This is a genomic window from Rhizobium sp. LjRoot30, from assembly GCF_964253915.1.
Taxonomy (GTDB): domain Bacteria; phylum Pseudomonadota; class Alphaproteobacteria; order Rhizobiales; family Rhizobiaceae; genus Metarhizobium.
Genome location: NZ_CAXUSG020000009.1, coordinates 111,655 through 167,423, shown reverse-complemented (window position 1 = coordinate 167,423; position 55,769 = coordinate 111,655). Strand labels below are relative to the sequence as shown.

The window sequence follows — 55,769 nt, the reverse complement described above, 5'->3', positions numbered from 1 at the left end:
CAAGCTGAAGGACGTGCAGCGCGAAACGCTGGCCACCCATGCGCCGAAGGTGGTCTGGCACGATTCCTTCGATCAGGTGCCTGCCGGCTTCACGCTGCTGGCCGCCAACGAACTGTTCGACGCCATCCCCATCCGCCAGTTCGTCAAGTCGCCGACGGGTTTCCGGGAGCGCATGGTCGGGCTCGACAACAACGACGAGCTGGCTTTTGCCGTTGGCGTTGCCGGTATCGACCCTGCCCTGCTGCCGGCGCCGGCGGCGAGCGTGGAAAACGGCACGATCTACGAAATCTCGCCGGCCCGCGAAGCCGTGATGAACACCATCTGCGAACGGCTCAAGGCCTCCGGCGGGTCGGCCGTCGTTATCGACTACGGCCACCTGGTCTCCGGCTTCGGCGATACGCTGCAGGCGATCCGCAAGCATGAATACGATCCGCCGCTGGCCCATCCGGGTGAAGCGGACCTGACCAGCCACGTCGATTTTGCCAGGTTGGCGCAAACGGCGCTCGCCTGCGACGTCCAGGTCAACGGCATGTCGCACCAGGGCGATTTCCTGCTCGCGCTGGGGCTGGAGGAACGCGCCTCCGCGCTCGGCCGCGGCAAGGACGTGGCGACCCAGCACGACATCCGCGCTGCCGTCGAACGATTGGCCGGCGAAGGCGAAGGCAAGATGGGCGAATTGTTCAAGGTTCTTGTGGTTTCCAGTCCGCCGATCGATCTCGGCCGCTTTCGGGCGGTGGATTGACAGAGCGGTCCGCCATGGGCCAAGGTCCGGCCAAAATGCGCCGCAGGATGCGATTTGCCGCCCCCTCCGAACGGAGAAACGTGCCGGTCCGTCATGCGCAGCGCCAGGAAGAATGAGGGCGGCAAACATGCAGGATGAGGCTTCGCCACGGCCGATCGTCAGCGAGCGGCTGGCAGGCTCCGGGCATATCCGGCACGGTTTCTTCACCCGCCAAGGCGGCGTGTCCGAGGGACTGTATCGCGGCCTCAATGTCGGGTTGGGGTCTAACGACGATCCGCTGAAGGTGCAGGAAAACCGCGCCCGCGTCGCCCGCTGGTTCGGCGCGCCGGCCGATCGGCTGGCGACCGTCCACCAGGTGCATTCCCCCGACGTCGTGGTCGTTGATGCCACCTATGCCGGCGACCGGCCGAAAGCCGATGCCATGGTGACGACATCGCCCGGCATCGTTCTCGGCGTGCTTTCCGCCGATTGCGGCCCCATCCTCTTCGCCGACCCTGAAAACCGCGTGATCGGCGCCGCCCATGCCGGCTGGAAGGGGGCGCTCGACGGCGTTCTCGAAAACACCATCGAGGCGATGTTGTCCCTCGGCGCCCGCCGCGAGGCGATCACCGCCGTTCTCGGCCCGTCGATCAGCCAGGCGAGCTATGAAGTCGGCCCGGAATTCGTCGAGCGCTTCGTACAGCGCGACGCCGGCTACGCCGAATTCTTCGCGCCGTCGCAAAAGAGCGGCCATGCGATGTTCGATCTGCAGGGCCTCACCATCAAGCGCCTGCGCGATGCCGGCGTCGCGGCGGAAAACCTCGCCATCTGCACCTATCCCGATACGGAGCGCTTCTTCTCCTATCGCCGCACCACCCATGCCGCCGAGCCGGATTACGGCCGGCAGATCTCCGCAATCGCAATTCTGGAGGCTTGAAATGGCACTGCACTTCGAACGCGCCGAATATTCCGCTCGCCTGGAACGCCTGACTGAGAAGATGCGAGAAGAAAAGCTCGATGCCATGCTGCTTTTCGCCCAGGAAAGCATGTACTGGCTGACCGGCTACGATACCTTCGGCTACTGCTTCTTCCAGTCGCTGGTGGTCAAGGCGGACGGCAGCATGGTGCTCATCACCCGCTCCGCCGACCTGCGCCAGGCCCGCCACACCTCGACGATTGACAACATCGTCGTCTGGGTTGACCGCCTCAACGCCGATCCGACGATGGACCTGAAGAACCTCTTGTCGGAAATGGACCTGCTCGGCGCCCGCATCGGCATCGAATACGACACGCACGGCATGACGGGCCGGGTCGCCCGCCTGATCGACAACCAGCTGATGAGCTTCGGCCAGATCGTCGATGCCTCGTACCTCGTCAGCCGGTTGCGGCTGATCAAGAGCCCGGCGGAGATCGCCTATGTCGAGCGCGCCGCCGAACTCGCCGACGATGCCCTCGACGCAGCACTCGCGCTGATCGCGCCCGGCGCCGACGAAGCCGATATCCTCGCCGCCATGCAGGGCGCTGTCTTCTCCGGCGGTGGCGACTATCCCGCCAACGAGTTCATCATCGGCTCCGGTGCCGACGCCCTGCTCTGCCGCTACAAGGCCGGCCGCCGCAAGCTCGACGCCACCGACCAGCTGACGCTCGAATGGGCCGGCGCCAGCGCCCATTATCACGCCGCCATGATGCGCACCGTGATCATCGGCGAGGCCACCCATCGCCACCAGGAACTCTATAACGCCTGCCTGGAGACCATCCGCGCCATCGAGACGGTGCTGCGTCCCGGCCATACCTTCGGCGACGTCTTCGACACCCATGCCAGGATCATGGACGAGCGCGGCCTCACCCGCCACCGGCTGAATGCCTGCGGTTATTCGCTTGGCGCCCGCTTCTCGCCATCGTGGATGGAGCACCAGATGTTCCACGCCGGCAATACCGAAGACATCCTGGCCGACATGTCGCTGTTCGTGCACATGATCATCATGGATTCCGATACGGGCGCCGCCATGACGCTCGGCCAAACCTACATGACGACAGCCGAAGAACCGCGGGCGCTGTCGCGTCATCAGCTGGATTTCCTCAGCCGCTGACCGCTTTCGAAATCGTTTGAATAAAAATCGAGAGATTGACAGGTGCGGCGGTCCGCACCCATAAATTCCCGGGGAGTATGACAAACTGGTGAAAGGGTGGAGTCGCGTGCACACCGTCAGAACCGTCTCCGTTGCCGGCGCGCTGTTGTTGTGCCTGTCCTCCTGCAGCACGACCGACGCCCTGACACCGCAGGTCGACATTCCGAATGCGACAACCCAGTCAACGCCCGTGACGCAGGCGGAAGCCGAAAACCTGGCGAGCAACAACGCCGTCGGCGACACCCCGCAATCCTTCGAAACGGACCAGCGGGTCGACAACAACCGGCAGACCGGTTTTCGCCCGCAGAACACGCTGCAAGCCCAGGCCGATGCACTTGAAAGCGGCAACCAGTCCGGCGCCGTCCAGCGGCAGGAAACGACGGAAAACCGGACCACTGCGCTTGCCACGCCGCAAACGTCGAACGGCACCATCCGCTTCCTGCCGATCATCGGTGCACCGGTTCAGGCCGTCACGCCGCTTTCGCGGCAGCTCGGCGCCGAAGCGCGCGCTCATGGGCTGACGATCAAGAGTTCGTCCGACCCGAGCAGCGACCATATCCTCAAGGGCTATTTCTCCGCCATCAATGACGATACGCAGACAACGATCGTTTATGTCTGGGATGTGCTCGACGCCAATGGCGGCCGGCTGCATCGCATCCAGGGACAACAAAAAGTCGATGGCACCAGCGCCGAACCGTGGGCGCAAGTGCCGGCCTCGGCCATGCAATCGATCGCGCGTGCCACCATCGAGGAGTACCTGCGCTGGCGCGATGCGCGGGCCGGCTGAGGGGAGTGTTTAAAAATTGTCATATAGTTTTTAGAGGAAAAAAAGCGCGAGTGCTCCAAGGCACTTGCATTCGCGATCAAGGGCGTTAATAAGCCCCCATCAACAAGGGACCAACGGACGGGCCACAATGAAGGTTTTCGCAGGCAATTCGAACCGGCATCTCGCCGAAGCGATCTGCAAATATCTGAACGTTCCCTTAGGAAAGGCCAGTGTCAGGCGGTTTGCCGACCAGGAGATCTTCGTGGAGATCCAAGAGAACGTCCGCGGTGAGGACGTTTTCCTGGTGCAGTCCACGTCGTTCCCGACAAACGACCACCTGATGGAACTGTTGATCATGATCGACGCGTTCCGCCGTTCCTCGGCCCGCCGCATCACGGCCGTCATTCCCTATTTCGGTTACGCCCGCCAGGACCGCAAGCCCGGCCCGCGTACGCCGATCTCCGCCAAGCTGGTCGCCAACCTGATCACCGAAGCCGGCGCCGACCGCGTGCTGACGCTCGATCTTCACGCCGGCCAGATCCAGGGCTTCTTCGACATCCCGACCGATAACCTCTATGCCGTGCCGATCCTGACGCGCGACATCAAGGAAAACTACGAGCTCAAGAACGTCATGGTGGTTTCGCCCGACGTCGGCGGCGTGGTGCGCGCCCGCGCGCTTGCCAAGCGCCTCGACTGTCTGCTCGCCATCGTCGACAAGCGTCGCGATCGGCCGGGCGAATCCGAAGTCATGAACGTCATCGGCGACGTCAGCGGCAAGGATTGCATCCTGATCGACGACATCGTCGATTCCGGCGGCACGCTCTGCAATGCAGCCGAAGCCCTGCTCAAGAATGGCGCCACCAGCGTCACGGCCTATATCACCCACGGCGTTCTTTCGGGTGGCGCGGTGACCCGCATCGCATCGTCGAAGTTGCGCGAACTGGTGACCACCGATTCCATCCAGCCGACCACGGCAGTGCAGTCGGCGCACAATATCCGGGTGATCTCCACCGCCCAATTGCTCGGCGAGGCGATCAACCGCACCAGCCACGAAGCATCGGTCTCGAGCCTTTTCGACTGAGGCTAAGGCAGGCGGCTCGAAGCCGCCTGTGACGCACCGCACTGGACTTGGCCGTCAATTCGGTTACTGATCTGTTTATAAGTTTGACCATTTCTGACAAAACTGCGCAGCAGTGCAGCAGTTTTGCGTCTGAAATTGTATAAAAATAAAAAGCAGAGCATTTTCGCGATTCTAAGAAGAAGTGAATGTGCGCCGGGGACGCTTAACCAGACACATCGGTATCCAATGGCTTTGACGGCACTTGACCTCGTCACCCATCCGCGTTTTTACGAATGCATTCGAGAGCAATCCCGAATGCTGCTGGACATGGCGGCGCAAAATGCCCGGCATGCATCCGTCTTCTCGACACAGCAGCGCTGGCTGCTCGCACATCTCGGCCTGTCGCTTTATTTCGAACGCACCGCCGCCAATCCCACCGGCGGGCTGATCAACGCCCGGTTCCTGGAACTGGTGCAGGAATTCAATATCGCCAGCCGTAACACCGCCGACTCCTTCATGAAGGAGATGATCCACTACAAGGCGATCCGCTACGTCTCCGACATCAAGGGCAAGCGCATGCGCCCGCTGGAGCCATCGGAAATCACGCTGGCTGCCGTCAGCGGCTGGCTGGCCGTGCATCTGTCCGTCCTCGACCGGCTGGATGGCGGCGGTCGCATCGCGGTATTCGCAGCCCAGCCCGAGACATTGCTCGCCCGTGTCCAGCCGCGCATCGCGCATGGACTTTTGTCGTCGAAGGCGGTGCGGGAGCCGGAAGACACCTTCTCGCTGTTCACCTGGCTCAACAATGGCGGCATCGTCATGGATTCGCTGATTGCCGGCATCTCGGAGACGGATCCGGAGGCCGATCAGGTTCCGACCGACGTCCAGTCGGTCGCCGATCTTGCCGGACGTCTGATGCTGTCGCGCACCCACCTGACACGCAAGCTGCGCTCGGCGGAAGCCATGGGCAGCATCGGCTGGACCGGCCGGCGCGGGCAATCGATCATGTGGGTTTCCCGCGCCTTCCGCCAGGAATACGCCAACGCCCAGGCGACCAAGCTGGCGATCATCGACGAGGCCTTCGAGGCGATAACCGGCATCAAGACAGCTCAGCCCGCCGCCCTGGAGCGAGCTGCAGGCTGAGAAGATCTGCGGTTCCCTGTGAGCAATCAGGGCGCCTTCAATCGGCGCCCTTGATCTTCTGGCCGTTGACTTCAACCGAACCGTCCTCGGCAACGGCAACATCCCAGCGCTGGCGGCCGTCCGGGTCAGCCTTGGCGAAACCCTTGATCATCATCAGCCCGAAGGAAACCTGGTTGAACTGCGGTTCAGCCTTTGCCGCCTCCTGGAAGTAGGCGATCGTCTTGTCGTAGTCGCGGGCGAAAATCGTCGCCTGCATGGCAACCCGCTTGCTGTCGTCCGGATAGGTCTTCATCTGGCCGGTCATCTCGACGTCGTAGGCCTCCGATTTCGCAGCGATGCGATCGAAATTCACCGTCACCTTGCCATCCGGGAAGATCATCTTGGCGAGTTCGGCGCTCTGCTCGTCGCTCAGGGCCTCGCCGCGGGAAAGGTCGGCCTGGTCAAGGGCGGCATTCAGGAAGCCGCCGAGATTCATGTCCGGCATGCTGAAGGAAAACTCGGTCTCCTGCGGCAGCAGTGAGAGGAAGGCGGCAGGCACGGCCGCGGACGAGACCGAAGGCTCCCGCGCCTTGACCGACACACCGAAGCGGGTCGCATTGGTAAGACCGGTCATCTGCAGCCCATAGTCGAGGCTCTTGACCGAAAAATCGCCCTGCGGCGTGGCGACACGCAGATTGTTCAGCGTGATCGTCTCGTCGAGCGAGGTCATCAGCGGCAGCGCCTTGCGGATCAGGTCCTTGAGGCGGGCCTGCTCGTCGGCGGCAAGCTCGTCCTGCTTGACGTGGTCGAGAACGAAGATCACCAGATCGCGCAGTTCCGACAGCAGCATGCCCTTGATGCCGGCGTCGAAGACCAGCGAATCCGCATGCAACTCGACCGGTGGCGCACCGGCGGTGACGACCTTCTCATAAAAGGTGTTGAGGCTGCCGTTGACCTTGATATCGGCGGTCCCGCCAGCTCCTTCCGCCGTATCGACGGTGTAGACCATGTCGGCGAAGCTCGCATCGACCTGCTCGCCCCCCTTGGTCACGTTGAGCTTCAGGTCCTTCGCCTTGAATTCGCCGTTGCGGAAATAGGTGATCGCCGGATCGAATAGGCCGGTATAAGAATAATTGCCGATCGAATAACGGATGTCGTTGAAGACATCGGCCACCTTGGTGCGCACCGTCATGTCCATGCGGCCGCCGCTCTCGACCTTCCACAGCCCGCCATCCGCCGGTTCGGCGAACATCGACATAGGCTTGAGGCCCTCGATGGTGGTGTCCGGCGGCGCGTCGGCTTCGATCAGTTTCGAGAAATCGACGACGATCTCGTAGCGCCGGCTGGCAGGCTGGACGGTGATAAAATCGCTAGTGGCGAGTTTTTCGGGAAGATAGTGCGTCAGGCTGCTGCGCAACTCCGCCGCCCCCTTCGCATCGATCTCCGCCGCCTGCAGAGGCACGGCGAAAAGACCCGTTACGGCAAAACCTGTGGCAGCGATTGTTCTGAGTTGCATCTGCGGCTCCCTTGTCGCTCGTGGCGCAGGCATAGTGAAATTGCCTGCGCCACGATGTCAACGCCAGAGAGCTTACATAAAGCAGTGCTTTATGCAGATGCTGCAAAACGAGGCGAAGTATTTTTTCCGTCCTCGATGGTGGTTACGCGGCTCGCCGTTGCCATCGGCTGGCCTTCGGTGGAGTTTACCGATGCAGCCGGCACCGCATTGACGAGGTGCTCGATGTCGGAACGCGGCGTCGGCCGGCCGAAAAGATAGCCCTGCACCTGAAGGCAGCCTTCCTCGCGCAGGAATTCGATGTGCTGCTCGGTCTCGACACCTTCCGCCAAGACCGGAATATCGAGGCTGGCCGCCAGAATCAGCGTCGAGCGAATGATCGCCGCCGACTGGCGGTTGGTCTCGACGCCATCGACGAAGGCCCTGTCGATCTTGATCTTGTCGAAGGGGAAGCTCTGCAGCGTCGACAACGAGGAGTAACCGGTGCCGTAGTCGTCCATGGCGATCTTGACGCCGAGGTTCTTCAATTGCCGGATGGCATGCAACGCCCGCTGCTGGTCGGCAACGATGCCGCTTTCGGTGATCTCCAGCTCCAGCCGGCTCGGGGAGAGACCGCTGTCGATGAGGATCTGCTGCACCGTCGCAGGGAACTGCGCATCCGCAAGCTGCTGTGCCGCGACGTTGACGGCGATCTTCAGCGGGTTCTTCCACTTGGCCGCCTCGATGCATGCCATGCGCAGCACCCATTCGCCCAGTTCGAGGATGAAGCCGGTCGTTTCGGCAATCGGGATGAAGTCACCCGGCGCAATCATGCCACGCTGGCCATGCCGCCAGCGCAGCAACACTTCGAAACCGATGATGTCGCGGCTGACCGTATCGTTCTGCTGCTGGTAGAAAAGCTCGAACTCGCCCTTCTCGATGCCGTGGCGCATCTCGATGGCCAGTGCGCTGCGTTCCCGCGCCGCAAAATCCATGGAGGCGTCATAGAAGCAGATGTTGCCCGAGGCGGTGTTCTTCGCCCTGTACATGGCAACATCCGACTGCGCCATCAGGTCATCGAGCGTCTTTCCGTCGAGCGGATAGGTCGAGACGCCGACGCTGCTGCTGATCGAAAAAACCTGGTTGTTCCATTCGATGGGACGGGAGATCTGGTCGAGAAGGCGCTGCGCCATCGCGGTTGCTTCCGCGCGGCTGTAGCACTGTTCCTTGACAGCAACGAATTCGTCGCCGCCCATCCTCGCCAGGAACTCTCCGGCGCCAAGGCATTGGCTGGTGCGCTCCGCGATCGTCCGCAGCACCGCGTCGCCGGCGCTGTGGCCATGGACGTCGTTGATTTCCTTGAAACGATCGAGATCGAAGGAAAGGACGGCAAAGCGGGCGGTATCGTCCAGCCGGCAGTTTTCGAGGACGGTGGCCAGATGTTCGTTGAAGGCGGCGCGATTGGGCAGGCCGGTCAGGGGATCGTGCAACGACAGGTGCCGGTATCGTGCCACGGCCGCCATGTTGGTCTGGCTGTCGATGGCATAGGTCGACGCGCCGAGGGATAACAGCAGCAGCGTAATCATCGTCACGCCGAAACTCATAAAGTAGCTGGACAGCAATTCGGTTGGTTCGACCACCCGCGGGTCGAAGACCACGTTCAGCGATGCCATCCCGGTAAAATGCGTCGAGGCAATGGCTGCGACCAGCGCCGCAATCGCCCAATACCGGCAGAATTTGGTCGACGGCCGAACGACGCGATTGGTGGCGAGCATGCCGAACGACGCGCCGAGGATGATGGAGGCGATCACAAAGGTACGGTCATATTCGATGGTCCCCTGCACCATGTAGGCCGACATGCCGCTATAGTGCATGACCGCGATACCGAGACCGATGATGCCGCCGCCGGCTTCCACGAAGAGGCTGCGCCGGCCGTAGGTCGCAAACGCGAAGCCGACCATCGCCGTCGCGACGGCCAGAAACAGCGACAGCAGGGTCACCGACGGCTCGTAGGACGATATGGCTTCCGGAAGATACCCGAGCATGGACAGGAAGTGCGTCGTCCAGGTCGTGGCACCACCCATCGTACCCGTCAGGAACAGCCAGTTCAGGCGCTGCAGGCCGGTGGTCCGGCGCGCGCGCGAAAACAATCGGATCGTCAACATGCATCCCAGCACGCAAACGGCAACCGCTGCGGCGATGTACCTCAGATCGTGGTCGATGATGAGGCATGAGAAGACTTGTATCATGGGCATGAATTCCATTGCGGCACTGTCCAGCTCATTTCATACTTAAAACAGATGTGGGAAGGGTTTCGAAGCGTGGTAAAGTGAAACCTAATGGGCGACGGATGGGAAAAGGGCCGGCCTGAAAGCCCGCGGCGCTTGATATCGCCCGCGCTTTATACTATAGCGCGCGGGTCCGCGTAGACACCCTTGGAGGCAACGCGGATGAGGCCACCATCAAATGGCCTCCGGTTCTGAGCCACAGTCGGAAGACGGCCGGAACTCTCCAAATAACCTCGAAAGGAAATGCCATGAGCCACGCAACTTACGAGCTCAAGGCCGAGGCGCGCGAACGGGTTGGTAAGGGGTCCTCCCGTGAACTTCGCCGCAACGGTTTGATCCCCGCTGTCATCTATGGTGACAAGCAGGCCCCCATCGCAATCGCCCTGTCCACCAAGGAAGTGACCCAGCGCATCCACGCCGGCGGTTTCATGACCACCGTCGCCACCATCGACGTCAACGGCGAAAAGATCAGCGTCCTGCCGAAGGACTACCAGCTCGATCCGGTCCGTGACTTCACGATGCACGTCGACTTCCTGCGCGTTTCGGCCAGCAGCAAGGTTACCGTCGAAGTTCCGGTTCACTTCGTCAACGAAGAGAAGTCCCCGGGCATCAAGGTCGGCGGCGTTCTGAACATCGTTCGCCACGAAGTCGAAATGCACTGCCCGGCCAACGACATTCCGGAATTCCTCACCGTCGACCTGACGGGCGCGAAGATCGGCGACAGCATCCACATCTCGCATGTGAAGCTGCCGGCCGGCTCCACCCCGGTTATCACCGACCGCGACTTCACGATCGCCACGATCGTTGCTCCGGCTGGTGGCATAGACGAGTCTGCTGCAGAAGCATAAATCTCGGTTCCGAGACTAAAAATACGAAATCCCGTTTCCTTCCGGAGACGGGATTTTTTTATTTAAAATTTTCAACAATGCTGCCAAGATATTTCCGGTGAGGCGTCAAGAATACGATTCCCCTCTTTGCTGGCTTCAGCAAGCATTAAGACTTTTATGGAACGATTTGCTACTTTTATAAAAACATAGGAGCTGGACCGATGGGGGACTCGGCCGTCAGGAACATGAGGCGGAGAACGGAGTGATGCGACACTCCGTCGAAAGCCGGTTTTTGGCGATCGTATGTGCCGCGTTGCTGCTGTTTGTGGCGCCCCTCTTCGTATTGTTCCTGGTGCTTTCGTCCGAAAGGGCCGTCAAAGACCAGCACGACCATATTTCCATTCTGCTGACCGTGAACCAGCAGGCCCTGGGCAAGCCGCTTTGGGAGCTTGACCAGGAAAGCGTTTCCCAGATCATCGCGACCATTCTGGCAGACCCGAGCGTGACCGCCGTCAGCGTCCGCGATATTTCCGGCAGCCTCAACGTCACCCGCCCGACCTTTTCGACTTTCGCTTCGCCGAGCACGGAATCCATCAGTCGCGACATCACCTACGAGACGCCGACCGGTCAGAAGAACGTCGGCTTCATCACGGTCTACTTTGAGGCGCTGGGTGTCTTTTCCTCCCTCAAGCAGATCGAGGTCGGCTTCATCTCGATCTTCATCTTCGCGGTGATCGCCGTCTTCGGCGCCGCGATCATCGGCAACCGGCTGATCGTCATCACCCCGCTCCTCCGGCTGTCCGATGCCATCGCCGCGACCCGGCGCCTTGGCTCGCGCCATCACGTCGACTGGCAGTCCGCAGACGAAATGGGCGCGCTGGCGAAGAGCTTCAACGAGATGCAGAGCACGCTGGAACGCGAGGAGCGCGAGTTGAAGCTGGCGCACAAGCGTGCCACCGATATCTACAACCTGACACCCGCCATGCTTTTTTCGCTCGATCCGGACGATCGCATCACGGCGGTGAGCAATTACTGGCTTGTGGCCACCGGCTACGAGCGCAACGACATCATCGGCCAGCGCTTCGAGGACAAGGTTCATCCGGGCAGCCGCGGCAAGTACCGCGCCCGCAAGCAGGAGGGCAAGGGCGAGAAACGCACCCTCGACGTCACGGTGAAGTTCATCTGCGCCGACGGGCAGTTGATGGACGTGCTGATCATCGAATCCGAAAAGGCGGCGACCGAGGGTGAAAACAGCGAACACCTGTCGCTGAGCGTCATGACTGACGTCACGGAACTGAAGAAGGCCGAGGATCGCAATCACCGCCAGGCCATCACCGACCATCTGACGGGACTGATGAACCGCCAGGGGCTGGAAGCGACGCTGGCAGAAAAAATCCGCGAAGCCGATGCCAGCGAGCAGCAACTGGCCTTCCTCTTCATCGACCTCGACCGGTTCAAATGGATCAACGACCATCTCGGCCATGCTGCCGGTGATGCGGTGCTTTGCCAGGTTGCCGGGAAAATCGCGCCGCTGCTGCGGCAGAACGACAGTGCGGCGCGACTTGGCGGCGATGAATTCGCTATCGTCCTCCTGTCGGACGAGGCCGAAAAAGTGGCCCTCGATATCGCTGCCAACCTGTGCGCGATCTTCGACGCCCCTTTCCCGGTGGAAGGCACGGAGACGCGGCTGAGCGCCTCCATCGGCATCGCGCTTTATCCCCAGCATGCGACGACCGCCGCCGGCCTGCTGCAGAAATCCGACATGGCCATGTATGCCAAGAAGCACGACGGCAAGAACGGCGCGCTGATGTTCGACAATTCCATGATGGACAAGGCCCGCATCCGCGCCGAAATCGAAGCGCATATCGAGGAAGGCCTGGCGCAGAACTGGTTTGACGCCTACTTCCAGCCGATCATCGACCTCAACAGGCAGCGTGTTACCGGCTTCGAGGCGCTGATGCGCATGATCCATCCGCAAAAGGGCATCCTGCCGCCGGGCGAGATCATCAACGTGGCGGAAGAAACCGGCTCGATCTCTCGCCTCGGCAACGTCATCCTCGAACGCGCCATCAGCCATCTTGCCACGGTCAGCCGTGTGCCCGGCATGGAGGATTGTTACCTCGCGGTCAATTTTTCGCCGCTGCAGTTCGAGCCGGCCCTGCCCGCCCGCATCACTGCGCTGCTGACCCGCCACGACATCAAGCCCAGCCGCATCGTCATCGAGATTACCGAGGCGGTGCTGATGCACGACAACCCCGAAATCCGCCGCATCCTCGACGAAATCAGCCAGTTCGGTTGCCGGATCGCGCTCGACGATTTCGGCACCGGCTATTCGTCGCTGAGCTACCTCAACCGTTTCCCTGTCGATCTCGTCAAGATCGACCAATCCTTCGTCAGGTCGGTGACCGACCCCGATCCGGATGTGCGCCAGAAGAGCCGGATGCTGGTAGAAGGCATCACGACGATTTCCCACAAGATGGGCTGTACCGTGATCGCCGAAGGCGTCGAGACGCATGATCACTGGATGCTGCTGAAACAGATGGGCGTTGATTGCGGTCAGGGCTACTTCTTCGCCCGGCCGCAGGCCGTGCATCGGCTTTTGGAAACGATCGCCGAAGAGCCTTTGCAATCTATGGCGATGGGAGCAGCGTGAAACTCTTTCAGGCATCGAAATGAGCTGATGAAAGGAGGCGACGATGAGACATCTGATCTTTGCGGCATTGCTTTGCCTTGCGTCCGGCGCGCAGGCGACAGACATTTCATTCACGACGGAAGAATACCCGCCCTACAGCTACAGGCAGGGCGATCAGTATTTCGGCATCGGCGTCGAGCAGATCCAGGAACTGATGAAGGACGCCAGCCTGCCATACAGCATGGAAATGATGCCCTGGGCCCGAGCCTACGCCACGGCCCAGACGCAATCCTGGCACTGCGTTTTCGCCACGGCCCATATTGCCGAGCGTGACGGCCTGTTCAAATGGGTCGAGCCGCTTCTGGTCGACCGCAACATCCTCGTCTCGCGGCGGGGAGCGGGCATCAAGGTTGCCAACCTGGAAGAGGCCAAACGCTACACGATCGGCACGCAGCGGGGCGATTACACCGCCGGTCTCCTGAAGGAGAAGGGTTTTCCGAAGGTCGATCTTGCTGCCGACTTCAACATCACCCTGAAGAAGCTGCTCAGCGAGCGGATCGAACTGATGCCGATGTCGCAGAACGTCTACACCGACCTGCGCAAGCAGGGCACGCCGATCGATGAGGTCGTCCTGTTTTCCGAGCAGAAACTTGGCATTGCCTGCCACAAGGACGTCGATGACGAGACGATCGGCAAGATGCAGAAGGCATTGGACAAACTGATTGCCGATGGGCGGCAGGACAAGATCTTCGTCAAATACGGCATGCCGCCCAATCGATAGCCGCCTGCGCGGTGAGAATCCGGTTGACATCCAGCCCGTTTCGCGGTGGTGGAACGGGCACTGCTTTCGCAAGGATCAACTGGTCATGCTCATCATCGCGGGTCTTGGCAATCCCGGCGCCAAATATGCCGACAACCGCCACAATATCGGCTTCATGGCCGTCGACGCCATCCAGCGGCGCCACTCGTTCTCGCCCTGGTCGAAGAAATTCAAGGGCGAGATTTCCGAAGGCGAGCTGGGTGGCGAAAAGGTGCTGCTGATCAAGCCGCAGACCTTCATGAACGTCTCCGGCGAGTCCGTCGGCGAGGCGATGCGTTTCTACAAGCTGCAGCCGCAGGACATCGTTGCCATCTACGACGAACTCGACCTGGTGGCCGGCAAGGCGCGCATCAAGACCGGCGGCGGCCACGGCGGTCATAACGGCATCAAGTCGCTGGATGCCCATTGCGGCCGGGAGTATCGCCGCCTGCGCCTCGGCATCGGCCATCCCGGCGCCAAGGAAGCGGTCATCGGCCATGTGCTCGGCGATTTCGCCAAGGCCGATGCCGTCTGGCTGGACCCGCTGCTCGACGCCATCGCCGACAATGCCGCCATGCTGGCAAAGGGCGAGGATTCGCAATTCATGAACAAGCTGGCGCTTGCGACCGGCGGCAAGGCCGAGGAGGACAAAGCCTCCGCCAAGCCCGCCAAGGAGAAGAAGCCGGCGGCACAATCGCATGTTCATCAGGCCCGCCAGCATGGCCAGCAAAAGCCGCTGCCGACCACCGGGCCGATGGCTGAAATGCTGAAGAGAATGTTCAACAAGGGCGAATGATCGGCGGCGCCAAGCATCGCAGCAGGGGAAGGATCGGAACCGATGGACAAGACAATCGATATCGACGGTATCGCCGGAGAACTGGTGACGCTACGCGACTACTGGCGTTATGCCATTTCCCGCTTCAACGCCGAAGGCCTGAGCTTCGGCCACGGGACGACCACTGCCGGCGACGATGCCGCCTTCCTCATCCTCGACAGCCTCGACCTGCCGATCGACACGCTGGATCCCTTCCTCGACGCCCGGCTGATGCCCGCGGAACGCTGGCTGCTTGCCGAACGCATCGAGACGCGCGTCGCCACCAGAAAACCCTCCGCCTATCTCACCGGCCGCTCCTACATCCAGGGACTGCGTTTCCATGTCGATGAGCGGGTGATCGTGCCGCGGTCGCATATCGGCGAAATCCTGTTCACCGAATATCTTGGCGAGGACGACTCCGCCTATCTGCCGGATCCGCTCAGTGTCGAAAGCGCCATCGACATCTGCACCGGCTCCGGCTGTCTCGCCATCCTCGCAGCGAAGTTTTTCCCCAATGCCGCCGTCGACGCCGTCGACCTGTCGCCGGACGCGCTCGAGGTCGCCAAGCTGAACGTCGCCGAGCACGATCTGGAAGATCGCGTCAGCCTGCACCAAGGCAACCTGTTTTCGCCGATCCGCAACCGCAAATACGATATCATCATCACCAATCCGCCCTATGTCGACCACGAGTCCATCGCGGCGTTTACCGAGGAATACCGCGCCGAACCGGCGATGGCCTTCGATGGCGGCGAAGACGGACTGGATCTCGTCCGCCGCCTGCTGATCGAGGCGCCGAAACATCTCAACCCCGAAGGCGGCATGCTGTGCGAGATCGGTGCCGGCCGGGAAATCCTCGAAGACGAATTCCCCGATCTCGATTTCCTGTGGCTGGAAACGGCGGAATCACAGGACGCGGTGTTCTGGGTCAGCGCCCGGTCGCTGGGCGTGCAGGCCAAGAAGAAGAAATAAGCATGGAGCATTTCCGCCTTTCTCAGAAACGCGAAAATGCTCTATTTCTTTGTTTCTACGCAATTCCGGACGCAAAACCGCTACGCACTTTTGCTGGAATTGCTCTATTCTTCCGGCTCGGTGGTGAACATCAGCGGAAAGCCGGCTGCCTTGCCGAGATCGGTCGCTTCCTTGGCCCTGGTCTCGGCGATATCGCGCGGACAGACCATCACCACGCTGGAACCAAACCGGTGCGCCGTCATCATCACCCGATGGCCGGCCTCCTCGCTCATGCGGAACACAGCCTTCAGCACCATGGTGACGAATTCACGCGGCGTAAAATCGTCGTTGAGCAGGATGATCTTGTAGAGCCTCGGGCGCTCGACCTTCGGTTTCGTCCGGGTTTTCGGCTTGAGGGTGATGTTATCGTCAGCCATCGCATATCCACCTTCTGATGACCGGAACAGGGCGTGATGCCAACGGCTGTGTTATTGCACGGCGATCACGTCGGCTTCAAGACAATGTCGACGTCTTCCCGCGATGGCACGGCGACCATCTGAATGCGGCCGTTCGGCAACCGCTCCACGTCGATGGTGTCACCGGGCTTGACACCCAGATGCCGCATCACTTCCTTCTTCAGGGTCATCTGTCCCTTGGCCGTGATCTTCAACGTAATCATGGGCGCTCCTTTTGGACCTGAAAGTAGGGCATATTGCCCTACTTTCCATCGCCAGCGCATTTCAAACCTCGTCTTTCGCCCCCAGCCACTTGACCTTCACCAGCCCTTTCCGCAAAAGGCTCAACAACGAAATTTTATCGAACAGGTTTCAGGCCATGGGCTTCAAATGCGGTATCGTCGGCCTGCCGAATGTCGGCAAGTCGACCCTCTTCAACGCTCTCACCAAGACGGCCGCCGCGCAGGCAGCCAACTATCCCTTCTGCACCATCGAGCCGAACACCGGCGAAGTCGCCGTGCCGGATCCGCGCATGCAGAAGCTGGCGGCGATTGCTGGCTCCAAGGAAATCATTCCGACACGGATCTCCTTCGTCGATATTGCCGGTCTGGTGCGCGGCGCGTCGAAGGGTGAAGGTCTCGGCAACAAGTTCCTCGCCAACATCCGCGAAGTCGATGCCGTCGTGCACGTGCTGCGTTGTTTCGAGGACGACGACATCACCCATGTCGAAGGCAAGATCAATCCGGTCGGTGATGCCGATACGATCGAGACCGAGCTGATGCTCGCCGACCTCGAAAGCCTGGAGCGCCGCGTCGAGCAGACCCGCAAGCGGGCCACCGGCAAGGACAAGGAGTCCGTGGCGCAGCTTCCGGTCATGGAAGCGGTGATCAAGCTTCTGAACGAAGGCAAGCCGGCCCGGATCCTGCTGCAGACGCTTGCCTCCGACGAGATCGAAATCCTCAAGGGTCTCAACCTTCTGACGTCGCATCCGGTGCTCTACGTCTGCAACGTAGCTGAAGGCGATGCGGTCGACGGCAATGCCCACACCAAGGCGGTCGCCGAAATGGCTGCAGCCCAAGGCGCCGAATGCGTCATCATCTCGGCCGCCATCGAAGCCGAAGTCGCCCAGTTGCCGGAAGATGAAGCCAAGGAATTTCTGGGCGCGCTCGGCCTGGAAGAGGCCGGCCTCGACCGCCTGATCCGCGCCGGCTACCACCTGCTCGACCTGATCACCTATTTCACCGTCGGCCCGAAGGAAACCCGCGCCTGGACCATCGTCCGCGGCACCAAGGCCCCAGCCGCCGCCGGTGTCATCCACACCGATTTCGAACGCGGCTTCATCCGCGCCTTCACCATCTCCTATGACGACTACATCGCCTTCAAGGGCGAAGTCGGCGCCAAGGAAGCCGGCAAGGGCCGCGACGAAGGCAAGGAATACGTGGTGCATGACGGCGACGTCATCCACTTCCGCTTCAACACCTGATCACGTATCTCCGTTCTGATCTTTTGCTGCCGCCCTTCATCGAAGAGGCGGCAGTTTTTCTTTCAGCGCCGGCGGCAGCGCCGCAAAGATCCAGCGGCGGAAATGCGGCCAGCCGACGCCGATGGTCAGCACGATAAGCCCGACGATCAAAAGCGTGGCAAAGGCATAACTTTCCGGCTGCGCCTGCATCTTCTGCAGGATGCTGGCGGTCGCCAACCCGAGCGACACCAGACCGGAGGTGACAAAGGCGCGTCGGTCGATGATCAGGCCGACGGCCATGAACAGAATGACGATACCGACGACCACAAGCGCCTTGGTGGCGCCGGCATCACCGGAAAAGATGCTGCTGTCGAATTTGCCGAGAAAAACGAAAGCAAGCATCGAATAGAGCAGTGCCGGTGCGGCGACCAGATGCAGCCAGAAGGCAATGTCGGAGCGGCGTGAAATGCGCAAACGGTCCGATAGGTCGTACCACATGGCGACGGCAAACAGCCCCAAAGCCGTGACGAGGAGGATCGTCGAGGAGATTGCCGGTCGGTTGCTGACGAAATCCGGATCGCCCGTTGCGCGCGACAGGCCCATGAAGACCAGAGCAAGGGCAAGGGTGAACACCGACAGGATGAGCAGCCCGAGAGACAGCGGAATGCGATAGCGCCAGTAGAACGGCAGCAGCGCCACCGGAAACGGCACCGCCATCACCAGGAATTGCAGCACCGGATCAACGCTCTCGCCGAATGCCTCGTCGAGGCCGATCAGCGTCACGACGAAGATCCACTGAATATAGGCGATGGTCAGGACCACGGCCGGCAAGGCCAGCCGCTGCCGCCGCACCAGCACTTCCGCCAGAATGATGATGGCGGGCAAGGCTGCGAAAAACGATCCGATGCCCCAGATGCCGGAGAGCACGATGACGATACCGATGGTGATCAGCACATCGTGGAACCCGCGGATGAAGCGCGGTGCCTCGGTATCCTCCACTGGCGCAATCGCGTCCCCGCCCCTCGGCCCGGCAATGTCGGTGGCGCCGGTGTCGGTGCGGGCGGAAAACGTCACGCCGCGCTCCTCCAGATAAGGAACCAGCGTCGAAGCCTGCTCGGTGGAGATGATGCCTTCGCCGGCGGCGGCATCGAGAACCGATTTCAAATTCTGCATGTCATCCCATTCCGATCGCTTCGTTTGCCCGACCCGGCAAGCCGCGTCACCTTAAATGCCCTCGCTGGTTTGACAAGCGTCCGCCCAGACTGCCCCCACTCGAAAACGACAGCTTGCGCCCGCCCCTTGAAAAACACCGCCGCCCTCGCCATTGTGCCCACCGAAAAGAAGACCGGGTGGAAACGTGACGAAATATAGTTTTGAAGATTTTACGCCGGGCCGGGTGTTTCCGCTCGGTCCCAAACATGTAACGGTCGAAGAGATCATAGAATTCGCCAGCGCTTTCGATCCGCAGCCCATGCACCTCGATGAGGCCGCCGGTCGCGAAAGCATCCTGGGTGGGCTGGCGGCATCGGGATGGCACACCAGCTCCATGGTCATGCGCATGATGATCGACAGCTACCTGCTGAACTCGCTCTCCGAGGGTTCTCCGGGCATCGACCTGATGGAATGGAAAAGGCCGGTGCTCGCCGGCGACACGCTGTCCGGCCGTTCGACCGTTCTTGAGGCACGGCTGCTGCGCTCGCGCCCGGGCGTCGGCATCGTCAAGTTGCGCCACGAGGCGGAAAACCAGCGGGGCGAAATCGTCTCCGTCTCGGAAAACTCCATCATGTTCCGCATGGCCAAGGCTCCGGAGACGTCGGCATGAAGATGAGCGAACTCTACCACGAGAAGAAACTGGAGATCGGTACCCATCGGTTCGAGGCGGCGGACATCGTCCATTTTGCCTCGCGTTTCGATCCGCAGCCGTTCCACATGGATGCCGAAGCGGCAAAGGATACGCTGTTCGGCGGCCTCTGCGCTTCCGGCTGGCACACCTGCGCCATGTGGATGCGCAGCTTCGTCGATTACTGGACGGTCGAAACCGAGCGCCTGAAGGCCGAAGGCATCGTGCCGCCGCAACTCGGCCCCTCCCCTGGCTTCCGCGATCTCGCCTGGTTCCGCCCGGTCTTCGCCGGCGACAGCGTCACCTATTTCGTGACGCTGACGGCAAGCCGGGAGCTTGCATCCCGGCCGGGACGCATCCTCAACACCATCGTCTGCGAAGGCGCAAACCAGGACGGTTTGCCGGTGGTGCGGTTCGAAAGCACGGTGCTGGAGTTTGCTTGAGTGGTTGGGGCGTCGAGCGGGAGCTTGCCCCTCACCCTAACCCTCTCCCCGCAGGCGGGGAGAGGGGACTTACCCCACCCGACCTCGAGTTTGGCGGAAACTGCGCGGCATAACCCCTTCTCCCCGCTTGCGGGGAGAAGGTGCCGGCAGGCGGATGAGGGGCTTGTCGCGCCCCCCGAAAAACACTCAGTGCCCGCTGAATTCCACCAGCGTGCGCACTTCGACGCCAAGCGCCTCAAGCTTGGCGCGGCCGCCAAGATCCGGCAGGTCGATGACGAAGCAGCAGGAAATGACGTCGGCGCCGATCTGGCGCAACAGCTGCACCGCTCCGACGGCGGTGCCGCCGGTGGCGATCAGGTCGTCCACCAGGATCACCTTCTCGCCCGGCTGCACGGCATCGCGGTGCATTTCCATCTCGTCGACGCCGTATTCCAGGCTGTAGGCGATGCGCACCGTCTCGTGCGGCAGCTTGCCCTTCTTGCGGATTGGCACGAAGCCGGCCGACAGCTGGTGGGCGACGGCGCCGCCGAGGATGAAGCCGCGGGCTTCCATGCCGGCGATCTTGTCGATCTTCAGTCCGGCATACGGATTGACCAATTCATCGACGGCACGCCGAAAGGCGCGCGGATTGCCTAGAAGTGTGGTGATATCCCGAAAGATGATGCCGGGTTTCGGATAATCCACGATCGAGCGGATCGAGGCGGCAAGGTCCGGGGCGGTGGTCGTCATAAGGTATCCGTGATTTTAAGGTTGAGACCGGACTCTAGCAACCGCTCCGATCCAGGCCAATAAAAAAGGCGGTCCGAAAACCGCCTTTTCGCATTCTATGTCAAGAACAGCTCAGTGTTCCTTGTTGGCGTAGACCGACTTCTTCGTCAGGTAGATCAGGCCGGTGAAGATCACCAGGAAGACCATGACCATGAAGCCGGTGCGCTTGCGCTCTTCGAGGTGTGGCTCGGCGGCCCACATCAGGAATGCCGAAACGTCCTTGGCGTACTGGTCGAGCGTCTGCGGCGCGCCATCGTCATAGGTGACCTGGCCGTCGCTGATCGGCGGCGCCATGGCAAGAGCCGCGGCACTGGCGAAATACGGATTGTAATGCGTGCCGGCAGCGACTTCATGGCCCGCAGGCGCATCCTGGTAACCGGTCAGCAGCGAGTAGATGTAATCCGGACCGCCTTCCTGGTACTGGGTGAAGATGTCGAAGACGAACTGCGGGAAGCCACGGGTCACGCCGCGTGCCTTGGCCAGCAGCGACATGTCCGGAGGAGCAGCGCCGTTGTTGGCGGCAGCAGCAGCCTCATGGTTGGCGTAGGGCGACGGGAAGTGATCCGAGGCGACAGCCTTGCGGGTGAACATCTCGCCATCGCCGTTCGGGCCGTCCTGAACTTCGTAGTTGGCAGCAAAAGTCTTCACCTGCGCTTCGGAGTAACCCAGGCCTTCCAGCGTGCGGAAGGAAACCAGGCTCATCGAGTGGCAGGCGGAACAGACTTCCGTGTACACCTTCAGGCCGCGCTGCAGCTGACCCTTGTCGTAGTGGCCGAACGGGCCTGCGAAGGACCAGTCGACATTCTTGGGGTGGTGGATCGGATAATGCGGCGTACCGCCTTCCGCATGTTCGCCTTCCGCAGCGGGTGCTGCGGCCTCTTCGGCATAGGCGGCAACGCCCATGCCGAGACCGGCGACCACTGCGAGCGACAGGATGCTTGCAACAAGCTTCTTCATGTTTTTATTCCCTCTCCGCTTGTCTTAAGCCTTGGCCGCCGACTTGCCGCTCTTTTCCAGCACGGCTTCCGTGATGGAGTTCGGCAGGCGACGCGGTGTCTCGAACAAGCCGAGAAGCGGCATGATGACGATGAAGAAACCGAAGTAGTAGAGCGTGCCGAGCTGCGACAGGACGATGTAGATACCTTCTGCAGGCATGGCCCCAAGCCAGCCGAGCATGATGGCATTCGCGACGAAGAGCCAGAAGAACAGCTTGTACCACGGACGGTAGACGGCCGAACGGACCTTCGAGGTATCGAGCCACGGCAGGAAGAACAGGATGATGATCGCACCGAACATCACCAGAACGCCGCCAAGCTTCGAGTCGATCGGGCCGACGTTGAAGGTGATGGCACGCAGCATGGCGTAGAACGGCAGGTAATACCATTCCGGAACGATGTGGGCAGGCGTCTTCAGCGCGTCAGCCGGGATGTAGTTGTCCGGGTGGCCGAGATAGTTCGGCATGTAGAACACGAACCAGGCGTAGACGATCAGGAATACCGATACGCCGAGCGCATCCTTCAGCGTCGCATAGGGCGTGAAGGGAACGGTGTCGGTCTTGGTCTTGACTTCGACGCCGGTCGGGTTGGTCTGGCCGGTCACATGCAGCGCCCAGACGTGCAGGACAACAACGCCGGCGATCATGAAGGGCAGCAGGTAATGCAGCGAGAAGAAGCGGTTCAGCGTCGGCTGGTCGACGGCAAAGCCGCCGAGCAGGAACTGCTGCAGCCATTCGCCGATCAGCGGGAAAGCCGAGAAGAAACCGGTGATGACGGTCGCACCCCAGAAGGACATCTGACCCCAGGGCAGAACGTAGCCCATGAAGCCGGTCGCCATCATCAGCAGATAGATGACCACGCCGAGGATCCAGAGGATTTCGCGCGGCGCCTTGTAGGAGCCGTAATACAGGCCGCGGGCAATGTGCAGGTAGACGGCGATGAAGAAGAACGACGCACCGTTGGCGTGCATGTAGCGCAGCAGCCAACCGTGGTTGACGTCGCGCATGATCTTCTCGACCGAATTGAAGGCAACGGTCGCTTCGGCAGCATAATGCATGGCGAGAACCACGCCGGTCAGGATCTGGACGACCAGCATGACCGAAAGCATGGCACCGAACGTATAGGCATAGTTCAGGTTGCGCGGGACCGGATAGGCGACGAAGCTATCGTAAATCAGACGCGGAAGCGGAAGACGGGAGTCGATCCACTTCTCTAGACCTGTCGCCGGTTGGTAACTTGAATGACCACTCATAATCAGTATCCCCTTAACCGATCTTGATCACTGTATCGGAAACGAAAGAAAAGGTCGGAACCGCCAGGTTCATCGGTGCTGGGCCCTTACGGATACGGCCGGCCGTATCGTAGTGAGACCCGTGGCAGGGACAGAACCATCCGCCGAAATCGCCGGCCTGGCCGAGCGGAACGCAACCCAGATGTGTGCAGGAACCGATCATCACGATCCAGTTTTCCTTGTCCTTGCCGGCGGAGCGATCGACGTCGGTCGCCTGGGCATCGGCCGGAAGGTTGGCGTTGCGGGCGACCGGATCCTTGAGATCGCTGAGCGCTACCGCGTTGGCTTCCTCGATTTCCTTCGGCGTGCGGTTGCGGATGAATACCGGCTTGCCGCGCCACTTCGCCGTCAGCGACATGCCGGGCTCAAGGCTCGACACGTCCACTTCGATCGAAGCAAGCGCCAGCGTCGAAGCATCCGGACGCATCTGATCGATGAAAGGCCAGGCAACGGACACCGCGCCGACAGCACCAGCCATGCCTGTCGTCAAATACAGGAAATCACGGCGAGTAGGCTCGCCAAGGGTTTCGCTTGTCGTTTCGTGTTCGCTCACGGCTAAACCATCCTCTGCGCAAAATTTCGCGATAAACGCACTGCCCCCAAACCGGCGAATCGCATGTGGACATATTTTAGCCACAGATTCCCCGGCAATCCGGCGCGTTCTATGCTTGATCGCAAATTATGTCCAGCCTTGACAAGAGGCGCGGGCACAATGTCGCGGCAAACTGCCACACTTTTTTGATCAAGTGGCAAGCCTGTTTGTTTTTCGCGTGTTATCCCTGTAAAATCATGGAGTCAGGGTGGGTAGGTGCGACCTTTGGCCCCGCATCCGCATGTCCTGTCGCAAGACAACAATGGCACGGGTCACCCTCACGCAGCGGAATGCGGCTCAGTCCGGATAACCATCGTCGGCGATCATGCCGCCCGATTGCCGCGACCAGAGGTCTGCATAAAGGCCGCCCTGAGCGATCAGCTCGGCATGGGTGCCTTCTTCGATGATGCGGCCCCTGTCCATCACCACCAACCGGTCGAGTGCCGCGATGGTGGAGAGCCGATGGGCGATCGCCAGCACCGTCTTTCCCGCCATCAGTTGCTCCAGGTTCGACTGGATCGCCGCCTCCACTTCGGAATCGAGCGCCGACGTCGCCTCGTCGAGCACCAGGATCGGCGCGTCCTTCAGCATGACGCGGGCGATGGCGATGCGCTGCCGCTGCCCACCCGAAAGCTTGACGCCGCGCTCGCCGACATGGGCGTCAAAACCCTTGCGACCGCGCTGGTCCTGCAGATGGGCGATGAACCGGTCGGCTTCGGCCCGCTCCACCGCCTCCAGCACCTGTTTTTCGTCCGCATCCGCCCGGCCGAAGAGAATGTTGTCGCGGATGGAGCGGTTCAAGAGCGCCGTATCCTGCGTCACCATGCCGATATGGCTGCGCAAGGATTCCTGTCGCACTTTTGAAATATCCTGCCCGTCGATGAGAATGCGGCCGGCTTGCAGGTCGTAAAACCGCAAAAGCAGGTTGACGAGCGTCGATTTGCCCGCCCCCGAACGGCCGACAATGCCGACCTTCTCTCCAGGGCGAATGGTGAGGGTCAGGTCATCGATGACACCCTTGCCGCTGCCATAGTGGAAGGAGACGTGCTCGAAGCAGATTTCCGGGTGTTCGACCTTCAGGTTTGCGGCGCCGGGCTGGTCAACGAGACGGATGGGCTGCGAAACCATTTCCGCGGCATTCTGGATCGTGCCGAGATTGCGCATGATGGCATTGAATTGCGTCATGAGCCGCCCGAGCAGCATATTCAGCCGCAACACCAGGCCAAGCGTATAGGCGACGCTGCCGGCGGTCATGACACCCGCGAACCAGAGGTCGACGGAAAGGTAGGCGATGGAGGCGATCATGAAGCCCGACAGCAACGACAGCGATGCACGCACGCCGGTAATATGGCGGGTAAAGGCGATCACTGATGCCTGGAAACGGTCGAAACCTTCCCGGACATAATGATCGTTGGCTTCCTCGCGGCTGAACAGTTTCAGCGTCTGGATATTGGCATAGGCATCGACCATGCGGCCGTTGAGCATCGAGGAGGTCTCGGCGGTGTTGCGCGCCAGCCTTCGGATACGCGGAACGAAGAAGCGTGCCAGCAGCCCGAACCCGACAAGCCAGGCAAGGATGATGGCGGCGAGCCGCCAGTCGAGCGCGGCGACGAGTGCCATGGTCGAGAGCGCATAGATGGCGATGAACCAGACGACCTGCAGCAGCGACACCATCAGGTCGCCGGTCGCCTGGCCGGCGGACCAGACCTTGCTGACGATGCGGCCGGAAAAATCGTTGTGGAAGAAGCTGAGCGATTGCCGGGCGATATGCGCATAGGCCTGCCAGCGCATCATGTTGAAGAAGCCGGGCACGATCGTCTGTTCTTCGAGAAGCGCATTCAAGGAAACGATGATGAAGCGGCCGACGAGCACGAAGACCAGCATGCCGAGAAGCTGCCAGCCATGCGCAGCAATCAGCCCCGACCAGCCCTCGCCCTTCGGCGTCGTGTCGAGCATGTCGACCAGCAGTCCGACCGACCAGAACAACCCCGCCTCGACCACCGCCACCAGTCCGCCGACCGCCAGCATGGCTGCGAACGGTGCTTTGGCCTGCGACACATAGAACCAGATGAACTGATAGGTTCCCTGCGGCGGCCGCAGATCGCCGCGCCGATGATAAGGATTGATCCAGGTTTCAAAGAAGTTGAAGACGGCGCGTATCAGCATGGTGCGGATATAGGAGGATTCTCCGCGGGAACCAAAGCAAAACAATCTTATATTTCGGCCATGAAATGCAACCAGAGAAGACAACGCACCGCAATTCCAGATTGGATTTCCGGGTGACGATCTCTATAATGACACCAACAACAAGGAGTGTTCACTATGGAAAGACGCGCCATGACCGCGCATCTGCCGCAGTCGCTCGCAGACAAGGTCGACGAACTGGCATTTCGCCTCGACCGCTCGCGGGAATCCATCGTTCAGCAAGCGCTTGCCGATTGGGTCGACCGCGAGGAGCGGCATCATGAGCTTACGGTCGAAGCGCTTCTGGATGTCGAAGAGGGAAATGTGCTCGATCACGAATCCGTCGTCAGCTGGGTTGAAAGCCTTGATGGCGACGAAACGCCCTCCTATCGGCGATAATGGCACTGAAATGGACGAGCAAGGCACATTCGGACTTGCAACGGCTTTACGATTTCCTTGCGCCCGTCAATCGGCAGGCCGCCGCCCGGATCGTCAGAACACTCATAAAGGCCCCCGAACAACTGCTTGAATACCCGAGGATCGGCGAAAAACTGGAAGCGTTCGCTCCACGAGAAGTGCGCCGCATTTTTCTAGGCGAATATGAGATTCGTTATGAGTTGCGGGAAGCTGACATTTTCGTTTTGCGCATTTGGCATAGTCGAGAAGACCGCTAAAGGCCCCGCGCTTTTAAATCGCAATCACCCCAGCCGCCCTATCGGTATGATTTCCGGCGATGTGTCGTCGCAAGACGCGCCGTGCCAATCGCCCAGCCAACGCTCGACGACCAGCTCCGCTTCTTTGGCAAGCTCGGCAATTTCCGCCTGCGACGCGAAGGCAAGATCGGAGGCGGCCTGCCATGTCTGGCCGCCAGCGGCGCGGTAAAAGGTCTGGTAGGTGACGATGCCGCTTTGCTCGTCGCAGCGGACGTCGTTCCAGGAAGCCACCGTACCGAGGTGCGGATGCTCGATGTCCCGTTGCGATAGCGCCGGGGTCCATTCCCTCCACTCCGCCAGCAAGGGATTGCGGCTGTCGAACACGAACCGGCCCTCCGGGGCAAGATGCGCCGCAATCGTCTTCAGCACGGCCAGCCGGTCCGCCCGCGTCAGGAACACCTGGAAGGCATGGCCGGTGAGGACGACGAGATCGAAAGTCGAACCGAGCCGCATGGCTCGCGCATCCGCCTCCACCCATCGGACACGTTCGCCGCCCGGCCTTTGCCGGGCAATATCCAGCATCGGGCGGGCGGGATCGGCGCCGACGACACATTCGACGGTGGTTGCGATCTCCGCGGCAAACCGTCCCGTGCCGCAGCCGAGATCGAGAACCGATCGGCAGCCTTCCGCAAGCCGACGGCAAAAGCTCAGGTCGTCCGACCAGTCATTGTCGAGATCGTAGAACTGCGCCAGGCCGGCATCGTTATAAAGTCGGTCGTCGCGCATGACGCGCTCCTTGATTGCTTCATGGTGAGTCGATAGCCGGTGCCGGTCGAAATGACCGGCATGGCGGGTGGACTGTACTGCTGCCAGGAATGCAAGGGCTGACGGGGAAGAGAGCGCGGGCAGCCCGCCCTCGACTATTCCGGCGATTGGATCAGAACAGCCTCCGCCTGGCTGCCCGACCTGTGATCCCGAAGCGCGGACTGGAACCGTGACAGGTCACCGTAATTGACGAGGAACTCCAGGCTCACACTGCTTTGCCCTGTCGGCTCTTGCCCCGAGACCGGGGGTGTCGCCAGCTCCACGCCGACACGAACAAGACCGCGCGGCCCGCCAGGTGCGATGCGGATACGAACATGCACCCGATCGAGGACACCTTCCCGCCAGTATCCGCCCTCGAGCATGGGCTCATGCCCTGCCTCGATAGGGAAGGCGCCAAGTGCAGCTTCGAACTGCCGAAGCTGCTTCTCACCAATCCAGGCCGAACTTTTACCGGCAAAATCCCCGGCGCCGGCTGTGACGAAAAGTTCGCCGGCACCATCATCGTCAGGTTTGTAGATCAACCGCATAAAGGTCATGGACACACCATCAACATCGGAAAGGCCTCTCCGGAAACGGCGAAAGCCGCGGAATTATTCCGCGGCCTCCGTTTCATCCTCGCCTGCCCGCTCGTCCTGCACTGCCGGCGCATGGCCGCCTGCAGGCACCTGGTCGGCCAGGAAGCCGCCGGACTGGCGGTTCCACAGGTCGGCATAGATGCCGCCGGTGCGCACCAGCGCCTCGTGGCTGCCCGTCTCGACGACCGTGCCGTGGTCGAGAACCACAAGCCGGTCCATCTCGGTCAGCGTCGACAGGCGGTGGGCGATGGCGATCACCGTCTTGCCTTCCATCAGCGCGAACAGGTTTTCCTGGATCGCCGCCTCGACTTCGGAGTCCAGCGCCGAGGTCGCCTCGTCGAGCACCAGGATCGGCGCGTCCTTGAGGAAGACGCGGGCAATCGCGATGCGCTGCCGCTGGCCACCCGAAAGCTTGACGCCGCGTTCGCCGACATGGGCATCGAGACCCGTCCGGCCCTGCATGTCCTCCAGCCCGACGATGAAATCCCAGGCATTGGCGCGTTTCGCCGCCTCGATGATTTCCGCATCGCTTGCCGCCGGCCGCCCGTAGGCGATGTTGTCGCGGATCGAGCGGTGCAGCAGCGAGGTATCCTGCGTCACCACGCCGATCAGGGCGCGCAGGCTGTCCTGCGTTACGGTCGAGACATCCTGTCCGTCGATGGTGATGCGGCCGGACTCCAGATCGTAGAAGCGCAGGAGCAGGTTCATCAGCGTCGTCTTGCCGGCACCGGAGCGTCCGACGAGGCCGACCTTCTCCCCGGCCCGGATGTCGAGCGTCAGGTCGTCGATCACCCCGCGATCCTTGCCGTAGTGGAAGCGCACCTGGTCGTAGCGGATCGCGCCCTTGGGTGCCGCCAGCTTCTTGGCATCGGGCGCATCGACGATGTCGTGCTGCTTGGTCATCATCGCCATGCCGTCATAGATCGTGCCGATGCTTTCGAACAGCGCCGAAACCTCCCACATGATCCATTGCGACATGCCGTTGATGCGCATCGCCAGGCCGATCGCCAGCGCCACGGAACCGATCGAAACCTCCGCCGTCAGCCACAGGCCGATGCTGACAGCCGAGACGATGAACAGCGCCAGCGCATTGTTGACGTCCACGAGGATGTTCAGAAGCGTGATCTGCCGCATCTGCTTGTGCACCGAGCCGAGGAAGACATCCATGCCCTCGCGGGCATAGTTTTCCTCGCGGCCGGCATGCGAGAACAGCTTGACCGTGCCGATATTGGTGTAGCTGTCGACGACGCGGCCGGTCATCATCGACCGTGCATCCGCCTGCTCGCTGGAAAGCTTGCGCAGCTTCGGAATGAAGTGGCGCAGGATCAGAACGTAGGCGATGATCCAGGCCAGCAGCGGCAGCACCAGCCGCCAGTCGACCGCGATCACCAGCGCCAGCATCGAAACGAAGAAGCTGACCGCATAGATGAAGACGTCGATGATCTTCAGCACCGCCTCGCGCACCGCAAGCGATGTCTGCATCACCTTGGTGGAGACGCGGCCGGCGAACTCGTTGGCGAAAAAGTTCATCGAGTGCCGGAGCAGGAAACGGTGCATCTGCCAGCGGGCGATCATCGGGTAATTGCCGGCCAGAACCTGGTGCATCGTAATCGTATGGATCGTGCCGACCAGCGGCAGGCCGATCAGCAGCAGGCCCGCCATCCAGAGCAAGTGCTGGCCTTCGCTCGCAAGGAAGGTCGCCCGATCGGCCGATGACAGCCAGTCGACGATATTGCCGAGGAATTGGTAGAGGAAGACTTCGCCGAAGGCGATCAGCATCGAGCACAGCCCGAGCAAAGCGAGCCAGGGGGCAGCCGTCTTGGTGTAATACCAGCTGAAGGCCACCAGGCCTTTCGGCGGCAGGGAGGGCTCCTCCGGCGGAAACGGATTGAGGCGCTGTTCGAACCAGCCAAACATAACAAGCTCCAGGGTCCATAAATCCCGGCGATGGCGTCACAGGGTCGCGCAGGACCACGATGGACGGAAAACCGGGGGACGAATTGACGAGGCCACCAGGCCGCGCAGTGATTCAAATAGGAAGTGGAAAAAGAAAAAGCGAAGGGTCGCTTACGCCTGCAGCCACATGATGGGCGGCGAGAGGCGACGACGAACGGTGATATCCATGAATCCCTCCCTGAAAGGCGTTGAAGATGCTGCTGTGTAGCGCAATTTGTCGCAGTTGCCCAGTGCCCGCCTATAAAAAAGGCATTCTCGCATCATTGTGTGGCACCGGCGCCACAGGTCGATGGCGCGTGCCCTCGGCCAAAGGGCTGAAGTCTCACTTCTTCTGCAACAGCCTGACGGTTGTTCGCGCGGCATCCGCCGTGCTAGGCCCAGCCGGCAACCATCCATTCCGATGCGGAGACAATCGTGACTTCCCTGCGGATCGCCCTCTACCAGCCGGACATTCCCGGAAACACCGGCACGATCCTGCGGCTGGCCGCCTGCCTCGGCCTGTCCGTCGACATCATCGAGCCGGCGGGTTTCGATATTTCGGACCGAAACCTCAAGCGTGCCGGCATGGATTACCTTGCTTCGGTGACATTGACCCGCCACGTCAACTGGGCCGCCTTCGACGACTGGCGCCGCCAGCAAGGACGCCGCATCGTGCTCGCCTCCACCAAGGCCGCAGAACGCTACACCGATTTCACCTACAGATCCGACGACATCCTGCTCCTCGGCCGCGAAAGCGCCGGCGTTCCTGAGGCCGTGCATGACGCGGCGGATGGCCGTGTCCTCATTCCGATGCGGGAAGACCAGCGCTCCATCAACGTCGCGATGGCCGCCGCCATGGTAGCGGGAGAAGCCATGCGACAAACTGTCTGGCGCTGAAGCGGGCATCCTGCGGCGAATGTTGCAACGCACTGTTGTGCAGCCGGACCGACTATGCGATGCTCTCCCCAGTGATCGCAACCGTGGAGTTCTATCCATGTTCCAGACCGCATTCACCCATAATCTGACGCAATTTGCCCGGATTCTCAGTCTTCCCGAGCGTTTGCAGCGCACTCCGGCACGCAATCTCTCGCTCGAAGGCTTGCGGCAGCGCAACACGACGCTCGACGCCTTCTTCTACGACATCAAGGTCGTCACCCCCGACGAGGCCTTCTACATTTCCGATTCGCTGGCCGCTGTCGGTTCCATCCTGATCGTGCCGCCCTCCGGTGCCGGCGCGCTCACACTCTGCGATACGCTGGACGAATTTTTCCAGCGCGGCGGCGGCAAAGTGCATGTGCTGGCGATCGCCGGGGCCGGCGGTTCAGCGCTCGGCGCGGCAGCCTTCGCCCGCAATGTCGCGGATGCGGTCGGCGAACCGGTCGCCACCGTCGTTCCCGGATACGGCTTTGCCGATGCTGTCGGCGAAGCCATGGGCGGCTCCTTCCTCTTCGGCTGGCTGAACCAGGTCCGCCACGGCTTCGAAATCCTCGACGAGGTTTGGGGCCGGCCGCAATTCGGCGTCAATCCGGAAAAGAACGCCGCCGCCTCGACGGCCAAGCACAATTGTCGCGACATGCAGACGGTGCTGGCGCTTCTGGCCGACCCGCGGCTGGAACTCAGCCTGATGACAGGCCATTCCAAGGGCAATCTGGTGTTGGCCGAGGCATTGACGCGGCTCAAGTCGGTGGATCTGCCGCGTTTGCAGGGCCTGTCGCGTTCTGCCCGCATCGTCACCTTTGGCGCCAAGATCGCCATGCCGCCGGTTTTTACCGACGTCATCGACGTCATCGGCGAATGGGACTGGTTCGGCACACTGAATTCGCGCCAGTTCATCGCCACAGACCGCAAGGTTTCCGGCGCCTGGCATCATACCAACACCGATCTGCCCGGCCACATCGCCGTGACCGATGTGTTGAAGGACGTTCTGGCGCAGCCGTCATCGCTTCGGCCGGCGCAGGCAGTCCCCTCCGAGCCCGTCGTGACTGCTGAAGTGCCCCCAGCCGCGGCGGAAGAGCTGGAGCCGGCGGCTGCCGTTCAGGCGATGGAGACCGTTGCGGAAGCCGTCCCGCCGGCGGTCGAAGCCATCGAGACTGCCGAAACAGTACCCTTGCCCAAAACCACAGAGGCAACGGCTACGCTTGAAGCCGGAAAAGACGACGCCGTCCCAAAACGCCGGGCGGGCAAATCGAAAACGGCCGAGACGATAACCGAAACCGCTGTCACGCCGTTTGCGCCGCCGCCAAGGCGGAAAAGAAGCACGCCCCGCGACCGGTCGGCATAAGCGGAGCGAACGCAGGGTTGGGAGTGCCCCTGCCCTTGCGGTTGCCCAGCCGTTACTGACAGAGGCTCAGCAGCGTCCGGGACTGGTCGTTGGCGATGTTGAGCCCGGAAAGCTCCAGTTCCTGCTGAACCTTCTCGGCTTCCGATTTCGCCTCCTCCTCCTGCAGATCCGCATCGATGCGGCATCCGACCGAGGTTTCGAGCATGGCACGCAGGCCGGAGAAATAATCGCCGCCGGAGGCCATCTCGCCGGCTGCGGCCCGCAGTTTCTCGCCGGCCTCGACGAGTTCCGCAAGCAGCGCGCCGCTGGCGACGATCATGCCGTCGAGTTCGTCGTCTTCAGTCGTGCAAGAAATGGCGATCTCGCTGGCTTCGAGCGACGTACGCGCCAAGGTCGGCGTATCGAGAAGATAATAGAGGAAAGAGCTGCCGTTCATTGTCACGCTGGGATAGACACGGGTGAGAAGCCCTTGGTCGGCATCCTGGCGGCTGATCAGCAGGATCTGCCCGGTATCGAACTGGACGGTCCTGATGGCGCTGAGGCCGTGGGAATCCTGCGCTGGCGTGACGAGCGATTTGACCAGCGGCGAGCCGCCGGTATCCAGCCAGTTTTCGCCATCGAACGAGGCCGCTTGCGCCACCTCAAACAGCTCCTGCTTCAGCACGGCGATCTCGACGTCGATCACGTCCCGGTCGACACCCGGGAAGCGGGCGTGAATGAGCTTGGACTGGATCTCGGCGACGATGTCCGTCGCGGCCTGCAGGCCGAGCGTTGCAACGTCGCTCGCCGCCGCAGCCTGGCCGGCGGCGTCTTCGGCAGACGAAAGTGAAAATCCGTCATACAACATGCCATACACATCTGGCTCGGCGACCGGCCGCCCGGCAACGGCTTCGATCCGGCGAACCGAACGGCATGGCCGTTCGCCCGAAAAGAGCGATCCGTCAACGAAAACGCCGGCGATGAAAGGGAAGCGCCGGACGAGGTGCGATGCATGCAGGGGTGGAGCAAGCATCGTGCGAACCGGCGGCGACGACCGGCGTCATGCCGCTTACGCATCGAGCGATGCATAAAATCGTCGCCATACCCATGCTAGGCATCAGAGGTTTCGGAAGTTTTTTACAAATCGTTAGGATTTGAACGATCGCCGTCAATCGGCTGTCGGCAGGCGCCGCATGGTGAATTCGATGCGGTCGCCCTCCAGCTGCCGCCAGCTTTCCACCTCGGTCCAGTAGGCCGCCTTGGGGAAGGTGTCGAACCATTCGCGCGCCTTGGCGCGGGCTTCGTTGCGCGCCAGGCAGAAGGTTTCGCGCACGAAATTGCTTTTGCTGCCATCGGTGCTTTCCTGCCGATGCCGCGCTATTCGTCGTCTCAATCCCTCAAGGGCGGGCGGCCCGGGAATTTTCGCCATGCGATCTACCTTTCTCCTTGTAGATAATATCGGCATTCGCTTTTGGCGAGTCTTTTTGCAGCGCAGCAGCGCAATCGCCCGATCGCTTTCCGCACTTGCGACTTGCACGCTTCGGGGTTAAGGCGGCTAATGAAAGACGTGATTGCGCCGCGGGAGACCGGACATGGAAAGACCGCAACTGCCGAAGGGCTTGCCGGACGACATCGAAGACAAGAAGCAGGCCGCCAGGACCTGGTTCGAGCACCTGCGCGACCACATCTGCGCCACCTTCGAGGAACTGGAGCAGGACCTCACCGGCCCGCTCAGCGACCAGGAACCCGGCCGTTTCGAGCCGAAGGAATGGCAACGCGAGGGCGGTGAAGGCGGCGGCGGGCGCATGTCGATCATGAGCGGCCGCGTCTTCGAGAAGGTCGGCGTCCACACCTCCACGGTCCATGGCGAATTCTCGCAGGAATTTAGGGCGCAGATCCCCGGCGCCGACGAAGATCCGCGTTTCTGGGCCTCCGGCATTTCGCTGATCGCCCATCCGGTCAATCCCAACGTGCCGGCCGTGCATATGAACACCCGCATGGTGGTGACCAGCAGCCATTGGTTCGGCGGCGGCGCCGATCTCACGCCGGTGCTCGGCCGCAGGCGGACGCAGACGGACGACGACAGCGTGCTGTTCCACAAGGCGATGGAAATCGCCTGCAACCGCCATCCGGTCGCCGACTATCCGCGCTACAAGCAATGGTGCGACGATTACTTCTTCCTCAAGCACCGCAACGAACCACGCGGCATCGGCGGCATCTTTTTCGACTGGCTGCATTCTGATGCGGAAAAGGGCGGCTGGGATGCCGATTTCGCTTTCGCCCGCGATGTCGGTCGCGCCTTCTCGATGGTCTATCCGAAGATCGTCCGGGCCAATTTCAATCTTCCCTGGACGGATGACGACCGCGACGAGCAGCTCATCCGCCGCGGTCGCTATGTCGAGTTCAACCTGCTCTACGACCGCGGTACGATCTTCGGCCTGAAGACGGGCGGCAATGTCGAAGCCATCCTGTCCTCGCTGCCGCCGGCTGTTCGCTGGCCGTAGATATATTCATATTCATATTTAAAGCCAAAAAATCATCCGCGTCTTTTTGGTGATTCATTGGCCTTGACCGGCATGTTATGGTTGTCCTCGCGTAATTCCATCGGAGGAGGATGATTCATGACGGCAAATACGAGCATGGCTGACAAAGGCACGACGCAGGATGCGTCGCGCCACCTCGATACTCCCGAATTCATCGACCGACTGGCGGAAAAACTGCGTCATTCGAGCGGCATAGACCTTCCACACGCCTACTTCGTCGAGCAGGTGAAGCTAAAGCTTGCCGGCAGCCCGGCTTTCGATGCCTCGCTGGGCGAGGCCGCCCCGGAGGCTGCAAACAAGCCATCATCCGACTACCAGTCTTCGGCCTGCTTCATGGCATGGGCCAATCCCGAATAGACACGCTGCATCGGAATCGTGAACCTTTTGCTTCCTGGGACGTTTTGCCGAAGGCTTATGCCGTGACGAAACGACAGGGAGACAGATCATGAGACTGTTTGAATGCGGTTCACTGGTTCCGGGCTGCGAGTGGCATACCCGCGCCGAAGACGATGCGGAAATCGTCCGCCGCGCCGTCGAGCACATGCGCAACACCCATGGCGAAACCGTCATCCGCGAAAACATGATCGAAAACATCAAGGCGCGCATCGCCAACGAAAGCGAAGCGCCGGTTCACTGATCAGCCGCCAGCAATTTCCTGCAGCCGGGCGACCAGCGTCGCCCGGTCGGTGGTGAAGTTGCGTTCCACCCATTCCGTCTCCAGGATCGACAGGGTTTCCCCGACCTTGGGCCCGGCCGCTATCCCGGCCGCCAAGACATCGGCGCCGCCCAAGGGGAAGACTGGTTTTTCCCAGCGTTCGGCCTGCTTCAGCAGATCAGACAGCCGCCCGGCTCGCTGCATATCCTCCGCACCACCGCCTTCAGCCCGCGCGCGGGCCGAGACCAAAGCCAGTTTCAGTCGCACCGTGATGCCTTCCGCGCCGTGGCGATACAGCAGGCGGGCAAACGCCGTTCCAGCAATATCGTCAGGCACGACGGGCGACGTCGCCCAGGCGGAAAAGTAGCTGGCCTCGTCTCGCGACAGCCGAAGCCGGGAGGCCATCGCAGCCAGGCGTTCGGCATCGGGCGGAACGATGGCCGCCAGCCGCAACCGTGCATCCGCGGGCCAGCAGAGCGCCCGCTCGGTACCGACAAGCGCAGGAATGGCATCGATGCCCCATTTCTCGCTTTCCGGCAGGATTTCCGTCAGAATGCCCGCCTGGCGCATCCACAACAGGGCACGGCCGGGATCGGCAGCCGAAAGCAGCTTCTTCAATTCCGACCAGACACGCTCGGCCGACAGCGTCTTGAGTTTTGCCCGCGCCGCCGCGCTGGCCTTAAGCCCGGCCGCATCCGGCCGTCCGGAGCCATAATGGGCAAAGAAGCGGAAGAACCGCAGGATGCGCAGGTAATCCTCGGCAATGCGCATCGAGGCGTCACCGATGAAGCGCACCGTCCGGCTTTCGATATCGGCCAGCCCGCCGACGAGGTCGACGACATCGCCATTGGCATCGACGTAGAGCGCATTCATCGTCAGGTCGCGGCGTTCCGCATCCGCCTGCCAGTCGGTGGAAAAGGCCACCTGCGCATGCCGGCCGTCGGTCTCGACGTCGCGCCTGAGCGTCGTCACCTCGAAGGGCGTCCCATCGACGACGAGCGTGACCGTGCCGTGCGACAGGCCGGTCGGCACCACCTTGATGCCGGCGCGTGTCGCCCGCTCCATCACCGCTTCCGGCCGGAGCGTCGTGGCGATATCGATGTCGCTGACGGGGATGCCGAGCAGGCTGTTGCGCACCGCACCGCCGACCACCCGGCCCGCGGCGCCGTCGCTGTTCAACAGCGCCAGCACCCGCGTCAGCGCGGGATCGCGAAACCAGTCCTCGCCGGCAAGATTGGTCATGCGTAAAGCCTTTCGTAAAGCGTGCGGACGATGCCGGCGGTGATGCCCCAGATCATCCAGTCCTCATAGGGCATGCGATAAAAATGCCGCTCGATGCCCTGCCAGACGGTACTGTCCTGCGTATGGTTCTTCGGGTCCATCAAAAACGACAGCGGCACCTCGAAAACACTGTCCACCTCGTCCGGATTGGGTTTCAGCTCGAAGCCGCGGCGAACGACGGAAAGAACCGGCGTGATGCGGAAGCCGGTCGCCGCCAGATAGTGCGGAAGCCGCGCCACGGTCTCAACGAAACGGGGGGCCAGGCCGATTTCTTCTTCCGCCTCCCGCAATGCCGCCATCTCCGGCGAACGGTCCTCGGCATCGATGGCGCCGCCCGGAAAGGCGATCTGGCCGGAATGCTTGCGCAACGTCGCGGTGCGCTTGGTGAAGATCACCTTCGCCGTCTCCCCGTCGTCGACGACCGGCACCAGCACCGCGGCATCCCGCAATTTCAACCCTTCGAGGCTCGTCCACATATCCGGATTGAGCAGGTAATCGCCATGCTCCCGCCAGGCGAGATCGACGGGACCGCCCGTCTGCGACAGGGCGCGACGGCGGAATTCCGCCGCGGAAAACAGGGGCGCAGCACTCATCGGGACAGGGCATCCAGTTCGTCGGCGGGCATGACGGGGAAGGTGATGCCGCCGGAGCGCACGGCAAACATCGCCACGCCATCGATCTCCACGACCTCGCCCAGTTCGACCAGGTCATACATCACGGCCCGCGACACCAGCGCCTCCAGCCGGCCGCGCACGAGAAGATAGGGTTTCAGTTCGGCGTTTTCGCCATGCATTACGAAGCGCAACGGATGCTCCGGCCCGGCCGTCACCACGTCGCCGACATTGGTGCGGAAGGTCAGGAGCGGTTCGCCGTTCTCTTCGCCGACATTCATCTCCACCGCCACGAAGGGCGCATCGACGACGCGGATGCCGACCTTTTCCACAGGCGTGACGAGGTAAGTCTTGCCGTCCTCGTCGCGGCGCAAAACGGTGGAAAACAGCCGCACCAGCGGCGCCCGGCCGATCGGCGTGCCCATGTAGAACCAGGTGCCATCGGCGCGGATTTCCATGTCGATATCGCCGCAGAAGGGCGGATTCCAGCGGTCCACCGGCGGAAGTCCGCGGTTTTTGTCGCCGGTATCGGCGGCGGCGCGCGAAATCAGCGCGGCAAGCCCCGCGGCATCTTCGGTTGCTTTAATTTCGCCTGCTGCCATTTTTGCGTCCCGGTTTGCCTTTAGGCCGGTTTTTTCAGGTGTTGGAGTTCCGATCCTCTCACGAGATAGTCATTCGAAACGCGCTTGTCAGCCGCCAACTTGGCAATAAGTTGTTAAGGAGAGAAACGGTTGCACCAAGAACGCGATTCGCAGCCGGCGCCGGCAAGCTTATGGAGAACCCGATGGGCATGATGAAGACCACCGAGACGAGCCTCGACGAAAAGGCCATCGTCGCCGCCGCGGAAGCGGCGCTGGCCGATATCGCCTCGGTGCGCCAGGAGGTCGGCAAGGTGATCTTCGGCCAGGAGAAGGTGGTGGAAAACACCCTGCTCGCCGTGCTCTCCGGCGGCCATGCGCTGCTCGTCGGCGTGCCGGGTCTCGCCAAGACCAAGCTGGTCAATACGCTCGGCGGCGTGCTCGGCCTTGCGGCCAACCGCATCCAGTTCACCCCCGACCTGATGCCATCGGACATCCTTGGCTCGGAAGTGATGGATCAGGACGACCAGGGCCGCCGCTCCTTCCGCTTCGTCAAGGGACCGATCTTCGCGCAGCTTTTGATGGCCGACGAGATCAACCGCGCCTCGCCGCGCACCCAGTCGGCGCTGCTGCAGGCAATGCAGGAATACCACATCACCGTCGCCGGCCAGCGGCTCGACCTGCCGGCGCCTTTCCACGTGCTCGCGACCCAGAACCCGCTGGAGCAGGAAGGCACCTATCCGCTGCCGGAAGCGCAGCTCGACCGCTTCCTGCTGCAGGTCGATGTCGATTATCCGGAACTGGCCGCCGAACGGCAGATCCTGCTGGAAACCACCGGCCTCAGCGAGGCGAAACCGGAGACGGTGCTGACCGCCGAACGGCTGGTGGACATCCAGCGGCTGATCCGCCAGATGCCGGTCAGCGACGCGGTGGTCGACGCCATCCTGGCGCTGGTGCGCTCCGCCCGCCCCGGCCACGGCAATGCCGCCACCGACAAGCATGTCGCCTGGGGCCCCGGCCCGCGCGCCGGCCAGGCGATGATGCTCTGCGCCCGCGCCCGCGCCCTCTACGAAGGCCGCCTCGCGCCGTCGCTCGATGACGTACACGCGCTGGCCGAACCGATCCTGCAGCACCGCATGGCGCTGACGTTTGCGGCACGCGCCGAAGGCATGTCGGTGCGCGACGTGATCGCCGGGCTGGTCAAGCAGGCCAAGGGTTGAGAAGGAGAGGCGCCGCGTGGCTTCGATAGGCCAGATCGTCGAACAGACCCCCGGACGAGACGCCCTGACGCGGGCCCGCCAGCGCGCCGTGCTGGTGCCGGATTGCATGGTCGAGGCCAAGCGCATCGCCAACACGGTGATTGCCGGCTGGCACGGCCGCCGCAAGCGCGGCATCGGCGAGAACTTCTGGCAGTTCCGGCCTTATGCCGATGGCGAAAGCCTGTCGCGCATCGACTGGCGCCGCTCGGCCCGCGACGACCATACCTATGTTCGCGACCGGGAATGGGAGGCGGCGCACACCATCTGGCTGTGGGCCGACATGTCGCCATCGATGATGTACAAGTCAACTCTCGGCCAGGTGTCGAAGGAAAGCCGGGCTCTGGTGCTGATGCTGGCGCTGGCCGAAATCCTCGCCCGCTCCGGCGAGCGCATCGGTTGTCCCGGCGTCATGGACCCGATCTCGGCGCGCAACGCCGCCGAACGGCTTGCGACGGCGCTGATGCACACGCCGCTCAGCGGCGGCCTACCGGACACAAAGATGATCCGCGGCGCAAGCGACATCGTGCTGATCGGCGATTTCCTCGACAGCGCCGACGAGGTGATGGCGCGGCTTTCGCCGCTCGCCCGCCGCGGGTTGCGCGGCCATGTGGTCGAGATCGCCGATCCGGCGGAAGAGGCCTTCCCCTATAGCGGCCGCACCGAATTCACCGATCCCGAAACCGGCGAAAAACTCGTCGCCGGCCGCGCCGAGACCATCCGCGAGGATTACCGCCGCGCCTATTTCGCACGCCGGGAAAACCTCGGTGAGTCGTTGCGCCATCTCGGCTGGAACTTCGTCAGCCATCGCACCGATCACCTTGCCTCCGAGGCGCTGGTGGCCGTGCACATGTATCTCTCCGGCATGCCGGGCCGCGCCACGCATGGAGGGCAATTGTGAACGCCCTGCCCTTCGCCTTCGCCAATCCCGCCGTGCTGTTTGCGCTGCTCTCGCTGCCGGTTATCTGGTGGCTGCTCAGGCTGACGCCGCCACGGCCGCAGATGGAAGCTTTTCCGCCGCTGAAAATCCTCGCTTCCGTGCTGAAACGCGAGGAAACGCCGGCACAGAGCCCCTGGTGGCTGACGCTGCTGCGCATCCTGCTCGCCGCCGCCGTGATTTTTGCGCTCGCCGATCCGGTGGTCAACCAGCGCAGCTCGACGCTGGCGACCGGGCCGATGGTGCTGCTCATCGACAATTCCTGGGCCAGCGCCGCCGACTGGCAGCGACGGATGGATACCGCTCATGCATTGGTGGACGACGCCGAGGCGCAGGACGTGCCGGTATCGACCGTCTTCACCGCCGACCGCAACCATGATGCGACGCCGGCGAATGCCGCGACCGCCCGCGAAAAGCTGGCTGCCGCCAGCCCGCAACCGCTGGTGCCCGACCGCCGCCGCGCCCTGCAGGCGATCCGCGAAAGCCTCGGCGGCACGACGCCCGGCACCGTCGCCTTCATCTCCGACGGCGTCAAAAGCTACGACACCGATACGGTGCTTGCCGATCTCGCAACGCTGAAGCCGCAGGATCTGCGCCTGATCGAAGGGGACGGCACCGAGACCATCGCGCTGACCACTGCGACCAACGGCGCCGACCAGATGACCGTATCCGCCTCCCGCCTCGCCGGGACCAATGCCGCCAGCTACAATCTCATCGCGCAGGACGGACAGGGCCGGCCTATCGCATCTGGTTCGCTGGCTTTTGCCGCCGGCCAGACCGACGTTTCCGGCACCATCGCCGCCCCCTTCGAGATGCGCAACGATTTCGCCCGCATCAGCATCGAGGGACAGGCAAGCGCCGGCAGCGTTCACCTGCTCGATGACGGCTTCAAGCGCCGCCGGGTCGCGCTGTTGACGGGTGAGGCCGGCGACGATTTCCAGCCGCTGCTCTCGCCACTCTATTACATCAACCGTGCCCTGCAGCCCTATGCCGACCTGATCGAGCCGAAGGTGCCGGATCTCGCCCAGTCGATCCCGGAAATCCTCGCCGGCAACCCGTCCGTCATCATCATGGCCGATATCGGCCGCCTGCCGGCGGAGACCTACGAGCCGTTGCAGCGCTGGATCGCCAATGGCGGCACGCTGATCCGCTTTGCCGGCCCCCGCCTTGCCGCGGCCCCCGCCGACGATCCGCTGGTGCCGGTGATCCTGCGCCAGGGCGAACGCGCCTTCGGCGGTGCACTCTCCTGGGCCGAGCCGCAGCCGCTCGCCGATTTCCCCGCTTTCGGTCCCTTCGCCGGCATGGCGCGGCCGGACGGCATCCTGGTCAAACGCCAGGTGTTGGCCGAACCGACGCCGGATCTGGCGGAACGCACCTGGGCCAGCCTTGCCGACGGCACGCCGCTGGTGACCGTGCGCAACGTCAATGGCGGCCGCATCGTGCTGTTCCATGTCAGCGCCGAGGCCACCTGGTCGGACCTGCCGATATCGGGCCATTTCGTCGAGATGCTGCGCCGCATCGTGCAGCTGTCGCGCTCCGGCGGCGCCTCGGCCGAAACCGGCGCCGCCACGACGGCGGAAGCCCTGCCGCCCTTCCGCCTGCTGACCGCCGAGGGTGTGCTCTCCACCGAGACCGGCGACGCCAAGCCGCTCGATCCGCGCCGCGACCTCTCGAAGATCGCCTCGACCTTCGACAATCCGCCCGGCCTCTACGGCAGCGAGGACGGCTTTACCGCGCTGAACCTGCTGCCGGCCGGCGCCAAGCTGCAGCGGCTCGACCCGGCCACCGCCGGCATGGCGGTGGCGCGCGACAGCCTGATCGGCGAAAAGGCCTGGTCGGCCAAGCCGGCGCTGTTCACGCTGGCCTTCCTGCTGCTGGTGGCCGACACGCTGATCGTGCTGTTCATGGGCGGCGCCTTCGCCCGCCGCCTGCGGCCGGCCGCCGGCGCTGCCATGATCCTCGTGGCGGCTTTCGCCGCCTCCGCCCTCATGCCGATGGGCGAGGCGCGGGCGGACGATTCCAAGCCCGGCGACGACGTCATCATGGAGCGGCTCAACAACACCCATCTCGCTTATGTCATTACCGGCGAGCCGGATGTCGACCGCATGTCGGAACAGGGCCTCAACGGCCTGACCGACTACCTCACCTACCGCACGACGCTGGAACCTTCCCCGCCGGTCGGCGTCGACATCTCCAAGGACGAGCTGTCGCTCTTCCCGATCATCTACTGGCCGATTTCCGCCTCAGCGCCGATGCCGTCCACCAGCACCATCAGCCGCATCGACGCCTATATGCGCGCCGGCGGCACGGTACTGTTCGATACGCGCGACCAGTTCAGCGCCCTCGACACCTCAGGCGCCCCGACCGCCAACGGCGAACGGCTGCAGGCGATCCTCGGCAATCTCGACATCCCGCCGCTGGAGCCGGTGCCGACCGACCATGTGCTGACCAAATCCTTCTATCTGCTGTCGAATTTCCCCGGCCGCTATTCCGGCAGCCCGCTGTGGATCGAGGCACGGCAGGATGCCCGCAACGGCAGCAGCGCCGGCACGCAAAGCGGCGACGGCGTGTCGCCGATCATGATCACCGGCAACGATTTCGCCGGCGCCTGGGCGATCGACGCCAACGGCGCCGCCGTGCTGCCCACCGTGCCGCCGGACGAAACGCAGCGCGACTATGCCTTCCGCACCGGCGTGAACATCATGATGTACATGCTCACCGGCAACTACAAGGCCGACCAGGTGCATATCCCTGCCCTGCTCGAACGCCTGGGGCAATGACATGACGATCGGTTTCGACCCCTTCCTGCCCTGGCTCGTATTGGCGGGGCTCGCCATCCTCGTCGCCGTGCTGGCCGGGCTCGGCCTGTGGCGCGGCGTGCGCGGCACGCTGGTGCGCACGCTCGCCGGTTTCGCCCTGCTCGCGGCGCTTGCCAACCCGCTGTTGATGCAGGAGGACCGCGAACAGCTCTCCACCGTCGTCCCCGTCATCGTCGACCGCAGCCAGAGCCAGCAGACGCCGGAACGGCAGGCGACGACCGACGAAGCGCTGGCCGGCATCAAGGAACGCCTCGCCCGCTTTCCGCGCATCGAACCCCGCTTCGTCGAAGCCGCCGACGACGAGACCTCGGATTCGCCCTCGACGCGGCTGTTCACCGCTTTGTCTTCCGCCGTCTCCGACGTGCCGCCGGCGCGCATCGGCGGGGCGATCTTCATCACCGACGGCCAGATCCACGACCTGCCCAACGCCAACCAGGCGCTCGGCTTCGACGCGCCGCTGCACGGGCTGATCACCGGCAAGGCGGACGAATTCGACCGGCGTATCGAGATCGTCCGCGCCCCGCGTTTCGGCATCGTCAACGAGGACCAGGAACTCACGCTGCGCGTCTTCGACGACGGCCCCGGCCCCGGCGGCGCCGCAAGCGTCACGGTGAAGATGAACGGCGCCGAGATCGCCACCATTTCCGCCACGCCCGAACAGGATACGCCCTTCAGCTTCAAGGTGCCGCGCGGCGGCAACAACGTGCTGGAATTTTCCGTCGCCGAAGTGGCCGGCGAAGTGACGGCCGCCAACAATCGTGCCGTCCACCTGATCGAGGGCATCCGCGAAAATCTGCGCGTGCTGCTGGTCTCCGGCGAACCGCATGCCGGCGAACGCGCCTGGCGCAACCTGTTGAAATCCGATGCCGCCGTCGACCTCGTGCATTTCACCATCCTGCGGCCGCCGGAAAAGCAGGACGGCACGCCGATCAACGAGCTGTCGCTGATCGCCTTCCCGACCCGCGAGCTTTTCGTCGAGAAGATCAACGATTTCGACCTGATCATCTTCGACCGCTACCAGCATCGCGGCGTGCTGCCGATCCTCTATTACGATTACATCGCCCAGTACGTCGAAAAGGGCGGCGCGCTGTTGATCGCCGCCGGGCCGGAGCATGCGGGCGAGGATTCCATCGCCATGACGCCGCTTTCCGTGGTGCTGCCGGCCGCGCCCACCGGCGTGATGGACGAAAAGCCCTTCTATCCGCGGCTGTCCGAAGCCGGCAAGAAGCACCCGGTCACCCGCGGCCTCGACGGCGCCGACCAGGAGCCGCCGTCATGGGGCCGCTGGTTCCGCACTGTCGACGTCGAGCAGCCACAGGGCCAGACGGTTATGGTCGGCGCCGACGACCATCCGCTGCTGGTGCTTAACCGTGCCGGGGAAGGCCGTGTCGCCATGCTGCTTTCGGATCAGGGCTGGCTCTGGGCGCGCGGCTTCGAAGGCGGTGGCCCGCATGTGGCTCTCTATCGCCGCATTGCCCATTGGTTGATGAAGGAACCGGCGCTGGAGGAAGAAGCGCTGACCGCCCGCGCCTCCGGCCGCACGCTGGAAATCACCCGCCAGACCATCGGTGACGATCCCGGCCCGGCAACGATCCGTTATCCCTCGGGCAAGACCGAGAGCGTCGCCATGACGCTGTCCGCCCCCGGCCTCTACCGGGCGGAACAGCGCATGGACGAGACCGGCCTGTTCGAGATCGCCAACGGCGAGCTTTCGACGCTGGTGCATGTCGGCGCCGTCGATGCGCCGGAGTTCAAGGCAATGGTCTCGACGACGGAAACGCTGCTGCCGCTGGCGGAAAAGACCCACGGCCTCATCACCCGCGTCACCGATGCCGCCGGCACGCTGACGTTGCCGTCGATCCTGCCGGTGCGCGGGCAGGTGCGTACCGCCGATCCCGACCGGTTGACCATCCGCATGACCGACGAAACGGTGCTGAAGGGCATCAACACCCTGCCGCTGTTTGCCGGTTTCCTCGGCGCGGCCGTGCTGCTGTTTGCTTTTGCGTCGATGTGGTGGCGTGAAGGCCGATGACGCCTGCCGATTTTCGCCTTGAGGTCACCGACGCGCCCGCGCCGGCCGAGCTTGCCGCTATCGGCGACGCATTGACGGCGTTCAACACCGCCGATGTCGGCCCCTCGGAGCGACAGGGACTGGCAGTTCTGCTGCGTGACGAAAACGGCGCGGTGATCGGCGGACTTGCCGGCTTCACCGCATGGACATGGCTCTATGTGCAATGGCTGTTCGTGCCCGAGGCGCTGCGCGGCCAAGGCATTGCCGGGAAACTGCTCTCCGCCGCCGAAGCGGAGGCTCAAAGGCGCGGTTGCGGCGGCGCCTGGATTGACACCTTCAGCGAAACGGCACTCGCCACCTACCAGAAACAGGGTTATGCCGTCTTCGGTGCCCTGCCCGGCTTTCCGCCCGGCCGCACCCGCTGGTTCCTGCAGAAGCGCCTCGATGAGCGTCCTACAGCGCCAAGCGTCTTTCAAGGCAAGCCAAAGACGCTGTAGCACATTGAAAGCGCTGCATAATTTCATCCTCAAATCGCTTCCGATTTTAGGAATTATGCAGAAGTGTCATGCTCGCCTGAGGATCCGTTCCACCACCTCGGCCTCGATCGCATCCGCCCGGCAATCCCGCCAGGCGATCACGCCCTTGAGCCGGGCATGGGTATCGGATGCCATCGGCACCACCAGCACGCGGCCGGGATCGACCGGGCCGGGGAATGCCAGCGCATCGTAAGCGACCTTTTCGAAGCCAAGCGGCTGGTAATAGGGCGGATCGCCAACCAGGATCACCGCTTCGGAGCCCTTGCGCCGCGCCGATTCCACCGCGATCCGCACCAGTTCGCGGCCGATGCCAATGTTCTTGTGCGACGGGCGCACCGCCAGCGGGCCGAGCAGATGGCCGTGCACGCCACCGGCCAACACCGGCGTCATGCGCACGGAGGCAATCGTCTCGCCGTCGTCGGCGCAGATATAGGAAAGCGACCGGTCGTGCGGCCCCTGCTCGCGGATACGCGCTGCGGCCTTCACAAACCGGCCGGGGCCAAATGCTTCTGCGTTGATGAGTTCGATGACGGCGTCGTGCGACGCGTCCTCGGTGAGGTAAACCAGATCGTGATTTTTCATGAGGAGACTGAACCAGAAAATGCGGACAGGAAATGTGCTCTCGGTGACGCCCTCAGGCGTCCGGGATCATCAGCGTCGTCGCAGGTTCCGTGGTGCAGTCATGAATCGTGGTTTCCCAAAAAGGTGTGGCAAAGCGGATAGCAGAAAAATAACGTTTGTCCAATCGAAAAACACACCGTTCAAACTTTGCGCTCTCGCCAAGCGCGCCGCAATCCCTATTCTTAGGGCAAGACAAGTTTAAGGAGAAGAACGATGGGCAGGTTGGTCGAAGGTGTGTGGCAGGATGTCTGGTACGACACCAAGGAAAACCAGGGGCATTTCAAACGCGCCGCCTCGCAGTTCCGCAACTGGGTGACCGCCGACGGCTCGGCCGGCCCGGGCGGAACCGGCGGCTTCAAGGCGGAAAAGGACCGTTATCATCTCTACGTCTCCTACGCCTGTCCCTGGGCGCACCGCACGCTGATCTTCCGCAAGCTGAAGAAGCTGGAGGAGATCATTCCGGTGACCGTCGTCGATCCGCTGATGCTGGAAAACGGCTGGGAATTCCACGACCGCGACGGCGCGACACCCGATCCGCTGTTTGGCGCAAATTTCCTCTGGCAGATCTACACCAAGGCCGATCCGCATTATTCCGGTCGCGTCACCGTGCCGGTGCTGTGGGACAAGAAGAACGGCACGATCGTCTCGAATGAATCGGCAGAGATCATCCGCATGTTCAACAGCGCCTTCAACGGCCTGACCGGAAACACGGACGACTACTATCCGGAAGCGCTGCAGGGCGAGATCGACGAAATCAACACGCTTGTCTACGACACGGTCAACAACGGCGTCTACAAGGCAGGCTTTGCAACGAGCCAAGAGGCCTACGAAACGAGCGTGCTAAAACTGTTCGAAACCCTCGACACGCTGGATAAACGCCTGGAAAAGCAGCGTTATCTCACCGGCTCGCGACTGACGGAGGCTGACTGGCGACTGTTCACCACGCTGGTGCGCTTCGACGCCGTCTATGTCGGCCACTTCAAGTGCAACATCCGCCGTATCGACGACTATGCCAATCTCTCGACCTATCTGCGCGACCTCTATCAGGTGCCGGGTGTCGCCGAGACCGTCAACCTGCGGCACATCAAGCACCACTATTATCGTAGCCACCTGATGATCAATCCGACCGGCATCGTGCCGGTGGGTCCGGAGCTTGATTTCACCCGCCCGCACGGACGGGAGAAGCTCACGACGGTCGCAACGGCCGCGTGATCCCGCTCACCACAGATTGACCGGATCGTGCACGCCGCGCAGTTCCGCCACCCGGCTTCGTGTCGAGGCGGCGGAGCCTTCCGGCAGCGCGTCGAGCGAAAAGAAGCCGCTTTCGCGGATCTCGCGATCAGGGATTTTCGGCGTCGTCTGGATGACGTTGACGCGGTAGAGCAGCACGTGGTCGCGCTTGCTGGCGCTGCGGTTGAAATAGGCGTGGAACAGTTTTGGGCGCTCGGTCATCACCAGGTTGCCCTCCTCGCGCAGTTCCTTTTCCAGCGCTTCCTCCGCCGTCTCGTAATATTCGACGCCGCCCCCCGGCAGGTACCAGCCGGGCACGTAGGTATGACGCACCAGGAAGATGCGGCCCTGTTCGTCGAAGCAGGCGCCGCGCACGCCAAGCGTCATGCCGCGGGTCAGCGCGAAGTAGCGATGCAGCATCCGGGTGAAGATGCGGATGCCGGTCGCCTTCAATCGCGCCCGTCGGTCAACGTTCATTTGACTTGCCCCTTATACGTCCCATCTTTATGTGTGCCCCATGTTCAAACTTGCCCACATATCCGATGTTCATCTCGGACCGTTGCCCAAACTCACATTTCGCGAACTGGCTTCCAAACGGATTACCGGCTTTGTGAACTGGCACCGGAACAGGCGCAAGCACCTTTTCACCAACACACTGGAAATGCTGCTGGACGATATCGAGGCCCAGCAACCGGATCATTTGGCGATTACCGGCGACCTCGTCAACCTCGCGACCGGTATTGAAATTCGCGCCGCCGCCGACTGGCTGGAGGAAGTCGGCCCGCCGGAGGCGACATCCGTGGTCCCCGGCAACCACGACGCTTATGTCTGGGGCGCCCACGACAAGGCCATGCATGCCTGGTACGATTACGTGCGCGGCGACAACCAGCCGCCCGCCTGGGACAGTGAGCGCAAGATCTTTCCTTATCTGCGGGTGCGTGGCCAAGTAGCGCTTGTCGGCTGTTCCACGTCGATTGCAACGCCGCCCTTTTCCGCCAGCGGTTATTTCGGCCGCCGGCAGGCGCGCGAGACCGTCAACATGTTGCGGGCGGCAGGCGAAGCCGGGCTGTTCCGCGTGGTGATGATCCATCATCCGCCGATCCGTGGCGCCACGCCGGCACACAAGCGCATGATCGGCATCCGCCGCTTTGCCGCCGCTATCTCCACCGGCGGCGCCGAACTGGTGCTGCACGGCCATACCCATCTCAACACGGTGAACTGGCTGCGCGGCCAGACCGGCAGGGTGCCGGTGGTCGGCATCGCGTCGGCCTCCCAGGGGCCGGGCGGCAAGAAGCCGCGGGCCGCCTACAACCTGTTCCATATATCCGGTTCGCCGAGCGCCTGGCGCCTCGTCTGCGAGCGCCACAGCCTCACAGCGGACGGCCAATCCGTAGCACTTGAAAACGTCACGACTTTTTCCGAATAGCCGGCGCCGTTCATCCGTTTGTGCTTGAAGACGGTAGGCAGTTGTTGTCTCCTGCCGTCGAGCATTCTGCTCGCCCTGGAGGATCGACGCATGCCAGCCCGAAACATTCTCTCCACATTGCCTTATGCCGCCGCCATCGTCTTCGGCCTGTCCGCCCCGGCCGCCTTCGCCGCCGGCGAAGAGACCGATTCGACCAAGCCGCCGGAACAGACCGAAACCACCACCGTCTGCACGGACGGCAAGATCTGGGATGCCGAAAAGAAGGAATGCGCCGAAGCGGCCACGCCCGTGACGCCGGTGCAATCGACCGACACTGCCGCCGAATGCAAGGACGGCAAAGTCTTCGACAAGGACAAGAAAGAATGCGTCGATCCGCCGAAAAGCGGCTTCAACGACGACCAGCTCTACAAGGCAGCCCGTGAATTCGCTTATGCCGGCCAGTACGACAATGCGATCCACGCGCTCGAGCTTGCCAGCAACCAGAACGACCCGCGCATCCTGAACTATCTCGGCTACGCCAACCGCAAGGCCGGTCGCATGGACATCGGCATGCAATATTATCGCCGCGCCATCGCCAACGATGCAAATTACATTCTCGCCCGCTCCTACATGGGCCAGGCGCTGATCGAACAGGGTGATGTCGACGGCGCCAAAGTCCAGCTGGTGGAGATTCGCGATCGTGGCGGCGAAAACACCTGGGCCTATCGTTCGCTGCTGCAATCCCTGAACGGATACGGCACATACTGAGCCCAGCCGAGGGCCACAAAATGGCCTTCAATTGAATATAAAGATGAAATTATTGGGAGGATGCGGGAAACTGCGTCCTCTTCGTCGTTGTATGCTTGCGGACCGGCAGGCAAATGTTCCATACCAGTCGCCGATGCGTCATGCCTACAGGCTCATGTTTCTGCGACGGCGTTCCCTAGGAAACCGCACAGGGCCATGATTTCTGGCAAGAGACCACATTATCGAATAAAAAATTGGTCCTGTACGTTTCTAGTGGAAAAGCAATGCATCAGACGGCTGCATACAACGACATCAGACGCGACCTGGTCAGCTTGCTGCCGAAGGTGCGCCGCTTCGCTATGACATTGACACGCAACGCCAGCGATGCGGACGACCTGGTGCAGGAAGTCTGCGAGCGGGCCATAACCAAGAGCCACCTTTGGAACGGTGAAGGGCGGCTCGAAAGCTGGATTTATGCGATGACCAGGAATCTCTGGGTAGACGAAGTCAGAAAAAGAAAGGTGCGTTCTGGCGCCGGCACGGTCGATGCCGGGGAACAGAACGAACTGATCGTCGATGCTGCCGGAGAGAAGGCCGTTTACGCCCACCAGTTGAACAAGATGATCATGTCGATGCCGGAGGGGCTTTCGAGCGTCTTCGTCCTCGTCAACGTTGAAGGCCACAGCTACAGGGAAACCGCGGATATTCTCGGCATTCCGATCGGAACAGTCATGTCGCGCCTTTCGACCGCCCGCCTGCGCCTGACGGCGATGGTGGCCGGCGATTCGGAAAGGAGGGCGTGACGGGAATGAACGACCTACGGAAACTACCGCTGGATGTGCGGCTCTCCGCACTTCTCGACGGCGAAGTGCAGCATGACGAGAAGGACGAACTGGAACGCCTGGTCGCCACCAACGGTGAAGCGCGTGAGATCTACGACCGGCTGAAACGAGGGTCCGAAATCGGCAATGTCGCCTTCGAGGAGTTTCTGAAGGAACCGGTGCCGCTGGCCATCGTCCGCAAGATCAAGAAAACCGAACCGCCGCAGCAAAACGCAAGCCGCACCCACGGCTTGCGTCCCCGTTTTGTCTCGATGCTGATGCAGCCCCAGGTCGTGGCGGCGTCTCTCGCCCTGTTCGTCATCGGTGGCGGCCTCGGCTATTTTCTGGGTTCCGGGGCCTTCGTGCCTGATGTCCCGGTTCAGTTGGCGCAGGCGCCGCTGCAAAGATCCTGGCTTGACGATATCGCCGCCTATCACCGGGTCTATGCCCGCCAGCAGCGCCATCTCGCCGAAGTTCCGCCATCGGAAGCCGATCACATCGTCAGCTGGCTGACCGACAGCGTCGGCGTCGGCTTCAAGCTGCCCGACCTCGCCTCCGACGGGCTGGAGTTCAAGGGTGCCCGTCTCCTGGTCGCCCAGGGCAAGCCGGTGGCGCAACTGCTCTACCGCAACCAGGAAAACGATATCATCGCCATCTGTTTCATGAAGAACGGCGACAGCCCGGAAGACGGTTTCGACGAGACCATCAAGGACGATATCGGCCTGGTTTCCTGGCACAAGGGTCCGGTCGCCTATGTCGTCGTCGGCCCATCGTCGGAAGCAACGCTGACGAAGATTGCCGAAAAGGTTTCCACCGAGATCTGAACTAGGGCAGCAGACAGCAGCGTCAATAGGCGTCGTCGAGATTGGCGTGGATCGCGGCCAGAACGTCCTCGGCGCATTCCTCGATCAACATGTGGCCGGCCTCTGGCAGGCGCCAGACGAGGACATTGCCCGGCAGGTCTTCCGCCTGCACCACGGGCAGGATGTTGTCCTCCTCGCCCCACAGAAGGCGGATCGGCATTTTCAGCGCAGCAAGCGTTTCCGTGGCAAGACGTCCCTGCTTCTTCTGCTCGGCACGGGCATCCACGAACATCGCGGCATAAACCACCTGCAGGGCAGCCATAGCGCCCGGCCGGTGGCGATCCGCAAGCATCTTGCCGGTTGCCTCGGCGGGGAACACCGCATTGAACCCGATCATGGCCTCGAGAGACGCAGAAAGCGCTGCTTCGGTTTCCGCCACCGCAAACCGGTAGAGGCTACGATGATTGATCGCCGGCCCGAAACCGCCAGGCGCCAGGAGAACAAGTGAAGCAACCCGTTCGGGATTTCTCAGTGCGATAAGGGCGGCGACTGCGCCGCCCATCGAATGCCCACACAGATGAAACCGGCTGACGCCACGATGGTCGAGATCGCCGAGAATCGCCTTCGCCATCCGCCCTGCCCCGCCAATCGAATCGCTATCCAGCGAGGAACCATGCCCCGGCAGATCGTAGGCGATGACGGGATGGTCGCCCTGCAAGTTGGCGGCAATCCCCTCCCAGGCGAATGCGCCACCGCCAAAACCGTGCAGCAGCACCAATGGCGCGGCCCTCTGGAAGTTTCCGGCGATGACGGCATTCAGGGTCATGGATCAGCCTTTCGCGCGTTCCTCCAACACCCGGTTCGCCGCCGAAACGATCGCTTCCAGCGACGCGGCGACGATGTTGGTGTTGACGCCGGCGCCGAAGAGCTTGCCGCCGGGATATTCCACTTCGACATAAGCGATGGCCGCGGCATTCGAGCCGTGCTGCATCGAATGCTCGGAGTAATCGGCCACCGAGAGATCGATGTTCAGGTAGATCGACAGCGCGTTGATGAAGCCGTCGATGGGCCCGGTGCCGCGCCCTTCGATACGCTTCGTCTCGCCGTTGTCGGTGATTTCGGCCGCGACGATGCGCACACCCTTCTGCTCCGACACCGGATAGGTGTGGTGGTCGACGAATTTCAGGCGGGCATTCGGCTGCTCGACGTAACGCTCCATGAAGCGGCTGTGGATGCGCTTGGAGGGCAGTTCCTTGCCTTCCTCGTCGGTGATGCGCTGGATGTCCTCGCGGAACTCCACCTGCAGGTTGCGCGGCAGGTTGAGGCCGTAATCCTCCTGCAGGATATAGGCGATGCCGCCCTTGCCGGACTGCGAGTTGATGCGGATGATCGCCTCGTAGGTGCGGCCGACATCCCGCGGATCGATCGGCAGGTAGGGCACTTCCCACAACGACTTGTTGGCCACCTTGATGGCCTTCATGCCCTTGTTAATGGCATCCTGGTGCGAGCCGGAGAAGGCAGTGTAGACCAGTTCGCCGACGTAAGGGTGGCGCTCGGGAATGACCATCTCGTTGGAATATTCGTAGACGGACTTGATGCGCTCGATGTCGGAGCAATCCAGCTCCGGATCGACGCCCTGGGTGAACATGTTCAGGGCCAGGGTGACGACGTCGACATTGCCGGTGCGCTCGCCATTGCCGAACAGCGTGCCTTCGACGCGGTCGGCGCCAGCCATCAGCGCCAGTTCGGTCGCGGCGATGCCGGTGCCGCGGTCATTGTGCGGGTGAACGGAAACGATGATGTTTTCGCGGTTGTCGATGCGGCGGCACATCCATTCGATCTGGTCGGCATAGACGTTCGGCGTCGCCATCTCGACGGTCGACGGCAGGTTGAGGATCAGCTTATTCTCAGGCGTCGGCTGGATGACCTCGATGACGGCATTGCTGATCTCCAGCGCCACTTCCAGTTCCGTGCCGGTAAAGCTTTCCGGCGAATACTGGAAGCGGAAACCGCCGCCGGCCTTGGCGGCCATGTCGGTGATCATCTTGGCGGCATCGACGGCGATCTGCTTGATGCCGGCGACGTCCTTGCCGAACACGACGCGGCGCTGCAACTCGCTGGTCGAGTTATAAAAATGCACGATCGGCTGGCGGGCGCCCTGCAAGGCCTCGAAGGTGCGGGTGATCAGCTCCGGGCGGCACTGCACCAGAACCTGCAGCGACACGTCGTCGGGCACGTTGGCCTCCTCGACGCACCAGCGGGCGAAATCGAAATCGGTCTGCGAGGCGGAAGGGAAACCGATCTCGATTTCCTTGAAACCCATGTCGAGCAACAGATTGAACATCCGCGCCTTGCGATCATGGCCCATCGGATTGACCAGCGACTGGTTGCCGTCGCGCAGGTCGACAGAGCACCATACCGGCGCCTTGGTGATCGTCTTCGAGGGCCAGGTGCGATCCGGAATGCTGATCTGCGGATAGGCCTGATACTTGATTGCCGCTTCCGGCATGCCCTTTTTCTGAGAGTGGGTCTTCGCGTCCATCGTCTTCATCTCTTCAATTCCCGGCATTTGCCGAGCCTCTTAGCTCATCGGTCGCAATTTTGCGACGGCAAATGCTGACCATGCGGGTCAAATCTATTCATATGGGTGAGGTTTCGAGGAGCTTCGCCAGGGCGGGATCGGCCGCCGGGCGCTCCTCAACGGACCCGGCAACCGCGCGTAAGGTCGAGAAGAAGAAGCGAGGAAAGCGCAGACGCCGACGCGCTGGCTGCAAAGCAGCGAGCCGCAAATCGGTCAGACGTGATTGCGCCAACGGTGTTCATGGACGGATGTATACCGGCATCGGTTGCGAGAGGCAAGTGCGGTTGTTCGAATGCCCTCACCTCGCCGGCGCCTGTCGCGACAAGGCAACACCTGCCGTTGCCTTGTCATTGCCAGACGAACAGGTTTATCCGCGCGGCACGAACCGCTGCAGCGCCATCATTGCCCCGCCGCCCAAAAGGCCCCAGAAGGCGCCGGATATGCCGGCAAACGAGACGCCCGAGGCGGTGACGAGGAAGGTGATGGCGGCAGCTTCGCGGGTTTCCGGCTCCTTGAAGGCGGCAACGGCCGAGCCGGAGAAGGCGCCGACCAGCGCCAGCCCGGCGACTGCCTGGATGAGCACCGGTGGAGCCAGCGCCACGAAGGTGGTGACGGCGCCGGCAAGCAGGCCCAGGATCACATACCCCACCCCACCGATGATCGCCGCCCAATAACGGCGCTTCGGATCGGCGTGGGCATCGGTGCCGGCGCACATCGCCGCCGTGATCGCCGCCAGATTGACGGCATGGCCGCCGAAGGGGGCGCTGAGCAACGAGAACAGGCCGGTGACGGCAAAAAGCGGTCCCGGCACCGGTTCGTAATTGTTGACCTTCAACACCGCTATACCGGGAATATTCTGCGAGGCCATGGTGACGATGAACAGCGGCAGGGCAATCGAAACCAGTCCGGCGAGGGTGAAAACCGGCATCACGAACTCAACCGGCGGCACCAGTGACTGGCTCCAGGCGGCCAGCGCTTCCGGCGGAATGTCGACACCGAAGACCAAAACCAGCACGAAGGCCAAAAGGGCGGCCGGCACGGCAAACAACCGCTTGAAGGCGCCGACGACGATCCAGGCGATGACGATCGGCAGGCCGAGCAGCGGATTGAAGGCAATCGCCTTTACCGGCGCAAAGCAGAGGCCGATGATCACCCCCGAGAGCATGGCATTGGCAAGCGGCGCGGGAATAGCGGCGACGGCGCGGCCAAGCGGCTTGAACAGCCCGGCGACGATGATCAGCAAGGCGCAGACGATAAAGGCACCCACGGCGGTGGGAAATCCGCCGGCAACCGCGCCTGACGTCGCCAGCAGCGCCGCGCCCGGCGTCGACCAGGCGATGCTGACCGGCAGCCGCGTCGCGATGCTGAGCACGATGGCGCAAAGGCCCATGGAAATCGACAGCGCCATCAGGCCGGAGCCCGCTTCGATATCCGTCGCGCCAACCGCCTTCAGCCCCTGGAGCACGACGGCGAAGGAACTGGCGAAGCCGACGAATGCCGTCAGGCACCCCATAAAGAAACTCTGGACGGAAAAATCTTTCAACATGGCGGGACTCTTGGCTGCACGGCAGGTCATGGAGCATCAGCCGGCGGTCAAAGGCAAGGCTCGCCCGCCGGCAAATGCGCGCCGAACCCGGATTAATTGCGGAAAAACAGACCGGAAATGCGTTGCAAACACCCAGTCTGCACAGGCTTTGGGCATTCCATCCGCTCTTTACCATGTCACGAAAACATCAATTGCCTTCGGCGAAATTCCTCGCTAAACAAGCCGCAACAGGTCAAAAGGCCGCCAGGAGAACCAAAACCGTCCGCGCGAAATTCGCGCGGACGGTTTTGCCGTTCTAGGGTCCTTTTTTCTGCAATTCATTGGCATCTGCATGGGAAAACCGATGAGCAATCACGGAAACACGATCGTCCGGCGCCTCGCCTTCTGGGGCATTCCGCTGTCCTTCGGCGTCATGGGCCTCAAGCTCCTGGCCTGGTGGTTCACCGGCTCGGTGGCGCTGTTGTCCGATGCGCTGGAATCGACGGTCAATGTCGTCGCCGCCTTCATCGCCTTCTTCGTCATCCGCTATGCGCAGAAGCCGGCCGACGAGGACCACCCCTACGGCCATCACAAGGCGGAATATCTCTCCGCGGTGGTGGAGGGCGTGCTGATCGTCGTTGCGGCGCTGATGATCGTGCAGGAGGCGATCCCGCATCTGTGGACGCCCCGCCTGCCGGAAGCACCGGCGCTCGGCCTCGGCATCAACATGCTGGCCGCCGCCATCAACGCCGCCTGGGCATATCTGCTGATCCGCGCCGGCAAGAAATACAGGTCTCCGGCGCTGACGGCCGACGGCCACCACATCAACTCCGATGTCGTGACGTCGGTGGGTGTGCTCATCGGCCTGGTACTGGCGCTGGTGACCGGGTATGCGATCCTCGATCCCGCGCTCGCCATCCTCGTTTCGCTGAA

Annotated in this window: 56 protein-coding genes (2 of these 56 only partly in view); 33 read left to right on the top strand and 23 right to left on the bottom strand. The window is 62.4% G+C overall.

Features of this window, described 5'->3' with window-relative positions; genetic code table 11:
- From ACSQ3I_RS18820 to ACSQ3I_RS18795, 6 genes are all read left to right on the top strand, one after another.
- Positions 1–742, top strand: partial view of a class I SAM-dependent methyltransferase gene (locus ACSQ3I_RS18820; RefSeq protein ID WP_436001513.1) — the 3' portion only. 359 nt of this gene lie to the left of the window's left edge; only the last 742 of its 1,101 coding nucleotides appear in the window; the start codon falls outside the window, past its left edge; the stop codon is at positions 740–742.
- 127 nt (positions 743–869) lie between these two features.
- A complete protein-coding gene (gene pgeF / locus ACSQ3I_RS18815) occupies positions 870–1,658 on the top strand; it encodes a peptidoglycan editing factor PgeF (RefSeq protein ID WP_436001511.1) in 789 nt (262 codons plus the stop codon).
- Position 1,659: 1 nt separating this feature from the next.
- Entirely contained in the window at positions 1,660–2,811 is a 1,152-nt protein-coding gene (locus ACSQ3I_RS18810) for a M24 family metallopeptidase (protein ID WP_436001509.1), read from the top strand.
- A gap of 106 nt (positions 2,812–2,917) precedes the next feature.
- Positions 2,918–3,637 carry a hypothetical protein gene (locus ACSQ3I_RS18805; protein WP_436001507.1) on the top strand — a complete coding sequence of 240 codons (720 nt, stop codon included), beginning with the start codon at positions 2,918–2,920 and terminating at the stop codon, positions 3,635–3,637.
- A gap of 127 nt (positions 3,638–3,764) precedes the next feature.
- A complete protein-coding gene (locus ACSQ3I_RS18800) occupies positions 3,765–4,697 on the top strand; it encodes a ribose-phosphate pyrophosphokinase (RefSeq protein ID WP_109461919.1) in 933 nt (310 codons plus the stop codon).
- A gap of 225 nt (positions 4,698–4,922) precedes the next feature.
- A complete protein-coding gene (locus tag ACSQ3I_RS18795; protein ID WP_436001505.1) occupies positions 4,923–5,819 on the top strand; it encodes a hypothetical protein in 897 nt (298 codons plus the stop codon).
- 37 nt (positions 5,820–5,856) lie between these two features.
- Here ACSQ3I_RS18795 and ACSQ3I_RS18790 read toward each other — a convergent pair whose 3' ends face one another.
- Together ACSQ3I_RS18790 and ACSQ3I_RS18785 are read right to left on the bottom strand one after the other, a co-directional pair.
- Positions 5,857–7,314, bottom strand: coding sequence for a hypothetical protein (locus ACSQ3I_RS18790; protein ID WP_436001503.1), 1,458 nt, complete (start codon positions 7,312–7,314; stop codon positions 5,857–5,859).
- 89 nt (positions 7,315–7,403) lie between these two features.
- Positions 7,404–9,539: a putative bifunctional diguanylate cyclase/phosphodiesterase gene (locus tag ACSQ3I_RS18785; RefSeq protein WP_436001501.1), complete on the bottom strand. Its 2,136-nt coding sequence runs from the start codon at positions 9,537–9,539 to the stop codon at positions 7,404–7,406.
- A gap of 287 nt (positions 9,540–9,826) precedes the next feature.
- Here ACSQ3I_RS18785 and ACSQ3I_RS18780 point away from each other — a divergent pair, with 287 nt between their 5' ends.
- The 5 genes from ACSQ3I_RS18780 (at position 9,827) to prmB (ending at position 15,619) form a co-directional block, all read left to right on the top strand.
- Positions 9,827–10,426, top strand: a complete 600-nt coding sequence (locus ACSQ3I_RS18780; RefSeq protein ID WP_436001499.1) for a 50S ribosomal protein L25/general stress protein Ctc — start codon at positions 9,827–9,829, stop codon at positions 10,424–10,426.
- A gap of 244 nt (positions 10,427–10,670) precedes the next feature.
- Positions 10,671–13,058 carry an EAL domain-containing protein gene (locus ACSQ3I_RS18775; RefSeq protein ID WP_436001497.1) on the top strand — a complete coding sequence of 796 codons (2,388 nt, stop codon included), beginning with the start codon at positions 10,671–10,673 and terminating at the stop codon, positions 13,056–13,058.
- 43 nt (positions 13,059–13,101) lie between these two features.
- Positions 13,102–13,818: a substrate-binding periplasmic protein gene (locus tag ACSQ3I_RS18770; protein WP_436001495.1), complete on the top strand. Its 717-nt coding sequence runs from the start codon at positions 13,102–13,104 to the stop codon at positions 13,816–13,818.
- An 85-nt stretch (positions 13,819–13,903) separates the two neighbouring features.
- Positions 13,904–14,632 carry an aminoacyl-tRNA hydrolase gene (pth, locus tag ACSQ3I_RS18765; protein WP_436001493.1) on the top strand — a complete coding sequence of 243 codons (729 nt, stop codon included), beginning with the start codon at positions 13,904–13,906 and terminating at the stop codon, positions 14,630–14,632.
- Between the two features lie 42 nt (positions 14,633–14,674).
- Positions 14,675–15,619: a 50S ribosomal protein L3 N(5)-glutamine methyltransferase gene (gene prmB, locus ACSQ3I_RS18760; protein WP_436001491.1), complete on the top strand. Its 945-nt coding sequence runs from the start codon at positions 14,675–14,677 to the stop codon at positions 15,617–15,619.
- A 104-nt stretch (positions 15,620–15,723) separates the two neighbouring features.
- Here prmB and clpS read toward each other — a convergent pair whose 3' ends face one another.
- Both clpS and ACSQ3I_RS18750 read right to left on the bottom strand, forming a co-directional pair.
- Positions 15,724–16,035: an ATP-dependent Clp protease adapter ClpS gene (gene clpS / locus ACSQ3I_RS18755; protein WP_436001489.1), complete on the bottom strand. Its 312-nt coding sequence runs from the start codon at positions 16,033–16,035 to the stop codon at positions 15,724–15,726.
- 65 nt (positions 16,036–16,100) lie between these two features.
- A complete protein-coding gene (locus tag ACSQ3I_RS18750) occupies positions 16,101–16,277 on the bottom strand; it encodes an AbrB/MazE/SpoVT family DNA-binding domain-containing protein (protein WP_436001487.1) in 177 nt (58 codons plus the stop codon).
- A 155-nt stretch (positions 16,278–16,432) separates the two neighbouring features.
- Between ACSQ3I_RS18750 and ychF the strand changes: the two genes are divergently transcribed.
- On the top strand, positions 16,433–17,536 hold the full coding sequence (gene ychF, locus ACSQ3I_RS18745) for a redox-regulated ATPase YchF (protein ID WP_436001485.1): 1,104 nt from the start codon (positions 16,433–16,435) through the stop codon (positions 17,534–17,536).
- 36 nt (positions 17,537–17,572) lie between these two features.
- On the opposite strand, the gene ACSQ3I_RS18740 is transcribed toward ychF, so the two are convergent.
- Positions 17,573–18,688 (bottom strand): hypothetical protein, encoded by a 1,116-nt coding sequence (locus tag ACSQ3I_RS18740; RefSeq protein WP_436001483.1) that lies wholly within the window; start codon positions 18,686–18,688, stop codon positions 17,573–17,575.
- A 184-nt stretch (positions 18,689–18,872) separates the two neighbouring features.
- Between ACSQ3I_RS18740 and ACSQ3I_RS18735 the strand changes: the two genes are divergently transcribed.
- Both ACSQ3I_RS18735 and ACSQ3I_RS18730 read left to right on the top strand, forming a co-directional pair.
- The gene (locus ACSQ3I_RS18735; protein WP_436001481.1) at positions 18,873–19,337 is read left to right on the top strand and encodes a MaoC family dehydratase; all 465 of its coding nucleotides are present in this window, start codon (positions 18,873–18,875) and stop codon (positions 19,335–19,337) included.
- Positions 19,334–19,798, top strand: coding sequence for a MaoC family dehydratase (locus ACSQ3I_RS18730; protein WP_436001479.1), 465 nt, complete (start codon positions 19,334–19,336; stop codon positions 19,796–19,798). Before ACSQ3I_RS18735 ends, ACSQ3I_RS18730 begins: the two co-directional genes overlap by 4 nt.
- A 186-nt stretch (positions 19,799–19,984) precedes the next feature.
- Here ACSQ3I_RS18730 and ACSQ3I_RS18725 read toward each other — a convergent pair whose 3' ends face one another.
- The 5 genes from ACSQ3I_RS18725 to ACSQ3I_RS18705 all read right to left on the bottom strand — a co-directional run bounded on the left by ACSQ3I_RS18725 (position 19,985) and on the right by ACSQ3I_RS18705 (position 25,610).
- Positions 19,985–20,527, bottom strand: a complete 543-nt coding sequence (locus ACSQ3I_RS18725) for an adenine phosphoribosyltransferase (RefSeq protein WP_109461931.1) — start codon at positions 20,525–20,527, stop codon at positions 19,985–19,987.
- Between the two features lie 111 nt (positions 20,528–20,638).
- Complete coding sequence (locus tag ACSQ3I_RS18720; protein WP_436001476.1) at positions 20,639–21,523, bottom strand: cytochrome c1; 885 nt, start codon at positions 21,521–21,523, stop codon at positions 20,639–20,641.
- Between the two features lie 24 nt (positions 21,524–21,547).
- On the bottom strand, positions 21,548–22,813 hold the full coding sequence (locus tag ACSQ3I_RS18715; protein WP_436001474.1) for a cytochrome b: 1,266 nt from the start codon (positions 22,811–22,813) through the stop codon (positions 21,548–21,550).
- Between the two features lie 13 nt (positions 22,814–22,826).
- On the bottom strand, positions 22,827–23,405 hold the full coding sequence (gene petA, locus ACSQ3I_RS18710; protein ID WP_436001472.1) for a ubiquinol-cytochrome c reductase iron-sulfur subunit: 579 nt from the start codon (positions 23,403–23,405) through the stop codon (positions 22,827–22,829).
- A 336-nt stretch (positions 23,406–23,741) separates the two neighbouring features.
- Positions 23,742–25,610 carry an ABC transporter ATP-binding protein gene (locus tag ACSQ3I_RS18705; protein WP_436001470.1) on the bottom strand — a complete coding sequence of 623 codons (1,869 nt, stop codon included), beginning with the start codon at positions 25,608–25,610 and terminating at the stop codon, positions 23,742–23,744.
- A 156-nt stretch (positions 25,611–25,766) separates the two neighbouring features.
- On the opposite strand from ACSQ3I_RS18705, the gene ACSQ3I_RS18700 reads away from it, so the two are divergent.
- Both ACSQ3I_RS18700 and ACSQ3I_RS18695 read left to right on the top strand, forming a co-directional pair.
- Positions 25,767–26,027, top strand: a complete 261-nt coding sequence (locus tag ACSQ3I_RS18700) for a CopG family ribbon-helix-helix protein (RefSeq protein WP_436001467.1) — start codon at positions 25,767–25,769, stop codon at positions 26,025–26,027.
- On the top strand, positions 26,027–26,302 hold the full coding sequence (locus ACSQ3I_RS18695) for a type II toxin-antitoxin system RelE/ParE family toxin (RefSeq protein ID WP_436001465.1): 276 nt from the start codon (positions 26,027–26,029) through the stop codon (positions 26,300–26,302). The genes ACSQ3I_RS18700 and ACSQ3I_RS18695 overlap by 1 nt, the downstream gene beginning before the upstream one ends.
- Positions 26,303–26,326: 24 nt before the next feature.
- Here ACSQ3I_RS18695 and ACSQ3I_RS18690 read toward each other — a convergent pair whose 3' ends face one another.
- From ACSQ3I_RS18690 to ACSQ3I_RS18680, 3 genes are all read right to left on the bottom strand, one after another.
- Positions 26,327–27,067, bottom strand: coding sequence for a class I SAM-dependent methyltransferase (locus ACSQ3I_RS18690; protein ID WP_436001463.1), 741 nt, complete (start codon positions 27,065–27,067; stop codon positions 26,327–26,329).
- Between the two features lie 134 nt (positions 27,068–27,201).
- The gene (locus tag ACSQ3I_RS18685; RefSeq protein WP_436001461.1) at positions 27,202–27,642 is read right to left on the bottom strand and encodes a hypothetical protein; all 441 of its coding nucleotides are present in this window, start codon (positions 27,640–27,642) and stop codon (positions 27,202–27,204) included.
- 54 nt (positions 27,643–27,696) lie between these two features.
- A complete protein-coding gene (locus ACSQ3I_RS18680; protein WP_436001459.1) occupies positions 27,697–29,598 on the bottom strand; it encodes an ABC transporter ATP-binding protein in 1,902 nt (633 codons plus the stop codon).
- A 453-nt stretch (positions 29,599–30,051) separates the two neighbouring features.
- On the opposite strand from ACSQ3I_RS18680, the gene ACSQ3I_RS18675 reads away from it, so the two are divergent.
- Positions 30,052–30,513 carry a tRNA (cytidine(34)-2'-O)-methyltransferase gene (locus ACSQ3I_RS18675; RefSeq protein ID WP_436001457.1) on the top strand — a complete coding sequence of 154 codons (462 nt, stop codon included), beginning with the start codon at positions 30,052–30,054 and terminating at the stop codon, positions 30,511–30,513.
- A gap of 97 nt (positions 30,514–30,610) precedes the next feature.
- Positions 30,611–31,897 (top strand): hypothetical protein, encoded by a 1,287-nt coding sequence (locus ACSQ3I_RS18670; protein WP_436001455.1) that lies wholly within the window; start codon positions 30,611–30,613, stop codon positions 31,895–31,897.
- A gap of 52 nt (positions 31,898–31,949) precedes the next feature.
- On the opposite strand, the gene ACSQ3I_RS18665 is transcribed toward ACSQ3I_RS18670, so the two are convergent.
- Positions 31,950–32,909: a flagellin gene (locus tag ACSQ3I_RS18665; RefSeq protein ID WP_436001453.1), complete on the bottom strand. Its 960-nt coding sequence runs from the start codon at positions 32,907–32,909 to the stop codon at positions 31,950–31,952.
- A gap of 135 nt (positions 32,910–33,044) precedes the next feature.
- On the bottom strand, positions 33,045–33,305 hold the full coding sequence (locus ACSQ3I_RS18660) for a hypothetical protein (RefSeq protein WP_436001451.1): 261 nt from the start codon (positions 33,303–33,305) through the stop codon (positions 33,045–33,047).
- Positions 33,306–33,468: 163 nt separating this feature from the next.
- On the opposite strand from ACSQ3I_RS18660, the gene hemF reads away from it, so the two are divergent.
- From hemF to ACSQ3I_RS18645, 3 genes are all read left to right on the top strand, one after another.
- Positions 33,469–34,380 (top strand): oxygen-dependent coproporphyrinogen oxidase, encoded by a 912-nt coding sequence (gene hemF, locus ACSQ3I_RS18655; RefSeq protein WP_436001449.1) that lies wholly within the window; start codon positions 33,469–33,471, stop codon positions 34,378–34,380.
- 117 nt (positions 34,381–34,497) lie between these two features.
- Entirely contained in the window at positions 34,498–34,776 is a 279-nt protein-coding gene (locus ACSQ3I_RS18650; protein ID WP_436001447.1) for a hypothetical protein, read from the top strand.
- An 88-nt stretch (positions 34,777–34,864) separates the two neighbouring features.
- The gene (locus ACSQ3I_RS18645; protein WP_436001445.1) at positions 34,865–35,056 is read left to right on the top strand and encodes a DUF1059 domain-containing protein; all 192 of its coding nucleotides are present in this window, start codon (positions 34,865–34,867) and stop codon (positions 35,054–35,056) included.
- Here the strand turns inward: ACSQ3I_RS18645 and ACSQ3I_RS18640 are convergent, their stop codons facing one another.
- The 3 genes from ACSQ3I_RS18640 to ACSQ3I_RS18630 are packed head-to-tail and all read right to left on the bottom strand — an operon-like array spanning position 35,057 to position 37,568.
- Positions 35,057–36,316: a CCA tRNA nucleotidyltransferase gene (locus tag ACSQ3I_RS18640; protein ID WP_436001443.1), complete on the bottom strand. Its 1,260-nt coding sequence runs from the start codon at positions 36,314–36,316 to the stop codon at positions 35,057–35,059.
- A complete protein-coding gene (locus tag ACSQ3I_RS18635) occupies positions 36,313–36,948 on the bottom strand; it encodes a CoA pyrophosphatase (protein ID WP_436001441.1) in 636 nt (211 codons plus the stop codon). The genes ACSQ3I_RS18640 and ACSQ3I_RS18635 overlap by 4 nt, the downstream gene beginning before the upstream one ends.
- Positions 36,945–37,568, bottom strand: a complete 624-nt coding sequence (locus ACSQ3I_RS18630; protein WP_436001439.1) for a DUF1285 domain-containing protein — start codon at positions 37,566–37,568, stop codon at positions 36,945–36,947. The genes ACSQ3I_RS18635 and ACSQ3I_RS18630 overlap by 4 nt, the downstream gene beginning before the upstream one ends.
- A gap of 182 nt (positions 37,569–37,750) precedes the next feature.
- Between ACSQ3I_RS18630 and ACSQ3I_RS18625 the strand changes: the two genes are divergently transcribed.
- Genes ACSQ3I_RS18625 through ACSQ3I_RS18605 form a run of 5 tightly spaced genes read left to right on the top strand, consistent with a single transcriptional unit; the run spans position 37,751 to position 45,064 of the window.
- Positions 37,751–38,764: an AAA family ATPase gene (locus ACSQ3I_RS18625; protein WP_436001437.1), complete on the top strand. Its 1,014-nt coding sequence runs from the start codon at positions 37,751–37,753 to the stop codon at positions 38,762–38,764.
- Positions 38,765–38,780: 16 nt separating this feature from the next.
- Positions 38,781–39,701 carry a DUF58 domain-containing protein gene (locus ACSQ3I_RS18620; protein WP_436001435.1) on the top strand — a complete coding sequence of 307 codons (921 nt, stop codon included), beginning with the start codon at positions 38,781–38,783 and terminating at the stop codon, positions 39,699–39,701.
- Positions 39,698–42,517, top strand: coding sequence for a DUF4159 domain-containing protein (locus ACSQ3I_RS18615; RefSeq protein ID WP_436001433.1), 2,820 nt, complete (start codon positions 39,698–39,700; stop codon positions 42,515–42,517). The genes ACSQ3I_RS18620 and ACSQ3I_RS18615 overlap by 4 nt, the downstream gene beginning before the upstream one ends.
- A gap of 1 nt (position 42,518) precedes the next feature.
- Positions 42,519–44,588 carry a hypothetical protein gene (locus tag ACSQ3I_RS18610; protein ID WP_436001431.1) on the top strand — a complete coding sequence of 690 codons (2,070 nt, stop codon included), beginning with the start codon at positions 42,519–42,521 and terminating at the stop codon, positions 44,586–44,588.
- A complete protein-coding gene (locus ACSQ3I_RS18605) occupies positions 44,585–45,064 on the top strand; it encodes a GNAT family N-acetyltransferase (RefSeq protein ID WP_436001429.1) in 480 nt (159 codons plus the stop codon). The genes ACSQ3I_RS18610 and ACSQ3I_RS18605 overlap by 4 nt, the downstream gene beginning before the upstream one ends.
- Positions 45,065–45,130: 66 nt before the next feature.
- Here the strand turns inward: ACSQ3I_RS18605 and ACSQ3I_RS18600 are convergent, their stop codons facing one another.
- Positions 45,131–45,685 (bottom strand): GNAT family N-acetyltransferase, encoded by a 555-nt coding sequence (locus ACSQ3I_RS18600; protein WP_436001427.1) that lies wholly within the window; start codon positions 45,683–45,685, stop codon positions 45,131–45,133.
- Between the two features lie 252 nt (positions 45,686–45,937).
- On the opposite strand from ACSQ3I_RS18600, the gene ACSQ3I_RS18595 reads away from it, so the two are divergent.
- Positions 45,938–46,936 (top strand): glutathione S-transferase family protein, encoded by a 999-nt coding sequence (locus ACSQ3I_RS18595; RefSeq protein ID WP_436001425.1) that lies wholly within the window; start codon positions 45,938–45,940, stop codon positions 46,934–46,936.
- A gap of 6 nt (positions 46,937–46,942) precedes the next feature.
- Here ACSQ3I_RS18595 and ACSQ3I_RS18590 read toward each other — a convergent pair whose 3' ends face one another.
- Positions 46,943–47,431 (bottom strand): NUDIX domain-containing protein, encoded by a 489-nt coding sequence (locus ACSQ3I_RS18590; RefSeq protein WP_436001423.1) that lies wholly within the window; start codon positions 47,429–47,431, stop codon positions 46,943–46,945.
- 40 nt (positions 47,432–47,471) lie between these two features.
- Between ACSQ3I_RS18590 and ACSQ3I_RS18585 the strand changes: the two genes are divergently transcribed.
- From ACSQ3I_RS18585 to ACSQ3I_RS18570, 4 genes are all read left to right on the top strand, one after another.
- Positions 47,472–48,380 carry a metallophosphoesterase family protein gene (locus ACSQ3I_RS18585; protein ID WP_436001421.1) on the top strand — a complete coding sequence of 303 codons (909 nt, stop codon included), beginning with the start codon at positions 47,472–47,474 and terminating at the stop codon, positions 48,378–48,380.
- 90 nt (positions 48,381–48,470) lie between these two features.
- Positions 48,471–49,127, top strand: coding sequence for a tetratricopeptide repeat protein (locus ACSQ3I_RS18580; protein WP_436001419.1), 657 nt, complete (start codon positions 48,471–48,473; stop codon positions 49,125–49,127).
- A gap of 263 nt (positions 49,128–49,390) precedes the next feature.
- A complete protein-coding gene (locus tag ACSQ3I_RS18575) occupies positions 49,391–49,909 on the top strand; it encodes an RNA polymerase sigma factor (RefSeq protein WP_436001578.1) in 519 nt (172 codons plus the stop codon).
- A 5-nt stretch (positions 49,910–49,914) separates the two neighbouring features.
- Positions 49,915–50,751 (top strand): anti-sigma factor family protein, encoded by an 837-nt coding sequence (locus tag ACSQ3I_RS18570; protein ID WP_436001417.1) that lies wholly within the window; start codon positions 49,915–49,917, stop codon positions 50,749–50,751.
- A 22-nt stretch (positions 50,752–50,773) separates the two neighbouring features.
- Here the strand turns inward: ACSQ3I_RS18570 and ACSQ3I_RS18565 are convergent, their stop codons facing one another.
- The 3 genes from ACSQ3I_RS18565 to ACSQ3I_RS18555 all read right to left on the bottom strand — a co-directional run bounded on the left by ACSQ3I_RS18565 (position 50,774) and on the right by ACSQ3I_RS18555 (position 54,857).
- Entirely contained in the window at positions 50,774–51,556 is a 783-nt protein-coding gene (locus ACSQ3I_RS18565) for an alpha/beta fold hydrolase (protein ID WP_436001415.1), read from the bottom strand.
- A gap of 3 nt (positions 51,557–51,559) precedes the next feature.
- The gene (gene leuA / locus ACSQ3I_RS18560; RefSeq protein WP_436001577.1) at positions 51,560–53,272 is read right to left on the bottom strand and encodes a 2-isopropylmalate synthase; all 1,713 of its coding nucleotides are present in this window, start codon (positions 53,270–53,272) and stop codon (positions 51,560–51,562) included.
- A gap of 406 nt (positions 53,273–53,678) precedes the next feature.
- Positions 53,679–54,857, bottom strand: a complete 1,179-nt coding sequence (locus ACSQ3I_RS18555) for a benzoate/H(+) symporter BenE family transporter (protein ID WP_436001413.1) — start codon at positions 54,855–54,857, stop codon at positions 53,679–53,681.
- 74 nt (positions 54,858–54,931) lie between these two features.
- On the opposite strand from ACSQ3I_RS18555, the gene ACSQ3I_RS18550 reads away from it, so the two are divergent.
- Together ACSQ3I_RS18550 and ACSQ3I_RS18545 are read left to right on the top strand one after the other, a co-directional pair.
- A complete protein-coding gene (locus tag ACSQ3I_RS18550) occupies positions 54,932–55,156 on the top strand; it encodes a hypothetical protein (protein ID WP_436001411.1) in 225 nt (74 codons plus the stop codon).
- Positions 55,157–55,200: 44 nt separating this feature from the next.
- A protein-coding gene (locus ACSQ3I_RS18545; protein WP_436001409.1) for a cation diffusion facilitator family transporter crosses the window boundary here: on the top strand, positions 55,201–55,769 show its 5' portion. It continues 343 nt past the right edge of the window; only the first 569 of its 912 coding nucleotides appear in the window; it begins with the start codon at positions 55,201–55,203; the stop codon falls past the right edge of the window.

Coding starts and splice junctions, on each gene's coding strand:
- pgeF (WP_436001511.1), top strand. CDS start 870: ATGCAGGATGAGGCTTCGCCACGGCCGATCGTCAGCGAGCGGCTGGCA.
- ACSQ3I_RS18810 (WP_436001509.1), top strand. CDS start 1,660: ATGGCACTGCACTTCGAACGCGCCGAATATTCCGCTCGCCTGGAACGC.
- ACSQ3I_RS18800 (WP_109461919.1), top strand. CDS start 3,765: ATGAAGGTTTTCGCAGGCAATTCGAACCGGCATCTCGCCGAAGCGATC.
- ACSQ3I_RS18795 (WP_436001505.1), top strand. CDS start 4,923: ATGGCTTTGACGGCACTTGACCTCGTCACCCATCCGCGTTTTTACGAA.
- ACSQ3I_RS18790 (WP_436001503.1), bottom strand. CDS start 7,314: ATGCAACTCAGAACAATCGCTGCCACAGGTTTTGCCGTAACGGGTCTT.
- ACSQ3I_RS18785 (WP_436001501.1), bottom strand. CDS start 9,539: ATGATACAAGTCTTCTCATGCCTCATCATCGACCACGATCTGAGGTAC.
- ACSQ3I_RS18780 (WP_436001499.1), top strand. CDS start 9,827: ATGAGCCACGCAACTTACGAGCTCAAGGCCGAGGCGCGCGAACGGGTT.
- ACSQ3I_RS18775 (WP_436001497.1), top strand. CDS start 10,671: ATGCGACACTCCGTCGAAAGCCGGTTTTTGGCGATCGTATGTGCCGCG.
- ACSQ3I_RS18770 (WP_436001495.1), top strand. CDS start 13,102: ATGAGACATCTGATCTTTGCGGCATTGCTTTGCCTTGCGTCCGGCGCG.
- pth (WP_436001493.1), top strand. CDS start 13,904: ATGCTCATCATCGCGGGTCTTGGCAATCCCGGCGCCAAATATGCCGAC.
- prmB (WP_436001491.1), top strand. CDS start 14,675: ATGGACAAGACAATCGATATCGACGGTATCGCCGGAGAACTGGTGACG.
- clpS (WP_436001489.1), bottom strand. CDS start 16,035: ATGGCTGACGATAACATCACCCTCAAGCCGAAAACCCGGACGAAACCG.
- ACSQ3I_RS18750 (WP_436001487.1), bottom strand. CDS start 16,277: ATGATTACGTTGAAGATCACGGCCAAGGGACAGATGACCCTGAAGAAG.
- ychF (WP_436001485.1), top strand. CDS start 16,433: ATGGGCTTCAAATGCGGTATCGTCGGCCTGCCGAATGTCGGCAAGTCG.
- ACSQ3I_RS18740 (WP_436001483.1), bottom strand. CDS start 18,688: ATGCAGAATTTGAAATCGGTTCTCGATGCCGCCGCCGGCGAAGGCATC.
- ACSQ3I_RS18730 (WP_436001479.1), top strand. CDS start 19,334: ATGAAGATGAGCGAACTCTACCACGAGAAGAAACTGGAGATCGGTACC.
- ACSQ3I_RS18725 (WP_109461931.1), bottom strand. CDS start 20,527: ATGACGACCACCGCCCCGGACCTTGCCGCCTCGATCCGCTCGATCGTG.
- ACSQ3I_RS18720 (WP_436001476.1), bottom strand. CDS start 21,523: ATGAAGAAGCTTGTTGCAAGCATCCTGTCGCTCGCAGTGGTCGCCGGT.
- ACSQ3I_RS18715 (WP_436001474.1), bottom strand. CDS start 22,813: ATGAGTGGTCATTCAAGTTACCAACCGGCGACAGGTCTAGAGAAGTGG.
- ACSQ3I_RS18705 (WP_436001470.1), bottom strand. CDS start 25,610: ATGCTGATACGCGCCGTCTTCAACTTCTTTGAAACCTGGATCAATCCT.
- ACSQ3I_RS18700 (WP_436001467.1), top strand. CDS start 25,767: ATGGAAAGACGCGCCATGACCGCGCATCTGCCGCAGTCGCTCGCAGAC.
- ACSQ3I_RS18695 (WP_436001465.1), top strand. CDS start 26,027: ATGGCACTGAAATGGACGAGCAAGGCACATTCGGACTTGCAACGGCTT.
- ACSQ3I_RS18690 (WP_436001463.1), bottom strand. CDS start 27,067: ATGCGCGACGACCGACTTTATAACGATGCCGGCCTGGCGCAGTTCTAC.
- ACSQ3I_RS18685 (WP_436001461.1), bottom strand. CDS start 27,642: ATGACCTTTATGCGGTTGATCTACAAACCTGACGATGATGGTGCCGGC.
- ACSQ3I_RS18680 (WP_436001459.1), bottom strand. CDS start 29,598: ATGTTTGGCTGGTTCGAACAGCGCCTCAATCCGTTTCCGCCGGAGGAG.
- ACSQ3I_RS18670 (WP_436001455.1), top strand. CDS start 30,611: ATGTTCCAGACCGCATTCACCCATAATCTGACGCAATTTGCCCGGATT.
- ACSQ3I_RS18665 (WP_436001453.1), bottom strand. CDS start 32,909: ATGCTTGCTCCACCCCTGCATGCATCGCACCTCGTCCGGCGCTTCCCT.
- ACSQ3I_RS18660 (WP_436001451.1), bottom strand. CDS start 33,305: ATGGCGAAAATTCCCGGGCCGCCCGCCCTTGAGGGATTGAGACGACGA.
- hemF (WP_436001449.1), top strand. CDS start 33,469: ATGGAAAGACCGCAACTGCCGAAGGGCTTGCCGGACGACATCGAAGAC.
- ACSQ3I_RS18650 (WP_436001447.1), top strand. CDS start 34,498: ATGACGGCAAATACGAGCATGGCTGACAAAGGCACGACGCAGGATGCG.
- ACSQ3I_RS18645 (WP_436001445.1), top strand. CDS start 34,865: ATGAGACTGTTTGAATGCGGTTCACTGGTTCCGGGCTGCGAGTGGCAT.
- ACSQ3I_RS18640 (WP_436001443.1), bottom strand. CDS start 36,316: ATGACCAATCTTGCCGGCGAGGACTGGTTTCGCGATCCCGCGCTGACG.
- ACSQ3I_RS18635 (WP_436001441.1), bottom strand. CDS start 36,948: ATGAGTGCTGCGCCCCTGTTTTCCGCGGCGGAATTCCGCCGTCGCGCC.
- ACSQ3I_RS18630 (WP_436001439.1), bottom strand. CDS start 37,568: ATGGCAGCAGGCGAAATTAAAGCAACCGAAGATGCCGCGGGGCTTGCC.
- ACSQ3I_RS18625 (WP_436001437.1), top strand. CDS start 37,751: ATGGGCATGATGAAGACCACCGAGACGAGCCTCGACGAAAAGGCCATC.
- ACSQ3I_RS18610 (WP_436001431.1), top strand. CDS start 42,519: ATGACGATCGGTTTCGACCCCTTCCTGCCCTGGCTCGTATTGGCGGGG.
- ACSQ3I_RS18605 (WP_436001429.1), top strand. CDS start 44,585: ATGACGCCTGCCGATTTTCGCCTTGAGGTCACCGACGCGCCCGCGCCG.
- ACSQ3I_RS18600 (WP_436001427.1), bottom strand. CDS start 45,685: ATGAAAAATCACGATCTGGTTTACCTCACCGAGGACGCGTCGCACGAC.
- ACSQ3I_RS18595 (WP_436001425.1), top strand. CDS start 45,938: ATGGGCAGGTTGGTCGAAGGTGTGTGGCAGGATGTCTGGTACGACACC.
- ACSQ3I_RS18590 (WP_436001423.1), bottom strand. CDS start 47,431: ATGAACGTTGACCGACGGGCGCGATTGAAGGCGACCGGCATCCGCATC.
- ACSQ3I_RS18585 (WP_436001421.1), top strand. CDS start 47,472: ATGTTCAAACTTGCCCACATATCCGATGTTCATCTCGGACCGTTGCCC.
- ACSQ3I_RS18580 (WP_436001419.1), top strand. CDS start 48,471: ATGCCAGCCCGAAACATTCTCTCCACATTGCCTTATGCCGCCGCCATC.
- ACSQ3I_RS18575 (WP_436001578.1), top strand. CDS start 49,391: ATGCATCAGACGGCTGCATACAACGACATCAGACGCGACCTGGTCAGC.
- ACSQ3I_RS18570 (WP_436001417.1), top strand. CDS start 49,915: ATGAACGACCTACGGAAACTACCGCTGGATGTGCGGCTCTCCGCACTT.
- ACSQ3I_RS18565 (WP_436001415.1), bottom strand. CDS start 51,556: ATGACCCTGAATGCCGTCATCGCCGGAAACTTCCAGAGGGCCGCGCCA.
- leuA (WP_436001577.1), bottom strand. CDS start 53,272: ATGGACGCGAAGACCCACTCTCAGAAAAAGGGCATGCCGGAAGCGGCA.
- ACSQ3I_RS18555 (WP_436001413.1), bottom strand. CDS start 54,857: ATGTTGAAAGATTTTTCCGTCCAGAGTTTCTTTATGGGGTGCCTGACG.
- ACSQ3I_RS18550 (WP_436001411.1), top strand. CDS start 54,932: ATGCGCGCCGAACCCGGATTAATTGCGGAAAAACAGACCGGAAATGCG.